This is a genomic window from Paenibacillus sp. J31R30, from assembly GCF_059692115.1.
Window position 1 is genome coordinate 230,686 of sequence record NZ_JCAUAV010000004.1, and the last position, 57,671, is coordinate 288,356.

Below are 57,671 nucleotides of genomic sequence, written 5' to 3' on the forward strand. Positions count from 1 at the left end.
CCCGATTGAAGAGCTACTAACAATTTATTGTGATTATCATCATAAGGGAATGTTGTTGCTTCAATTTGAACTTGCTGTTCAGGATGGGCTTTGTTCCAAGAAGTTGCCATGCTTTCGAAGAATTTCTGATGCAGCTCATTAAACGTCCAAAAGCTTAATTTAACTGGAGTGCCGCTTTTGGATTCGCTATCATTTTTACTAGTCGTACTCGTTGAACAAGCAGTCAGTAATACCATGGATGCTAATATGATGGCCGATGACATTTGAAGTTTCTTCTTCATGTAAGGTATCCCCCTATGGAATATAGTTTTGAAAGCGTTTTAATAATTGAATTATATGACAAGTCGTTTTATATTCATATAATCAATTGGTATTAAAATTATAATTATTATACTTAATACTTGTTTATTTCCTTTCTCACCATCTCATTTTATTTTGGAAGCGCTTCATAACATATATTAGCTCACTTTTCAGTGCATTTATATATTTAATTGGTTATAAATTCCTATAAATTTATAATAATTATATTTTTTATACTCAGCATATTCCCTTTTTCGTCATTTCTCGTTACAATAGAATTAACAAATACATGAATTCAGGTGATGCCAATTGCATAAAATTCCTCTCTATAAGCAAATTTATCAATCAATTAAAGGCAAAATCGAGTCAGGTGAGCTTCGTCCGAAAGATCGCGTGCCTTCAGAACAAGAGTTCATGGATGAATATATGGTTAGTAAAATCACTGTCAAAAATGCTTTAGCTGCGCTTGTCGATGAAGGGCTCGTTAATCGCATTCAAGGGAAGGGGACCTTTGTTGCGTCCATCCCTTCATTAACCGTTCAGAAAACCGTACAGACACCGGCTCCGGCATCCAGTGGCTACATTGGACTTATCATCCCTACGATGAAAACGATGGTGATTCAAAAGCTTGTTGATTATATCGAGTTCTATATCAAGGCCGCAGGGTACCAACTAATTCTTCACATCACACGTGAGTCTTCTCTTGAAGAATCACGCTCCGTACAGGAACTAACGAGTTCCCCTGGGGTGCGCGGGATCATTGTATTCCCAACGGAGGATGAAATTTATAATGAATCCTTGCTGCGTCTATCCTTAGATAAGTTCCCGTTCGTCTTCATCGACCGTTTTTTGCGCAATATTGATACGTATCGCATTATTTCCGATAATTGGGGCGGCGCTTATGAGACCGTGTCGAGACTGTTGCAAGCCGGGCATCAACAAATCGCGCTCATCTCACCAGCTAATACGAATACTACGATTGAGGACCGTACCCATGGCTTCGAAAAGGCATTTATTGACGGCAATATACCCATTGATAAAAACTTGTGGTGTCATGTGCCGATCGACATTCTAAGAACCGGGGATACTTATACTCACCTCGTTCATTTCCTGCATCAGCATCCGCAAATCACAGCCGTCTTTGCTTTAACTGCCGAGATGGCGAGGCTGACCTATCAAGCGCTGCATCAGGAAGAGGGCTTGAACGCGAGTATTCATCTCGTTTCCTTCGATGATCCCGAAATCCCTAATCTTCCGCATGTTTTGCAGGATGAAGAGCGAATGGCGCGATCTGCCGTCGAGTTGCTACTTGAGCAATTTAGCGGAAAGTACACGCCGCAGCGCGTGGAGATTCCTGTGAAATGGATTAACGGGTAGTCGAGCGGGGCTGCAAGGTGAAGCGTAAGCAAATATCGGCATAACAAAGAAGCTAAGAGGCGTGATTGCTCTTAGCTTCTTTGTTGGTCAAAAATGCTAAACTACATTAAACTCCAAATCTGCTTACCAACGAGCAGAACACATACGGTGATAAAAAGCGGTCGCACATACGCCGAACCTTTGCGAATAGCCATGCGCGAACCAAGGAAAGCGCCGCACACCATAGCCAGTCCCATCGGAAGTCCGATCCAATAGTCGATGGAATCCAGTGCCATAAACGTAATTAAACTCGCGATGTTGGAGCCGAAATTGAGTATTTTGGAATTCCCCGCAGCTTTGACGAAATCGAAGCCGACCATAAGGAAAACGAAGATGAGAAAAGAGCCGGTTCCAGGTCCAAAAAACCCATCATAGAAGCCTAATGCGAAAGCCGCGCACCCCATCAAAAACGCCGTTTTTGCGGAGTATTGGCTGAAGGTTGAGATGTCTCCCCAATTTTTGCGGAATATCGTATAGATCGTAATTAATATCAGCATGACCACAACAAGCGGCTTTAAAAAGTCAGAAGGAATTTGCTGCAATACGAACGTCCCGCATACTGCGCCGGACAAAGAAAGCACAAATAATACTCGTACTGCCTTCAAATCGATATTCCCCGATCGCATAAAAGAAATCGTACTTGTCAGCGATGACATCGTACCCGCTAATTTATTCGTACCTAACGCAAGCGCCGGCGGCAGTCCCGTAGCAAGCAGCACAGGCACCGAAATGAGCCCGCCTCCTCCAACAACGGAATCCACGTAGGCCGCTAGAAATCCACCGATGATTACGAAAACCATCATTTCCCAACTCAAGTGTAACATGGTTTAAATTGACCCCTTTTTATGTACATAATTAATGTAAATGACTGCTGATTTATCCAACATCTATTCTCGCACGATGTAACTATTCTAGCAAGAATTTACCTTTGGAAAATAAAGTGAAGATACAGCAAAAAGGACAGCCGAGTTTCCTCGAACTGCCCTCTCTATTACTTCCTCTACTGGACACTCACCCTAAGTCTGGCGTATCCGTCAATTCCACAACTAGTTTCTCCGCATGATGCAGCTCCAGAATAATAAGCTCGTTGCGCCCTTTCTTGAGCAACGGAGCTGGCACATACAGCGTGCCCTGCGGTCCTTTTTCCCAGTAACGGCCTAGGTTGAAGCCATTGATCCAAACAACACCCTTCGACCAGCCCGCTAGCTTAACGAACGTGTCCCCGGTTTCCTCAACTGTAAATTCCCCGCGATAAAAAGTTGGGCGATCCTCCCGCACTTCGTTCTCCGACGTTTCACGTGTGAATGGAATTGCTGCTAGATTGTCTAATGGGAGTGGATAGATCGTCCAATCGAATTGGAACTGATTGTTCATCCGCACACCCTCGGTGATGCCCTTACAGTCTCTTAATTTGGGACCATAGTTGACGCGCCCCATATTCTCAACCAGGATCTCCAGCTTCGCTCCCCCAGCAGGAATGTCCATCTGGAGTGGACGAGCATCCCATCGCTCCACCGTGCCTTGATACACGCTATCTAGGAACACCTGCGCGCGATCATGAACTTCTTGCAGGTGAAGGCTTTCACCTGTACGCGGTCCTGATACATGTGTCGTGTACACGATGAATCCGTAATCTTGCCCGAGCTGCTCCATTGGCACAGGGGAAATGCGAGTTACAGGCTCGGTTAGCTCAGACAGATGACTGAGCAAATCTGCCTGCTCCGTCATTGTAATTTTCCCGTAGCTTTTCTTCGCTATGGGCTCAGGCAGTGCAGGAAGCTCCGCTTCCGTTTTGCCCAAGTAATTAGCTATCACTTTGCGAACGGCACGATATTTCTCTGTAACATCCCCGCACTCTGATAACGGTGAATCGTAGTCATAGCTGGTGATCGTCGCTTCATATTTCTCTTGATAGTTGGCGCCGTTATAGAAGCCGAAGTTCGTCCCGCCGTGGAACATATAGAAGTTCACCGAGGCACCGAGTCGCAGCATGCGATCGAAAACATCCGCTACATCCCCACCATCTCGCGTGTGGTGCGGCTTCAACCAGTGATCAAACCAACCATTCCAGTACTCCATGCAAAAGAGGGGCTCATCCGCGCGATATTGACGGAATTTCTCGAAAGCCTCTTCTGGCTGTGAGCCGAAATTGACGGTGGCCAGCGTCCCTGGAACGGTCCCGCCTTGCAGCATGCCATCCTCAGGTCCATCTGAGGTAAACAGCAGAACATCAACACCGCGACGGATCAAGCCGTCCCGTAAATAGGTCAAATATGCCGTATCATTTCCGTAACTGCCATATTCATTCTCAATTTGCATTGCCAGGATAGGACCGCCATTGGTGCTCAGAAGCGGCGTCAACCGAGGAATCAGCTCATCATAATAGTTATCTACTTTTTGTAAGTATGTCTCGTCCATGCAGCGCAGCTTCATATCCGGATATTGGAGCAACCAGGCTGGTAATCCGCCAAATTCCCACTCCGCACATATATAGGGGCTGGGCCGTACGATCACATGCAGACCCAAGCTGCCTGCAAGTTGGATGAATTTCTCCACGTCTGCAAGACCGCTGAAGTTGAATTCATTCTCCTTCGGCTCATGCAAATTCCAAGGCAAATATGTCTCCACGGTATTAAATCCACAGGCTTTCAGTTTCAATAGCCGATCTTCCCAATACTCCGGTACCACACGGAAATAGTGAATTGCGCCAGACAAAAGTTGAATAGGCTGACCGTCCAATAGAAATTGCTTATTTCCAGCTGCCAAAATCGCCATAAATGACCCCTCCGAATTATACGATTACGTCGTGATTTACTCCTCTCATCATCGCTGATTCGGCCTTATCTTCTCAATCTCCAAATGGAGCATGTTCTATACCAAATGTGCCAATGACGTGATATGATGAAGCCAACCTTCAACACGAAAGAGAACGTGAATGCGACGATGGTAGATGTATATCGGTTCCCTAACCTAGTAAATACCCTGCAAGTAGTGGGCTGCCATTTCGGCTTGCAACTCCCAGGCTGGCACTTCCCTCGACATCATCACCATTTATTTGAGCTGCTGTATTGCTCGGAGGGTGAAGTTGTTCAAGAAATGAATCGCGATGTGATTACGATGCAGGCAGGTGACTGGCTGCTGATCAAATCTGGCATCAGACATCGATCATCCAATTCGGGCTTGATTCCGTATGGGTATTTCAATGTGCATTTTGACCTTGACGATACCGAAATTCGTAGTCTGCTCGCCGCCGCTGCTTATCGGCATATTCCACGTAAGCAAGCCGAACAGAGCAAGCTTATGTTCTACGTCAGTGAGCTTGAGGCTGTCATGCATCGCAATCGCTCGGTGGAGACACTTGAGCTGCACGATCAAGTGCGTCAGCTTCCGCTCCGCTTCGAAGATAAGCTGCTGCTGCAATCGTATACCCTGCTCATCGTGCATGATGTGCTGCATTTGCTGCGTCAACAAGAGCAGGCTGCGTCTGCCCCCAGCAGGGACGCCTCCTTGTTCACTACAGATATCGCCCACGCCATCGAAGAAAAGCTTTCGCTTGGCCTCGGCGAAGAAGCCTCTATCGCAGGCATTGCGAAAGAGCTGAGTCTCAGCCGCAGCCAGTGCACGAAGCTATTCTCCCAGGTGTATGGGCTGTCACCGCGTCAATATGTCAGCCAGATGAAGCTGAAGCTGGCCAAGGAGCTGCTTGTCACGACGCATTTGTCGATGACGGACATTGCGGACAAGCTTGGCTTCCAGTCCGCCAGCCACTTCTCGCGGCAATTTCGGCGCTGGACGGGTCAATCGCCGAGCGAGTTCAGGCCGAAGCATCATGCTGATCAATAAGCGGCATGTATACAACAAAAAAAGAAGCTGGATCATGGATCACAGCTTCTTCATTCATGCGTCTTATCTGAAAGCAGAAATTAAACATATTGCAGGCAATACTTCATTCAATTTTCGATTCCATCATGGATATATTTTATTACGAACATTATCCGGTAAACAGGTTTACTTCTGGTTTCATTTTAACGCAATACACAATAGTATTGCCCGAGTTAAAACATTTTATACATCCAACAGTCGTCATTTCAATTAATAATCCCATGCGAAACAATTTCCACCTTCATGGAAACGTTGAAATTCGCCTTTGGATAGGCATTCTCCCAGTCCATCTTCTTCCACTCGTCTGGATAGAAAGCCATGACGTCCCGCGCGATGCCCAATGCATCGGAATGTGCACGCTGAAGCAGCTTACAAATATCGTTCGCTTCATCCGTCAGTATCTCGGAGAATCGCTTATTCAATTGTTCGATCTTCTGCTTGTCTGCAAGGCCATCCTTGGCATATTCAATGACTGTCCCCTTCATTCTCACATCAAGCTGTATCTGCACTTGCCCTTCCGTATCAACCCAGACCTTTTTATTTCTCTTTAGATTCGAGATCTTAAGGCCTAAATAATCGGCAGGTTCATCTTTGGAGGAACTCTCCTCGATATTCCTCGTAATCACGCAAATATCGCCTTTCTCCCCATTCATTAATAGATATAACGTTGATTGCTCCGGTGTTAAAAAAAAGCCTGTATATGCTTGTTCATTCATGAGTGCCAAGCCGTCAACCACCGCTTTATTTGCCTCTTTCTTCAAAATCGGGATTGCTGGATCACGACCTGGGTCATGGAGCATAGGGTAGAGGGAATGCAGCGTTATCGAAGGAATCACCGTTTCATAGCCTGCGCTTTTAAGAATTTTCCGCAGATATTCACCAACCGTTGCAGACCCGATACGATCAAGACGAATCAAATCGCCAGCTTTCCCACGAACAATAGCCACTTTAGCTAGCATAGGAACGTTGGAACTCCGAAAGGCAGCGTCTAAGACTTGCGACAAATCTTGTTTTGCCAGCTTTTCGCCAATTAGCATGACTTGATTTTTGGAAGTACCAATCGGGCCAGCTATTTGCAGCCCGATTTTCTTAAACAACGCATCTTGCAGCGTAGGTCCTGATGCGGATATCACCTCATGGACCGGTGCTGTTCGTTCCTTCCCCCCAGGAGATTGAATGGTAACGGTCGTGACGATGTCATTTTTATCATCAATGTCAATCGAGGCAGCATAAATAAGCTGCAGGTTTTTGAGTTCATTTCGATAGTTACATCCCGTAAGTAAGAGAAGGATAAAACATCCGATAACAAGTTTTCTCATACCGGCAGTTGTCCTCTTTTCCCTCTGACCCAGGCTAACACTAAGAGCACAACCGGAATCCCGAGAATAATAAAACTGTCAACTTTGGTGATTTGCTCTAAGTACTGAACACGATTCTCCGATCGCCAAAAGATTCCTGTTATACAGACAAAGGGGACGAGATAGTAGATGGCTTTTTTGTGCTCGTTGCTATGAAATAATAACCCTATTCCTTTACCCGCGCTATAGAGGTAACTAATCTGTGTTGCGGTCACTTTAACCAGCCAGATGGAGAGAAAGAGCAGGTCCAATCGTTCTAGAAACGGCAGGGAAATCCCATTGAGATAGTACGGTACTGGCTGCGGAATGAAGCTTAAGGAATCGGGGCTGAAATTTAGAAAACAGACAAGAACGATAATCATAAAAAAGGCGGTTGCCAATCCATTCGCCCATAAAATAGGAGTAATCAAGCTCTTTCCTTTTGCTCGGATATCGGAATTCAGCACCAACAGCACTTCAAAACCTAAAAAGGAAAGCACAGAGCTCTTGACCCCCAATAAAATCGCGTGGAATCCTTCTTGCCCAACAGGCAGCAGATAACGATAATCCATCGTCTTAAAGCTAGTCATCATAATGGCAAGCATGACAATAATTAATAGGGTGATTATGGCATGGTAACGAGCAATAATCCGTATATTCTCTTTGGCCATGTAAAGGCAAACCACACAATTCGCTAAGATGATGAGGCTTGGGTTGGTAGAAGGTAATATCCATAGTTCCACGAACATCATTTCCAATAATAAAATCAGACAGCTCGTAAACGTAAAATGTAAAATGTACACCGCGGAGAGCGCTTTCCCGAGCCATTTGCCCACAATTAGAGGAGCAAATTGATATATATTTTGCTGCGGAAATCTTCGGCATAACATAGCGAAAGCTACCAGGATGAGTTGGACACAACCGCCAGCCAATAGAACAGAAATCCAGCCATCTGCACCCGCAGCTTTATGCAAATCATAAGGGAAGGAGAGGACGGCAATACCGATCTGCGTTTGCAAAATGAAGGCAAATACTTGAACTCGAGTCATGACGGCCTCCTATTGGACGCTTTCCTGCCTAAGAATCGTCTTGGCAGCTGAACAAGCGCAGTCAGAATGCGGCTTGGCTTAAAGGGTGTAAACGGATAAAAATAAGGTACGCCAAACGTTTCGAGTTTACTTAAATGCATGAATAAGAGGCTGAAACTAAAGGCGATGCCGGCAAAACCGAGCAACGAGGACGCAATCATGATTGGGAAAGAGATGAGCCGCAGGGCAAGTCGCATTTCATGTGAAGGTACGCTGAACGAAGCCACTGCTGTTAATGAAATGACGACAATCATCGTCGTGGAAACTAAATTGGCATTGACAACTTCACTTCCGATTACGAGACCTCCGACGATAGACAGTGTAGATGCGATCGATTTCGGCAATCGGATCGCGGCTTCCCTGAGAAGCTCCAACACGGTAATCATGAATAAGGCCTCCATGAGCGGATTGAATGGGATATTTTCCAACGATGCTTTCAAGGAAAAAACCAAATCAATCGGCAATATATCAAAGTGATTCGAAACAATGGAGATGTAAACCGATGGTAGGGCAATACCGATCATGACGCTGATAAACCGGAGAAACCGGAAAAAGGTCCCGTTCCACCACCTGACATTGAAATCATCTGCCGCTTGAAAAAACATAAAAAACGTCACAGGTAGAATCGTTGCAAAAGAGCTGCCATCCACCAATAGCGCTACTCGACCTTCCATTAAGTGCGACACCGTGGTATCGGGTCTTTCCGTAAACAGCATTTGCGGAAATGGCGATAAATGACTGCTTTCCAAACGATCTGTGATTTGACCTGGGGATTTAATAAAGGTGGCCTGATTCGTAAGCAGATTGGCAATAATCTCGTCAACAACGTTCATATCCGCAATATCACACATGTATAGCAGCTTTACATTCGTCGGGCTTTCAGCGCCAAGTGTGAAGTGCCGCTCAACCAAATTTGCATTCTTCAACCGTTGATGGATTAATTGCGCGTTGACGGAAACGTCATCCACAAATCCTACATGGGATCCGCGAATCGTTTGTTCATTTTGCGGTTCTCCCATGCTGTGAGCAACTCTTGCAGTTGCATCTACCATGACAATATCCATTCTTTGCTCCAGCAGAATGGCGCATTTCCCCTGAAGCATCCCGTCAGCCGCTGATTTCAGATCGGTGACAAACTCGATTTCCATTACGGGAAGAATATCTTCAAGACGGCCTTCCCCAGCTTGGAGCAAAGGTTTTAAGATATCGGATTGCAGCTTATCTTTATCTGTTACTGTAGTCAGATAGAGGAGGCTTCCCTGTAAGCCGTGCAAGTTGAATGCTCTAGATCGCACATCATCGGAAGAATGGAAGCATTGGAAAAGGTTGCGAATATTCGTCTCCATCTCAACTGAGATTTGAAATGAATCCTGTTCGATTTCCATACTTTCCCCTCCCGTCTTATCACATTTGGTTTAGTATTTACTAGTTAGCGCAGATTATCCAAATACATCCAAAACGGAAATGAAAAAACGCCTCCTCATCGCTAAGGAAGCGTAACGTTGCTATTGGATTACTTTCACTCGCTAATGCGCACCTCGATGCTTAACGCCTCAAATGTATCTACCCATTCCTTCGGGCAGCCCGGATCTGTAATCAGCATGGAAATTTCCTCGAGCTTGGCTACTCTGGCAAACGTAGATAGACCAAATTTGCTGTGGTCTGCAATTAGGATCGTTTCCTCGGCCCGCTGCATCATTTTCCGCGATATGACGGCTTCAGCCAAATGAAAGTCTGTTAAACCATCATGTAAGGAGATACCGCCTGCGGAAATGAACGCTTTGTTCACTTTAAATTGATCGAGCAGCTGATCAGCCAGGGAGCCTATCACCGCTCGACACTCCTGGCTCACTTCCCCACCTGCGAAAATAATTCTTCCCTGGAACGTTTCCATTGCCAAATTTAGAATTGGGATCGAGTTGGTAATGAGCGTAACATTCGACTTATCTTTCAAAAAGGGGACGATTTCGATCGTCGTTGTGCTGTTATCCAACATGATCGTTTCACCATCTTGAATGAGTGAGGCGGCTAGCTTACCAATAGCCGCTTTCTCTGGCTTCATCATTTGGACCCGATTCAGAAAGGGAGGCTCCACTAGCTCCATCCGCATTTTGACCGCGCCGCCATACACTTTCCGCAGCTTGCCTTCCTTTTCCAAACGATCCAAATCCCGACGCACAGTTTCCGTTGAAACCGTAAGCATTTCAGACAGATGATGAACCTGTACTTTCCCTTCTAGCTCCAACTGATTCAGGATCGTCGTCCTGCGATCTTCGTATGTTAATGACATAATGGCCTCCTAGACGTTATCCCAGAACATAGCTTACCTTGTAAGCATCCGTTTCAATGACCGATTTCAATGAAATGCTGTTGTTTTATGTTGTTTTTATCATTGTATTTCGAGGGAACGGAACTGTCAACTAACTGGCATTGTGTGCTTAGGCGAAAATACTCATTGACAGCTTACTTAACCAAGGACTACAATTGTCAACAAACAACAAGAATTTGTTATGAAACCACACAAATACAATGTTTAAGCAAACGAATTAACGGGAGGATTTACGTATGCAGCACTCACTTGTTTTTCGAGAAGACCGTACGTTTACAATTGCACAGTTCACTGATTTACATTGTAAAGATGGCGGTGCACTAGATCAGCAGACGCAACAACTCATGGCAGATATCCTCGATGCCGAATGCCCTGATCTCGTGGTTTTTACAGGAGACGTCATCTATACAGGGTATATAACGCCTGGAGAGCCTGAATGTGAGGATCCTTTGCAAGCCTTTCAATATGCCATTACAGCGACCGAAGCTCGTGGAATTCCGTGGGCCGTCGTATTCGGGAATCATGATACAGAGACGATGATTACGCGTGATGACCTTATGAATGCCGTCCTCACGTATCCCCATACGGTAGCTCAGCGTGGTCCCGAGGGAGTTAACGGCGTAGGTAACTACCGGCTTTCTATTAAAGACACGAACGGGGTAGAGAAAGCCAATTTATACTTCTTTGATTCCGGCGCTTATTCACCAATTCCGCATATCCAAGGCTATGATTGGATTCGCAATGATCAAATCGACTGGTACAGGAAAGAGTCCGCTCAGCTTCGAGAGGAAGCCGACGGTCACATATTGCCCGCACTAGCCTTCTTCCATATCCCGCTTCCTGAATATAAGCAGGTTTGGGACACGAAAACCTGCTACGGGCATTTTTATGAAGACACGGTCTGTAGTGCTTCCGTTAACTCAGGCTTGTTCGCATCTATGCTTGAGATGGGCGATGTCATCGGCACTTTCGTCGGGCACGATCACATCAACGATTATTGGGGCGAGCTCCATGGGATTCGCCTCTGTTATGGAAGAGCAACAGGCTATAACACCTATGGCAAAGAAGGCTTCCCCCGTGGTGCGCGGATGATCCGACTCCGCCAGGATGAGCGGAGCTTCGAGACTTGGCTGCGACTTGCAGACGGAACGGTCGTAAGCGAGCAACCCGAGCACCGGCCTGGAGAATGATCGGAGGCATCGGAGGCAAACAACCTAAGTATCCGTCCTGAGACTTCCTTAGCCGCAACGAATGAGTTGGAGATGATGATTTGTTAGTCACAGCAACCTTACTAGTCTTAGCTTCTGGCCTAGCTCATGCCATCTGGAGCTTGTTCACCAAAAGCAGCCATAACAAAAGCGTCTTCCTATGGTCCATCATTATGGTAACCACCGTCATCCTGCTTCCTACCTTAATCCGTGAATTATGGCTTAATCCCTTATCCTTATCTGCTTACGGTTTGCTCCTGTTATCCGCTTGTTTGCAGGCCGGATACGCCCTCTTGCTCTCACGCACCTATACGATGGGAGATTTATCGCAAATTTATCCAATTATGCGGGGCACCAGCACCCTATTCATTCCAGTTGTCGGTGTCATGTTTCTGAGCGAATCCCTATCCATCTATGGATGGATAGGTCTGCTCTGTATGGTCTTTGGCTTTATTTCGCTCAGCGGCATTTGCGCCAGCTTCCGCTCTGGCGCTTCATCTATGGGATCTATTAAGCCATTTCTTATGGCGCTTTGTGTGGGAATTTGTACGACTTGCTACGTACTCGTCGATAAACTGAATCTCGCACACATTTCAGCGATCTCCTTATTAGAAGTAACCAATATCGGATTTGTCGCGGGACTTACGCCAATTGTTATCGCTTCCAAACAACTGCGCATAGAGTGGAAGTTGAATTTCAAAACGATTTTACTTGGCGCGATTCTCAATCCTGCTTCCTACTTGCTGTTCCTCTTCGCCATGAAATACGCCCCCGTCGCACATATCTCCCCGTTGCGTGAAATCGGGACTGTTTTTGCAACCATTCTGGGGATCGTTGTCCTCAAGGAGAAACAAGGTACTTTACGCATTCTTTGCTCTATTCTCATCTTAATAGGCATTCTCATGATCAGCTTTTGGGGCTAAAAAGGAGAGGACACACAATGAAGACTTGTCATCGTGTCATTATTATCGGGTGGGATGGCGCCGGCAACTTTGTCCAAGATGCTCATACACCGAATTTGAACCGTTTGTTTGCAGCGGGTGCCTGCACCCTTGAAGCGCAAACCGCTTCGCCTACCATCAGCGCGCAGTGTTGGGGCACACTGTTGCATGGGGTTGATCCTGCGAAGCATGGTCTTACCAATACCAAAGCTGAGAAGGAAGAATTCCCTGTTGATTCACCCTATCCATCGATTTTCCGCGTGGTGCGGGAAGCTTTCCCGGATGCCAAGCTAGCAGCTTATAGTGCTTGGAAGCCGATTAACGATGGGATTATTGAGCCCTCAATCGGTGTTCATAAAGTTTCCATGCCCGATGGTGAGCTAGTCCAAGCCATAGCGGCATACATACGTGAAAACACTGATTTCAAATTGCTTTATGTGCAATTGGATCTACCAGATGCTGCAGGTCATCAACATGGATATAACACACCTGGTCAGATTCATGTCATTGAAGAGTCGGACCGTCACACGGGTATCATCTTGGATGCGCTAGAGACGGCTGGACTCATGGACGACAGCCTCATTATCGCTGTCACGGATCACGGTGGCGGCGGTGAGCATGCTTTCGATCACGGCAGTGATCATCCGCTAGATAAAACGATCTTCTGGAGCTGCGCAGGCCCAGGTATCGAGCCAGGGAGCAAGCTCGTTAACGTCGACATTGCCGATACAGCCGCCGTTGTCGTACATGCCCTTGGACTGGAGGCTCCTGCTTCTTGGGAGGGGAAATTGCCCAAGGGATTGTTTCGCCATCATTAATCATAAAAAGGAGTTAAGCAGCTATATGCGGCTTAACTCCTTTTTTATGGAGCATCACGCTCCCGTAAAGTACACACCAAAGCTGCTTAGCGTCGGATTCACACGAGATTCTGAGATGCTAAGACGAATATACCTCGCTTTCGTCTCCGGTAATCGGCATATTTTCTTATATCCGACTACTGTGCCCTGGTACAATGCCACCCACTCTTCTCCTTGTTTGCAGGCTAATTGGAAGCGTTCGATTCGTTGTCCGGATTGAATATACTCCTTCAGCACGATACGATCAAATGTCATTTCCTTGCCAAGATCGATCTCCAGCACCGCTTGCTCGATCCCTTCGGGAGGGCACCAATACGTATCGGATCGACCGTCCGTGATATGATGGGCATCCATGCCACGATCCCTAGTGTGAGAAACTCTCACGTTCGCCCCTTGAGCTAGATCCACCCCATAGGTGCGACGAAGCCATTGCCCCAATTCACGCAGATGCTGGGCATCTGTCTCGTGAATAAGCCCACGTTGGTCAGGTGGAATATTGAGCAGAAGCGCACTGTTGCCGCCTACAGTACTCTCGTATAGATGAATCAATTCATCGACGGTTTTGACATTGTCATCCTCTGCGGGATCATAGAACCACTGGGGCCTGATCGATACATCGACTTCTGACGGATACCAAATGACATTGTCCACTTGAGCCAAAATAGATCGACTGCCCAAATCTTCACCTTCTGTGTTGATCCGTTGTGAGAATGAGGTATCATCCACCTTTTGCGACTCAGCGTGGGTTTTCTCTGTATCCTTCATATACGCAGGGACAACGCTCCATTCCGATTCACGTGTATGTCCGGCCTCATTGCCGCACCAACGAACATCAGGGCCACAGATGTTGATGACAGCGTTCGGCTGCAGCTCACGAATGATTTGATACGTTGCCTCCCAATCATAGACCTGCACTTTCCCGTTGCTGCCCTCGCCGCAAGCACCATCAAACCAAACGCAAAAAATCTCACCATAGCTTGTAAGCATCTCTCGCAATTGATTTTGAAAATAGATATTGTACGAGGGAGAATCCCCATAACTAGGCTCATGACGATCCCATGGAGAAACATACACACCAAATTTCAATCCCTGAGCACGGCATGCCTCGGCCAGATCACGAACAACATCGCCCTGTCCGTCCAACCATGAGCTGGATTTCACCGAGTGATCTGTATAGGCGCTTGGCCAGAGGCAAAATCCATCATGATGCTTACAAGTGAGGATAATCCCCGTCATGCCAGCAGACCGGCAAACCTCGACCCACTGCGCAGCATCGAATTCCGTAGGATGAAACAGCTGAGGGTTCTCGTCACCTAATCCCCACTGTCTCCCCGTAAATGTGTTCATACCGAAATGTATAAATGCATAAAACTCCATTTGCTGCCACGCCAACTGGCGTGGAGAAGGAACAATCTTCACAGCTTCTTCTATGGAAACCGCCATTTAACTAACACTCCTCTCCGCTAGAGCAACTCTATACCGTTTACCCGACTCTGCTATAAAAGAATAAACTGTTCTGTCACACGCCTGTACCGCTACAGGATCTCCATCATCCTTAGCTACCGCAAGAGCTAATTCACTGCGGATCGTACACATGCCATCCTGTGTGGCAACCAGCGCCGCTTCTGTAAGCTGTCCATTACGCCAGACGATCTCAACCTCAAAGCCGCCCCGGGCACGCAAGCCGCTTACTCTGCCATTATTCCATGCTTTTGGCAATGCGGGAAGTAACAGAATTTCATCTCTGTGGGATTGCAACAGCATTTCTGCAATAGCCGCAGTTCCGCCAAAGTTACCATCTATTTGAAAGGGTGGGTGGTCACCTAGAAGACTCGCATGCACAGAATGACCTAGCAGCTCCATCAAATTGGTATAAGCTTCCTCACCGTCATGCAATCTCGCCCAGAAGTTGATGATCCAAGCTCGGCTCCATCCCGTATGACCGCCTCCATGCGCAAGCCGTCTGACTAGGGTACGACGTGCAGCCTCAGCCAATGCTGGCGTATGATGTACGGTAATTTGCTCACCTGGGTGAAGTGCAAACAAATGCGAAATATGGCGGTGGCCAGGTTCTACTTCCTCATAATCAACGGCCCACTCCATCAGTTGGCCATGCTTGCCGATCGCTGGTTCTGGCAATCGCTTCCTTACCTGATCTAGCTTTTCAAGGAAAAGCTCATCTACGCCGAGCACCTTTCCCGCTTCGATACAAGCACCAAAAAGGCTATGTATAATTTGCGAGTCCATCGACGGTCCAATGCTCAGTCGGCCCGTGTTGCCGTTCGGCAATCGATATGTATTCTCCGGTGAAAGAGATGGGACCGTAACTAGATGACCTTGCTCATCTTCCACGAGAAAATCAAGAAAAAACGTCGCAGCCTCCTTCATGATCGGGTACGCTCTGTTTTGTAAGAAATCCCTATCCCCCTTGAAACGATAGTGTTCCCACAAATGCAAGGACATCCAAGCCCCACCCATCGGCCAAAAAATAGCCGGTACATAGATACCGCAAATATCCGTCTCCGCCCACAAATTCGTAGCGTGATGAGCCACAAAACCCCTGGCACGGTAAATCTCCTGAGCTGTTTGACGCCCATTCTCAAGCAGCCGGTCCATCAGATCAAATACCGGCTCATGACATTCCGCTAGATTGCACACTTCAGCTGGCCAGTAGTTCATTTGTAAGTTAATGTTCAAATGAAAATCACTTTCCCATGGCGGCGTATGACTCTCATTCCAAATGCCTTGCAGATTAGCTGGCAGTGAGCCTGGTCGTGAACTACCCATAAGCAAGTAGCGGCCATATTGAAAAAATAAGGATATCAGTCCGTGATCTGCTTTGCCTTCCTGAATGCGAAGTAGCCGCTCATCCGTCGGCAACGCTGCCAATTCAGCATCATTGGGATCCTCCAGCTCAAGTTGAACACGTTCAAACAAGGAACGATGATCCTTAACATGATCCTCGCATACGGACTCATAGCCCTTGGCCCTACTCGCTTCGATACGAGATTGGCATACAGTAAGCAGCTCCTGATGTCTAAATGTAGTTGCAGCTGCCACGTACAACGTAACATGATCCGCCTCTTCCACAGAGACGAAATCACCGATAACCTGCACGTGCCCACCTTCGGCTACGGCTTTCAAAACCGCCTCATAATGGACCCCATCGGGCCCACATTGCCCACGCATCACAATGCTGTCCGCGCCTAGTTTACCTGTTGTGCCTTCGAATGGGCGTCGGCTCAAATTCGTAGAGAAGCTGATCCCGCCAGGTCGATCCGAAGTCAGACGAATTACAAGCACCTGATCGACCGTACTCGCAAAGACCTCTCGTTGGCATCTCACGCCATCCATAACAAAGGACGTTGTAGCAATCCCTGTAGTCAGATCCAACTCACGAATATAATCACTTGTCTCTCCATTCATTCCTCGAAAATACAAGCTAATATCCCCAAGCGTTTGATAAGGCGCAAAGTACTTGGGCGCTGGCGTTAACGCCATTCGTGCCAAATGCTCGGCATCTTGCGGCCGTCCTTCAAACATCAGCCTGCGAATTTCCTCCAGATGCTTATGCGCATCCGCTTGCTCCCGTTTCTTCGGTCCCCCGTACCACACGGAATCTTCATTGATTTGAATCCGTTCTTCAGCTACTCTGCCGAATACCATCGCTCCAAGCTTCCCATTACCGACTGGAAGCGCATTCACCCATTTCTCAGCGGGACTTCGATACCATAATTTCAAATCCTGCGCACACACAAGGATCACCACCTATCTTATTTAAAAGAAAACCCGATAAGGCCAGCAATCGGCATCATCGGGCTCACTCCTTTTTTATTTCGATTTCTCTTTGAAGAAATCATTCGTCTCTTTAATATGCTGCTGGAAGCTTGCATCGTCTTTAAACTGTTTCACGAGCTTATCCCAATCCTCAATTGTATTCTTACCGATAATGACGTTGACGATCATATCGTTCAACTTCTTATCCCAATCTGCGCCTTTTTCTTTAAATGGCGTCGACTTCATCAAGCCATACGTTGGATCAGGGATGGAACTGATCCCATCAACCACTTTTTTATTCGCCTCATACACGTCAGTCGGGATACCAGATACTTTCGCCCGTGTATATTTATCGAAATAGCCCGTTACCCATTGGCCAGTCGTATCCGCTGAATATCCTTTTTTCTTGCCTTCTTCGGTTTGCTCAACACTGCCGTCTGGCTTCACTTTGTAGTCGACATCTTGAATGCCGTAAACCGCTAAATTATAGCCTTCAACTGAAGCTGTATAGTCGTAGACTTCGAGAATTTTCTTCAGCTTCGCCTCGTCTACTGATTTTTTGTTGATTAAGAATTGACCATAGTAGCCGCTCGCTTGCTCGTAATATGCTTTGCCATCTGAAGCCTTCGGCAGTTCGACAGCGATAAGATTGGCTTGTGGATTTACTTTTTGTAATTCAACATTGTATTTATAGGCATCAATGACGTTCGCAATGGCTGAACCTGCTTTTCCTTGAACAAGCATATCCTTGATTTGCGCTGTCTTCAGTACGGGCATATCTGGAAGAATGCCGCCTGCTTTGTACGTTTTATTCCAGAAGGATAGGGCATCTTTCGCTTGTGGTGTCCACCAATACGGAATCAAGCTGCCGTTCTGATCTTTCCACTTCGTACCAGCACCAAACATCGAGAGCAAATAGCTTGCTGGTCCAGGTGATCCTGGCATAACAGCGCCATAGGTATCCGCTTTGCCATTTCCATCTGGATCTTTCTTCGCAAAAGCATCCAGAACCGTGTAGAGTTCATCCATCGTTTTCGGTTGCTGCAAGCCCAGTTTATCAAGCCAATCTTTGCGGATCAAAAGCGCCTCATGACCGTCCAGTGGTCTTACACGTGGGAGTGCGTAGAGTTTGCCTTTCATTGAGGCATTTTTATATACGTTATCTGGATATTTGGCTAGATTCGGATAGTTTTTGATATACGGACTAAGATCCCAGAAAGCACCTTGATCAATAGCATTCAGGAAAGCTGGGGTTGCGTTGAAATCTTCTACGAAAAGTACATCTGGCAGATCACGGGATGCCAATAACGCATTCAATTTTTCCGAAATCTGAGCAGATGGAATCCAACTTAGGTTTAGATTGACGTTTAGCTTTTCATTCAGCTTTTTGACGGCTTCTAACTCACCTGTCGGTGCTGCAGCAAAGGCAAGGGTCGTAATGGAAATATCCGTTGGCTTCGCAGGTTTGGCTGCTGCTGTAGTTGCTGCTGTACTCGCTGGCTTTTGCCCTTCATCTGATGCTTTACCGCAAGCCGCCAAGGAAGCGACAAGTCCAGTCGCTGTTAGGATAACGGCCAATTTTTTTACCATTGGTTTCATGTAAAGACCTCCCGTTTATATGATTATTATACTATCAAATTCCTCGTCCTGCCTTACCACGGTCTCCTAGCCCAAATCACCCCTTTCAGTGCCGCTGACTTAACCTTTCACAGAGCCAACCATCATGCCTTTGACAAAATATTTCTGTAAAAATGGATACACCATAACAATCGGCAAAGAAGAAAGGACAACTGCAGCCATTTTGATAACCTGTGGAGGTACGGTTCTCTCACTTTCCAGCATGGCAGCCATCGAAGGATCAGCCATTTGCGAAGCGGAAATGAGCAGCATTTGCAACAACACCTGCAGCGGTCGCAGCGAATCTTGGTTGATATAAAGAACACCGCTAAAGTACGTGTTCCAGTAAGCTACTGCGTAAAATAATCCAAAAGCTGCAAGCGCCGAGACGGAAATTGGCAGCATAATACGGATGAATACACCGATATCCGAGCAGCCATCCATTTTGGCCGCTTCCTCAAGCTCATCCGGAATCTCCTGATAAAAGTTTTTCATCAAGAACACATACCACGCACTCGTCAGCGCCGGTAAAATAAGCGCCCAGATCGTATCCATCAAACCAAGACTATCAACGAGCAGATAGTTCGGAATCATACCCGGGTTGAACAACATCGTCATAAGGATGGCAACCAAAAAGAACTTCTTCCCTTTCAATCGTTTACGAGAAAGCACATAGGCTAGCGCACTCGTTACAATTAAGCTAAGAATAGTACCGAATACAGCTAGTATTCCGCTAACACCCATCGCATGCACGAAGGCGTTCGTTGAGAAGATGTATTCGTAAGCAGCCAAGCTCCAATTCTCAGGGATCAGGACTAACGACTTGGTCAAATACTCGGTTGGATCGGTAAATGAAATGATAACGACGTAAATGAACGGCAGCAACGTAATCAATCCGAATATCGTTAGTACCGTATAATTAAGGGCATTAAATACCCGCGATCCTATACTTTTATCCATCTTAGTAAAGTCCCTCCTCTCCGAATTTCTTGGCTAATCGGTTCGCCGAGACGACTAGAATAAGTCCTACTACGGATTTGAAAAGCCCTGCCACCGTCGCATAACTGAATCGTCCTTGTTGAATACCCACGCGGTACACATACGTATCAAATACATCTGCTACTTGTGCTACCGGGCCGCTGGCCATCAAATAAATTTGTTCAAAGCCCACATCCATAACTTGGCCTAGACGCAAGATTAACAGAACGATGATTGTGCTTTTGATCCCAGGAATCGTGACATTTCTCATCTGCTGCCATCTGGTTGCCCCATCAATTTGCGCCGCTTCATACAGCTCCGAGTTAATACCTGCAAGTGCCGCAAGAAAAATAATCGTGCCCCATCCCGCTTCCTTCCAGATACTCTGCGCCGTTAGCATCGCCCAGAATAAATTCGGCTCCGTCAGAAATTCAATCTTTTGCCCGCCGAACTCGACGATCAATTGATTGATAACCCCGCTGCCCTGACCCAGGATGAGGAAACAAATCCCAACGATAATGACCCATGATAGAAAGTGAGGTAAATAAATAACCGTTTGCACGAATTTCTTGAATGCTAATTTCTTTACCTCATTCAGCAGCAGCGCCACCACTATCGGAATGGGGAAGAAAAACACAATGTTTAGTAGGGAAATCGCCATCGTATTTCGAAACAGCAGCATGAAATCAGGATTCGCGAAAAACTCATGAAAGTATTTCAAACCAACCCATTCGCTGTCCCAGAACCCTAAATAAGGGGAGTAATTTTGGAAGGCCAGCAATAATCCCCATAGCGGCACATATTTGAACACGAGGAAAAACAGCAACCCCGGCGCAGCCATCAGATATAAATATTTGTCACGCTTCAGCGCGACCTGCCACTCTTGTACCCATGATTTCTTGGAAGCAGCTTCTTCTTCCAGTCCACTCGGTAACGCTTTGTGAAGCTGTTCCAATCCACTATGCGACAATGTCATCACCTCTCGTTATCACGTTTGCCTCTCGCTGTCTTGCATGAAACGATCGTACATGACCTTAAGCACTAGGGACAATGACCAATTCTTAACCGCATTATTCCTCAGGACAAAAAAAGAGAAACCCCGTAACTACGGGGTTTCTCTGCTCATTATTCACTTTTTTTGCCTAAGCTGAACGGCATGAACTATAATTGCGCATCGGGATTTTCATCATCTGTGCCGCGGTATTGCCCAGGGGTCACGCCCATATGCTTCTTAAACACACGAATAAAGTTTTTGGTCTGATATCCGACTCGCTCCGCAATATCCGAAACCGATAACTCGGTGGTACGAAGCAGCTCAATAGACTTATCAAGTCTTATTTTCGTCAAATACTCAATGAAGGAGAGATCCATTTTCTTTTTGAACAGTTTACTCAAATAATGAGGGCTTAATCCGCAAATTTGTGCACATTGGTCTAGCGACAAGTCAAAATGGTAGTTCTCCTCCATATACCGGACAACTTTCTCTATTAACTGTTCATGCTCTTGATGCTGTTTGCCATGCACATAACTAACAATTGGCTCAACCAAGTTCTCTTTGAACCAGACATTCAATTCAAGTGTTGTACTCATATTGCGAATATGGAGATAGGGATCCGAACTCGTCTCTCCAAAAAGATGTGCGGTATCTAATCCCAGTACGTAAGCTGTACGAATTGCTGCTGTAAGCAGTCGATAATAGGACATACGAATCAGCTCAGGCTTCTGAATGGCAACCCCCATAGCTTTCGCGAACTCATCCATCATCCGCACCGCTTCATCCCTGTCTCCAAGCTGCAACGAATTCTCGAAATGTGCTTCGATTTCAAGCGGATACCGATAATGCATGTCCGAATGGCTTTTACCACCCGTATGGGCAATCACTTGATTCCCGCCAACAATCATCCTAGAGCGGACTGCAAGCAGCGCTTCCTCATACAGTTCAGGCAGTTCACTCATATGCTCGCTCTCTCCACTCAGTCCAAGCGTAACTTGTAGACGTAAGTAGTCAGAGACAAGCAGCCTCAGCCTTTCAGCAAATAGTTTGATGTCGGACCCTTCCTCATCGACCTTCAAAGGATCACGATACAGCCAAACAGCGACCTGATCATTAAGCAGATTAATAACAATACCTTCCATTTCATGGGCTTGCATAAGTTCACTGGCTATATTTTTTACGGCAAAAACAATTAAATCACGGTCATTTTCCTGAAAACGCAACGTGCCGTCCGATGGTAGATCGAAGGCGACCACGATGACAATGCTTTCCTTTTCCGCCGGTACGTTGTACCTGCGCAGCATTTCAGCAAGCTGATCCGTAGAATAGTGAAGAAAATGTCCTTGTAGAAGCTGCAAGGCAAAAATTTCACGTATCAGCGGCAATTGGTCGCTGAGCTGCTGCTGCATGTCGCTAGCCGTATTGCTTAACTCTGCCCACCGCTTGTGCATAAAGCCCACTTCATCGGTTTCCGTATCATCGACTTGCCCCCCTCTGACAAGAGCAACCAGATTCTGAATCGGTCGATACACGCGCCGTGTCCCCCACAACGTGACTAGTGCTCCGAACACTAAACAAACGACAACGATAGCCAGCGTGATCAGCTTAATCCCGTTCGATTTGGCATTCAATTGCTGGATAGGTACCATGTTGATATACTGCCACTTGTTATACGAAGAGATAATTGGCGTCACCATATAATCGGTTCCCTGAAAAGTGAATTGGAACCGCTGTTCCGTGCGCTTTTGTTCGACCAAATCTAACAAGCCCTGAGGCACTGCATCGCTCCCCACTGATGTAACCAGCGTACCCTTCGCATCCAGAATAAACATTTGTTCTCCTTCGTAAGAGATAAACCGTTTCATAATGTTCTGGAACAGTGCTTCATCAATACGGATAAAAAGAAGTCCCATCGGCTGTTTGGCTAGCAGCGGTGCCTTGGCAATTAAAGTAACGCCTTTGACGTTATAACCTGGCAAATTCGAGTAAGGTCCGATCACCCATTTGAGCTGGTCTTCGGTCTTAAGCTCCGTGAGCAGCGCCTCGCGTTCCGCTATGCCTTCAATTCTTCTCCCACCGTATATCGGCGAAGTCAAATAACCTTCATCCGGCACATACATCGCCACGTCGCCAACCTCTTTGTTCCCATTCATCAGCGCAGATAATTCGCTAGAAATACCAGAGTAAAAGCCTGTGTAATTAGTGTTCTTCAATTCTGTCAGGTTCGAGCTAAAAAAGTAGCCCAACAGCATTTGAATCGCATTGTTTTGAATCCGATCCAACGTCGAGTCGATGGTCGAAGAAACGTTGTTCAAGATCCGTACATTCGATTGATTCACTTCACTTTGAACGGCAGATGCTGAATATAAGTAACTCCCTACCCCAACGAGCAGGACGGGAATAATCGCAGCGAATAATGACAGGGTCACCATATTGCGAAAAATCGTTTTGCGCTGAAAAAAACGCTTCCAAGAGTTCATAAGTACTTTCCGCACGGTAATCACCTCGACAACAGATTAATGAGCATTTTAATCGGTTATTAAGATAAAATCAATCATTTTGAACAAAAAGACTAATCTGAATGGAGCATTGACTTTATCGTCTAGTCAGCTTAAACTAAATGTCAGTGAGTACTGACATTGTTGTGAGAGAGGGATACTATGGACGGCAGCAGTATCAGCAAGATGGGAAGCAGCGATAAACTGCTATTAGCAGCACTCCATTTAATCGCGGAAAAAGGCTACAACGGAGTAACGACGCTGGAAATCGCTACTGCGGCAGGCCTCAGCGAGAAGACGCTATTCCGTCATTTCGGCACCAAACAGAAGCTTCTTGAAGCTGCCTTCGACCGCTATCATTACGCGGAAGAGATGAAGAAGCTGTTTGCCGAGAAGCTCGTCTGGGATTTGGAGACAGATCTCCTCCTAGTTACCATGACATATCACGAGATCATGAATCGGAATCGGAAAATGATTCAAATCTCCCTCAAAGAAGATGAAGGCCAATTGCCCGGCTTTCGCGCTCGTACCCAGAAGCATCCTCAACAGCTGTTGGAGATACTTACGAATTATTTCATCGACATGTCTGCGAAGAGGAAAATCGTTACAACGAACCCCGAGCTTCATGCCTTTTCATTCATTATGATGCATTTCGGGGCGTTCATGAACGAACTCGATCTTAATAGAAGCTATCCAGGTATCACCTTAGCTCCATTCGTGCAAGAGAGCGTGAAATTATTTGCTAGGGCTTTACGGCCCTAGTTTTTTTCTCACCCGTATGTCAGTAAGTACTGACAGTCATTTCAAATAAGGATGTGGAACTCCATGACAACGAAAGCATCGCCTCAAGTTGGTGACAAATTGATGCGTATCCTCATGTTCACCCTGAGCCTCTCGATGATGAGCGGCATCATGTTTAACATCGTTCTTCCCAAAATCAGCGAAGAATTCTCCCTAACAATCGCCCAAGTAAGTTGGCTCTCTTCGGCTTATATCCTGATCTACGCGATTGGCGCAGTCACATACGGGAAGCTGGCTGACCGCTATACGCTCAAAAGTCTAATTACCTTCGGACTCCTCTTATTCGCAGCAGGCTCCTTGCTCGGACTCACTTCTCACACCTTCGGCATGGCACTCATTGGCCGATGCTTGCAAGCCGCTGGCGCTGCGGTCATTCCAGCAACCGCGATGATTATTCCTCTGCGCTACTTTGCGCCGGAGCGAAGAGGCGTTGCCCTCGGCATGACCGCTGTCGGGCTCGCGTTCGGGAACGCGCTCGGCCCCGTTATCGCGGCCTTGATCGTAAGCACGCTGCATTGGCGTTGGCTATTCGCTGTGCCTCTGCTTATTCTGGTTGCGCTCCCTTTTTACCGCACCTACTTAGGGACCGAGCCCGCTGGTAAAGCAGGCAAATTCGATTGGCTTGGCGGCGTGCTGCTTGCCATCACCATCGCTTTGCTTCTGCTCAGCGTGACGACTAACATCTGGCTTGTGCTTGGCGCACTGCCTGCTCTAGGCTTATTCATCGCGCGTATTTGCACCGCTACGGAGCCTTTCATCGCGCCAGCGCTGTTCCACAATCGAAAATACACACTCGGACTCACGATCTCGTTCCTCGTTAGTGGAACCTGCTGCTCACTCTATGTGGTCAGCCCGCTTCTGCTCGCCGATGTTCAGCAGCTGCCATCCGTTTGGATTGGCTTCGCCATGGTGCCTGGCGCTGTTGCTTCTGCCCTATTTGGCCGTCGTGGCGGCAAGCTCGCTGACGCCAAGGGCAATTCGTACGTCGTGTACATCGCATCCGGCCTGTTGCTGGCCAGTTTTATCCTGCTTTCGACGTTTACTGGCAGCTCGCCGCTGTTCATTGCAGCCTTTCTCCTTCTCGGAAACGTCGGTCAGTCGTTCATCACGATTGCCGTTTCCAATTCGGTTTCCAGGACGCTGCCAGCGGATCAAGTTGGCGTTGGGATGGGCATGCTGGCCATGGCCAACTTCATTGGGCAAGGCATCGCCATCTCCCTCTATGGGAAAGCCGTCGATCTGGGATCGACAACGATTCCTAGCTGGAACCCTTTGTTCAGCAGCGTGACTGGCTTTATTTTTAGCAATATGTACTTCGTGTTGGCGGGTTCGCAGCTTGTTATTCTGGGTTTGTATTATGTCAGTTTTGGGAGGCAGAAGCGTCAGCGGAATGGCGTGGTGAAAGCAGCAACAACCGCTGCCTAGTATAACTAGTAGGTAATTGTCATCTACAGTGGACTTATCCATTGGAATGAGCATAAACTTGCCACATTAAGGGTATTTGATTGGATATATCCACTGGAATCCCTCAAGCCGGCCTAACTTACCCTTTGAGTGGATTTATCCAATGGAGCTGATAGTTACTTACTCCTTCACTACAAATAAGACCGTCCCGAACAATTCAACTTGTTCAGAACGGTCCTATCTACTTACTCCGCGTCACTACCCGCCGAAGCCGCTTCCCGCAATGCGGACAACGCTTCGTCCAAGGAGTCGCCGTTTCCACTGCTACTTTGCACCGCACTCGCCATCTCAGCACTATACGCCCACCAACGCACGCGCACATTGCCTTGCTCGCCTGATTGCTGCACTTTCACGCCGATACGGAATGTACCCTTCTGCGGGTAGGCAATTGTACCGATCTTCACCTCAGGTGCATCCGGCTCAAATTCACTACCTTTGAATACTTCCGAAGAACCGCCATATACACGTTCTCCGCTAGATAGTATATCCGAGAAGGCATCGCCGCTTCGCTCTTCCAAGCTCGTGATAATCAACACATTTCCCTCACCGAGGCCGTGTACAATTTCACCCGAGTAGAAGCTCTTCATCGCTCGCCCAAAAGGAGACACAGCAATCTTCGTGAAAGGATCGATTGGAATATCGACATAGCCGCTCACGATACCGGCAATCCCACTGCCACCGCCAGCTGGAATGCCCAAATCGAAAGACAGCTCGCTGATCAGGGGATTGTAATTCACGTTCAGCTCTGGCTTTTGCCCTGGTGCCAAGGTTTTCACCTTGGACTTTGTTACGAATTGCCCGGCAGTTTCTTCCTGATATTGACTAGCTTGACCGAGTCGGTACATCACAGATGTATTGTAGACGTATTCGCCGAACGGCACTTGCTCCACACTTTCAATGACATAAGTCGGTCCCACTTGGATCAAACATATTTTGGCCAAATAGATGCAAGGCTCCGATGGAGCTTCTAAGGATGCTTCCAAGGATTGCTTTACGAAATCAGACATCAAACGCTCTTTGATCGTTTCAGCCACAATGCTAATCTCGCCAACGGATTGTGCTTGCAGCTCCAGCTGCCGATCATCCAGCATCAAAGCCGCTGTGCCTGCTTGCACCCCAACTGTCGCTTTCACAGAAGCTGTACTATCTGCGCGAAGCAGCACCTTCATTTCATATTCGCTCTCTTGCGCATCTTGCGGCTCTTGGAACACGATCTTCGTTCCGTTGATCGCCTCAACGCGATGAGCATCCAGCTCATACTGAAAGGACAATCGTCCTGCTTTCAACGTTTTCTCAAAACGCAGCGTCATCTCAAACAACTGTCCAGGATTCACATAGCGTGGTGTCGTTTGAAGGACACGCACTTGCTTATTCTGATACAACACGATCGTCTGATCTGACAATGTAGCCAGCGGCAGCGAAGCCGGGTCTGGCGCATCCTCACGGATAAACAGACGATAGCTTTCCAGCACACGATTATAATCATTAATTTCGTCCGAACGGACGGAAGAGTTCGCTACGGCGTGAACCGGTTCTTTTTCCTTTTCATCATAGGCGATGCACAGGTATACATTTTTGGCATACTGATTGTTCGAAAAACCATCCATCATCGACAGCTTCATTGTCATCGGAGATGGTACGACAATTTCTCGTCCTAAGGCATCGATCGCAGCTCCCATTTCAACCGAAACCGACTTCTCATCAACAGCTACAACCTGCAAACCAGTGAGAACACCAGAGCCATGCAGCAACCGATTCATCATTCTGCGTTTGTCATTGAAATACTTTTGCTCGGACTCGAAATCTCTGACCGTCAGCAGCTTCCCATAGAAATACCGATTGCGTTCAAACGGGTAATAACGTGATTTTTTCATAACGATCCCCTCACCTTCTCTGGCTCAATTCATTCATTCGATTTCGGAATCTAGTCCCAAGCGCGTATGTATATCCATCCGTTTATCACGATCCACATCAATCAGCACCGTATTGTAAGGCATCGAAGACCGCTGATCGAGGGTTAATAAAGTAGGCTCAGATAAGTACGTATTAATACCTAGGTAGGTATGCATATCCGCATACATCCAAGGCTGCAGCACGATCAATTTCCCTTCGGTATAAGCGGGCTTCTGATCTTCAATGATGTGCTCAATAACTAAGCGCTGTTCATCCGTTCGCACACTTTCTGGCCTCAATAGCACGCAGAACGTATACGGATTATCGCCATATAACTGGGTGAAAAGCTGCCGCAGCTCCGACGTCTCTTGCATTTGCTTAAACTGGAAATATTCGAGTATAAATGGCTCAGCACCCGTGTAAATCTGGAGCATATTCATCAAGCCCTCGCGTGTGCCCCGCAGCTTGTAAAGCTCAGGTGCCCGCTTAATCAGCTCTCTAAGCTTCTTTTCGCCCCAAGCCTCATGCTCAGTAATGGCCAGCCAACCGCCTAACCAATCCAAATACGGCCCCGACACAGCATCCGGATCAAAATGTCCCGAAATCCGATCAATCGTATCCTCCATATCGTCAAAAAACGTACCAAACATCGCTAGAAACCGCTCCAAGAAAGGGCTATGCTCCTCATCCTGCTGATACATCGACGGCAAATATGCAATCAACGAGGTTCGCGGGTAATACACTCTCAGCTTGCGAATAAACGGTGACTTCTGCTCGCTGCCGACTAGCTCAATCTTGAACCACAGATAACGACCCTTCGCATTCATTAGGAGCGCATCCTTCGGATTCAGAATCGGCTCCGACCATAGGTCGCGCGTAGCTCTCAGCTTTTCTTTTACCGAGACATCGGGATCTGTGAAATAGCTCGTGAGATTTACGTAATCCCCATCAACCATACCTTCACTTTCATCCGAGGCAAAATAGGAAAACCGAATCTGCGTCTCTTCCGGGATGTCCGCTTCGAGTCGTATTTTGTGCCACGTCGTTTCCGTCTCCGTCGTATCGAGATCAGCCGAAAAATACACTGCCTCCGGCAATTGGGTATCCTCCAGCATCATCGTTCGGGCTCGAAGATCTAGCAAGCTGATCTGACCGCTTATACGATCAAACACATACAACCGATTGCGCCCATCCTGCACTAATTTATCCGTTCGTCCCCGGAAGCCCGTTACCTTATCCAAGGGGTCGCCATTGCCGCGATATTTTAAAATAAACCGCTCGGTCACACCCTCTTGCTGCGCATAACCGCTATCCCCAATATAGAGATTATGATTCGTATCAATGGAAATTCCGGCAAAACGCCCCTCCTGCTCCAACTGGAAATGCAACGGCTCTCGCCCATCCTCATGGAACACCGTCACCGTCCGCAGCTGGTTATCCAGCAGGGCTACGGTGCCGTCTGTCGCCGCAGTAAAATAACGCTCCTGCAGCTTCGAGATCGGAATCGCCTCCGTCATACGGTGTGCGTCATGCTCATACACACGCATAACCTCGCCGGCCGTGTTCCACTGTAAAATGCCAATCCTACCGTCCTTCGGGACTTCGGGACTTCCATTCATACCAACCGCAATGTCCAAAGGAACCGCTATGAACAGCGTATTCGCGGTTTGCAGCTTTGTATTCAAAGAGAGGGGATACAGACTCAGGCCTTCCCAAGCTTGGACTGCCCACATGGTCTGACCATTGGATATGGAGTAGACAGCTAATCTTCTCTCCATTCCCTCACTTGCGTCTGCAATGACAAGATAATCCGCCATCGATGCCAACTTCGCTTGTGGGCTGAATAACTCGTGACCTTGGCGAAACAACAACTCTCTGTGACGGCTTTCGTCATCATAAATCCACACATTCGCTGACTCATCGAGCAATATCAGCTTCCTTCCAGGTCCTACCGTCATCTCGCGAATCGGCGGAATCCCTTCCAGCTCATCTGTGCGAACGATGCGATGAATGCTGTACTTCTCCGACTGCTGAATCGAAAACCCTTGCTCCAGCATGTGAATATTAGCCTCAAAGCCCTCTTCCCAGTCCATTTTCTTGTTTAGCGAAAAAAACGTTTGTCCATCCTGCATCGTTCGTCACCTCTTTTCTAGTAGCTTGCTTCTACTACTAATTCTTCTGCTAGTTCTACTCGCGGTCCCCCTCTCTCGCCGAGATAAGGAACGTCAGTACGCTATTCACTACAAAAACCGCCTTAACGGGGCAGATGCGGAACGTAGGTACGCTATTTGCACTGAAATGCGCATTTTGGCGCCCATTAAAAGGAGATAGGGTACTGTCGTTCCCCAACTCCGCAAAATCAGGCGAAAACAACGAATTAGCGGCTCTACGTTCCCTTTCAAGGGGACCACCATTTCCACGCCTCGTCTACAAATCCGTCTGACTAATCGTCTCGATCTCATGATTGCCAGAGTAGACCAACGCATACGGCGGGATATGAATATCCCCAGCGCCATCCTTGTGAAACCCCGTACCCTCGGCATCCAGCCAAATGTCCTGCACATACACAACACCTTTGATGCGGGAAATCACACCGTAGATGTCACCCTTATACACCGTCCGCCCAAAACGCCAGCCCTCCGCTCCCTGCCCATAATCCATGGGTTGAAGCAGGTTTTTGAGTTCGATCGCGATGCGCCGCTGCTCATTCTTATACTTCGGCTCCATCACCACGACGGCGTGCACGGTGACTTTGATATACTCCGCCGGAATGACATGCAACTCCGTCGTCAATAGACGATGACGATCCAGATGCTGCCGGATCGTCTGCAAGAAGCCCTTGCCAGCTTTCGGCTTGTCGCTCTCGCTGTAAGGCACAACCACCACGGTCATCTGCGCCGGCGCCGATACCCGCGGGAAATCCCGCATCCCCGGCTTATACAGCGGGATCGCCTTCACCCGCGCGACGCGGAGCCCCGGCGCCGCCTTCGCGATCGCCTCGTAGTCCTCAGCGGTCACCGCGCGCGTCGGCGCAGCCAACTCCCGCTGCACGCGCAGCTTCGCTTGCGCGAGCGTTTCCGCCTCCAGGCCGCCCCGCGCCGGGAACGGATTCGTCACGCTCACGCCAGGCTCAGCCGTGTTGCCCAAGCCCGTCACGAGGCCGTCCTTCACGTTGCCTCGCACACCGCCGCCCGCTTGCAGCGACAGGAACCGAATATTCGGTTCCCCCGACTTGCGCGGGACTAACCCCGCTTCGTTATTCCCGAAGCGAATCGTGCCTGCAGCAGCGTCGTAGACGTAGTGCCGGTCCGCCCCCTTCGAGTTATCGAAGTCATCCACGGCCGTCCAGTCGTCCCAGACGACGCTGTCTTCTCCTCGCGGACGATAGCCAACCTGCAGCAGCATGCTGCTAGGCTTAAACACGCGTCCGCGACTGATCTCAAAGGTTTGCCCAGGCAGACCTTTGCTGCCTCCCACATACCGGCTGTAGTCGAACTCAGCCGTGTAAGCAATAAGCCTCACCCGCTTCGCGCCCTGCGGCGGGATACTGCCATGCTCCCCGTCGCCGAAGCGTAGACGGGTGGTACGGCGGGCCGAATCCTGCTGCAGCTCGCAGCAGAGATCGTTAGGCCCGCAAGCACTTAAATCAGCGACAGTGTGCCAGTCGCGCCAACGTCCTTGCTCGTCCAGCACCTGAACGGTGTGCAGGCCGTTGTAAGCGAGATACGAGCTTACCTCGAAGCTCTGACCTGGCTCTCCCGAAGAACTAAAAGCCGTCACCTCGCTGAAGGTTTCCTGTTCCACAGCTCGAACTGCATTGAGCGTGATCTTTTCAATTTTGGGAGCCAGCTCGTAGCCGTCCTCCTCCAGTGTACAGCAGATCCAATAGCGCCCACGGTCATCTGCCGGATACAAAGACAATGGCTTCATTTCGGAAGCAATGGTAAATTTTAACTCACCGCTTTGCGATAAATGAACGGTGGTATCACGCTGTAGCTCAATCGGCAGCCAACTTTCGGACTGTCCATCTACGCCAGCACCAGCGAATGACCATACCAATTTGGCTGATGAAATCATTGGCGCCGTTTTCTCTGCATGATGACTTACGGTTACAGGGTAACGGTCAAACAGATTAAAATAGATCGAAATTTCCGTGTCCAGTGGCAGTGCCTGGTCAAAACCGAGATACAGATGCGCACCCTTGCGCGCCGCAGAGCCAAACGCGTAGTACGCAATTTTCGCATGATTGTTCGAGGTATAGTCGGCGGCAGCCGTTTCTGTACGTACGAGTACTTTTTCCAAAGCAGCAGGAACTACCTGCACCGTTCCCTGCGTCTCAAAACGCAGATCCACCGCGGACAGCGGCGTCCCCTTCGGGAGCACAAGTTGCTGCGCAGCGCCCATAAACGTCACGTCACAAACCGCTGACACCGCATCGCGTGGACGGATTCCCAATAGCTTCAAAAACTTGCGTTCACTGCGCTCCGTCACCCGATTCAAATAATACTGTTGCATCTCTGTCATCCATGACATCAGCTCTAGCAACGTAATTCCTGGATCATGCTCATTCTCATCGGTCCATTCTGGAAATAGCTTCGGAATCGACTTCCGCGCCTCCATCACCATTTGTTCGAACATACGGTCATCTAAATTGGGAATTGGCAGCACTTGTGCTCACCTCCTTAAAAGTTTTCGTAAAATAACTTACCTCGTCAGCAACAGCTTCTTATTTAAAGTACGTTCACAACCACCTTGTGCTTACCGCTCACAATGATGCTATGCGGCAGCGAAGGCAGACGATTGACATCCAGCTCCACGCGTTCACCGTCTTCGATTTTGTAGACGGTCATGTAAAGCTTTTCGACATGGCTGATTGCTCGAATTGATTTTAACAACGCGTAAAAAACCGAAGGATGGATTTGCCCACCAATCGCCCAGCCTTTATTATCAAAATTGCCCGTTAACGGGTCTAGGAATCGATTTAACTTCTCTAACGCCTGAATTTCGGTAAGCACTACGGCGTCCATCCCTTCCACAGCAACAACCGCTGAGACTGAGATTTCCATATACACCGGTTCAATGACCTGCAAGCGTTCAGGGAAAGCAACCAAGCTGGAAGCGCGTCCCAGAATAAATCGCTCGACTTGTTTTTTCAGCTCTGGAAACGTTGAACTGCCCTTTTGACCTTCTTTTGGCAAAATAACAAGCGTCATCGCTCCGATTTCTTTCTGCATATACGCATTCCGATTCGGAATACACGTCACCTTCGCGATGTTCGGATACGCTTCTCTAGCCAGCCACTCGTAGTCTTTGGAAGAAACAGCACGATTACGATGCTTTAACAGCTCTGGCCCCCGCGCCAGCGCAGACTCCAGCTTCTCCGCCTGACAGCCACCCGATGCCGGCTCAGGGTTATACACCTCACCAACAAAAGCAATCGAATCCTGCATTTGGTTAATCTGACGAGCCGCTACATTACCAACTTGTCCCATTGTAACCTGATAGGTAACCTTCAATTGCTCAAGTCCACCCTTCGGCGGGTGCATCCCATGAACACCATCCCCTACGCGAATGCGTCCGAAGGTATGGTCAATCAGGTAATGCCGATCTCGGTTACCCGATAGGGCCAAGTCACGAACAGCCGTCCAACGAACCCACACCTGCAAAATGTTGCCTTCTGAATCGCGTCGAATATCCATGAGCGGTGTACCGCTTAGCTCCGACTCCGAGATCTCCTCTTCTGTCACGAATTCCGTCTCATCCACCCATACTTCCTCAGATACGATTCCTTGTCTGCTGAGCTGGTATTCCGTCTCTTCCAGTCCTTTGACATCGGGAACTTCGCCAATGATTGTCTCCTGCTGGAGGACATGAACCGTATTCATATAGATACCCTGAATGGTCGGAACCTGTACACGCTCAGTCACATCATCATAGATATCATCTCGATTGATAGCCCGAATCCAGTAGCCTTCCTGCCCGAATAAGGACACCGCTGCAAAATCAGCTGGACCCACGAACTGCACCGTTCCGCTTTGCGTTAAGCCGTTCGTTTCGTCGATGACCTTCAGTGCTACCCATTCCGAAGGGGCGCCAGGGATCAAGCCCGCTCGCAAATACTCCCACTCTAGCATTGGAACGTCATGTTCCGAGAATCGCTGCTGTTTAATGGAGACGAATATCGAGATAGGCCCTCTCACAGGCGGCGTATCAAATGAGAAACATAACGCGGGATGGTTGCCCTCCAAAGGTTGGAAGGGCTCAAATCCGCCCGCCAATTGACGGCTATGCTTGGTCCGTTCTTCATAGACGGTGTTATTAAAAGCTATGCTGCGTTCCGCTTGGTATAGGCGATCCTCATACCGATACGTTAAGGCTACTTCGTCAATCCAAGGTGATAGATACAAAGCCTGAGCGATATAGGCATTTTCGATATGTAAGATTCGTGCCCTGATCCAGCGATTCTCATTCCCGTTCACGTACGTAGCCTGCAGATCAGGCGGGCAGCGGAACTGGACCTCCTTGCGAACCTTTTGTTCCAAGGGGTAGTAAAAAAGCTTTTCGGCATCCTTGCCTACATCGAGCCTTACCCACGTGGTGCCATTCCAATATTCCCAAGCCACTTGAAGAACCGTGACATGCACAACAGGTGCTTTATCGAACTTGTTCTTCTTCATGACCATTTTCCAATCGACCTGATCCGACTGTTCCGCCCCAAAACGGTTCTCAATCGCTTGCAGCCCGAAGCTCAGCTTAATATCCCCATCGGTTTTCGTAAACACTTCCTGACTTCCAATATAAAAGGAGCCATACAGCGCGAACTGATCACCAAATGGATAAAACCCGGATGGATCGGCATCAATATCATTGTAAAACATTTGATCAGGCTGGATGCCGCCGGTTTCGAGTGTGTCCACATAGTCTGTTTTGAATGAAATATGATCCATAGACAGCCTGCTGTCAGCGAGCGTTTTGCGACCTGATACGTGCGGCTTTAATCGACATTGAATCCAGCGACCATTAATGCCATTAACTTCTTTAAGTGTTAGTTCTTCCCGGATATTTTTGAGCAAAATAACCCGATTGCCCTTCGCCTCCACAGCGTCAAAGGTCTTCCAACCCTCTGCTGTCGCGTACAGCCATTCGGTAAGCTCAGGATCTGCAAGTTGACTGGACATTGCAAACTCTTCAAAGCGTCTCGTCGAGTTACGAAATTCGATCTCAATCTGTGCGGGATGGGTCACGGTGAAAAGTGAGCTGTGCTCCAAATACAGGGCATGCTCCTGTAAATTGTCACCATCCTGCAGACGGAACAACTTCGTAGGCAGCGCATAGCCTTGACGGCTTGCAGCTAAGAACTCATCCGCGATCCGAACAATGATATCCTGTTTACGACTCGTCACATAGATGCTCGTGAGTATAGCTGGGGTTAATAGCGCACTGCGTGCCGTTTCATACAGAATTGTATCAGCTTCAGCTTCAGCAGCAATTTGCGTGCCTGCCGAAATAAACACGGATTCTTTCGTTCCTTCATTCAGCGCGAAAGTCAGATAACTGCTAGCTGGTCTAGCTGGAAGCAATGTGACATCGAACATATTCAGAAACGAGATCAGATTCTTGGTAGGTACACGATTCAATCGCTTAATATTATCGTGAAACATATCCGCAAACATCAAAAATAACGCAGAACCCGGATCGGGGTTCTCAGGCGTAAATCGCCACTCTGGCGTATAATACGGCGCCATTTCCTTCATTTGCGAGATCAGATCGGGTATGTCTCTAGGATCAATTTTGGGAGGTTGCACAGCTCCACCTCCTCTCTGCACGTATCATCATCGCTTCCGCAGCCTCTTTCTATTTCGAGCCTTCAAATAAATAAAACGGATAGACTTGGTTAAACAAGTTGTTCGTCGTTCTCACCTGATAGGCAATGTGAATCATGACTTTGGCAGGGTCATCCGCTTCTGGAATAGCCTTCACTTCAACCTCATGAACCCGTGGTTCCCAGTTGCGAATGGCTTCTTCAATATTACTTTGCAGCAAATGAAGCGTTGTATCGTCGGTTAATCCGAAAATAAACTCCTGCACGCCGCATCCGAAAGAAGGACGCATGACGCGCTCCCCTTGGGTCGTTCCCAAAATAACGCGAATCGCTTCAGCGATGTCTTCCTCATACTCGGACATCCGAATTCTTCCTGTTGCAGGATCAACCTGAATCGGGAATTTCCAGCCTCGTCCCAAAAATGCTTCCGACATCTCGCCACGCCCTCTCGCTAACTGATTTTGACGCTAGTTAATTTTCACCATACTACCTTTGATGTTAATGATCCCATCGGACTTCAGATCTAAGGTCGCCCCTGCCTTCAGGGCCATCGTAGCAGATGCTTCTATGTTAATTTGTGTGGATTTGATTTTGATTTCCTTCGTACTTTCAATACCGACCTCGCCTTTGGCGTTCAAGGTGATCTTCGAAGTTTGGCTGACAACTGAAATTTCATTGGCTGAGCCGCCCTTAATCAAGATCTTATTGTTCCCGCTGGAATCTGCGATGGAAATACTATCGTCTTTGTCCTTGAGTTCAATAATTTGGCCTTTTTTGGTCTTCAGCGTAATGCTCTCGTCTCCGCTTTTATCATTGAAGGAAAGCTCGTGTCCGGATCTTGTCTTGATCATGCGCAGATCATTTTTATCTGCTGGCGGAGGCGGCATATTTTTTGGATTCCATAGCATTCCGATGACGAAAGGCATCCTTAGTTCTCCCATATGAAAGGCTACCAACACCTCGTCTCCCACCTCTGGGATAAAAAGACTGCCCATATTCTTACCGCCCATTAACGTTGCGATGCGGACCCAATCCGTCTCCGTTTCGGTTTCTTGCATCGGCAGCTTGAGCTTCACACGCCCCATTTTATCGGGATCTGTGTTATTGGTTACAACCGCAACCATAACGCCGCCAATCTTCTGACTGGCAAAATCGGACATACCGCCAATTGTAATATCGGGAGTTTTGAACATTAGACTGCATTCCCTCCCAGTTGAAACCGCGTTGTATAACCTTCATCATCAAAAATGTGGGTTGCTCCCGTAATATAATACGGTTGGTCGAACGTTTTTCCAACGCCACTGAGCTTAATATAGCGCCCGGCGCGAATCTCTGGAATCCCAATGCATTCCCCACTGCCGCTAACCAACTTCATGGCTCGGCGATTTAATATCGCATCAGCGTAGCTTTTCGCTTCCTCCACAGAAGTTACATTCGTATACATATGCTCGATGAAATCACCTTTTGAGGCCAATATATCCTTGCCCGTCTTGCTGTTCGAACCGAGCTTCGTGACACTGGCAGACTTGCCTTCGATGACTTTTAGCTCTTTATTATCCCAAGCTCGAACAGTTACGCCCGTAATTTGCTCGGCTAAATTGTGATCTATCATTAAACTGCGGAGCGTCTTGCCCATTTCCAGCGTCATCACGGCTGTCATCGCCGTCAATGGCTTACGAAAATATAAATTCTTCCCCACAACGAAAAAATCATAGTTAACTAAATTCGCTAAATTCTGAATGAAGTGATAATCATTAATTTGACTCTGTGATAGTACTGGAAATACCGTTGTCGTGGCATCAACATTTGTTTTGAAGCCATACGTTTTGGCAATTTCTTCAACGACCTCACTGTATTTCTTCTTATTCCAAGAGCGAGACTTCGTCCCTTTCATCATGAGATAAGAAATATCCATCCCACGCACAACGAGACCAGGGGCACCGTCTTCTGGGAAATCTACAACAACGGAAGTAATTTGTCCCGTAAAAACAGCGGTAAATTTGTCTACATAACCTAAACCAATATCAATGGCTTTACCTAAGGCGAAGGTGGATAGCCATTGGAATTCATTTTTCGTAATATCGTACGCATTCGCTACTCGAAAAGAAAAAGAGTCTGCCGTGCCATCGATTGTTGTCTCCACGCGTAGATTATCCAGTGCGATATCGTCCGACAGTTTCGTGCCATCGACTTTAATATCGTAGTAAGGGGCATAAAAATCACTATATTTTTTGGCCAGGTCGTCAAAGGTAAATGAGCTCGTATCCAGATCTAAGGCCATCGGCTTAATCCAACCTCGGAACTGAAATGCGGCGTCCCGTGGTCACTTTCATTGGATTATCGATCCCATTCGCCTTAGCGATTTCCCGCCACAGCGTTGGATCTTCGTACTCATTGGCAGCAATCGTCCACAGCTGATCCCCTTGATTCAACATCTTTAATTTCGTTCTATCCGCCGAATGTCGTGGAATTTGTTTCAACTGATCTTTCTTGCTTAGCGTGGATTTAAATGTCACTTTCAGCTTAGCTCTCACCGGAACTCCAGTATCAAGGAACATCGTGAAATGTTGATTCACATTTACGACGACGCCCTTGAAATCCAAGGAACCCCAGACAAATCGGCAAAGCGGCGGTGCATGGATCTCCTTTTCAACATCAAGGAGACCTGAAATCTTCGTCGTAAGCTGACGAACGTCCGTCCCTTTTTCGTAGGTGTCAAAATAAAAATCCATCGTGAGTGACGACGTCCCCCCGCTCACAAACTGAGCGATTGGCATGGACAGACCCGGCACTGTTTTCCAAGAATAGCTATTGCCGGTATCGATCGTATACTCACCCGGGTTGAACATGACTTGCACATTTTCTGTTTTGCTGCCTTTGTGAACGATAATCATTGCTTTCTTGAGTGCCATAGGAATCCGTCCTTTCTGCCATATTCGTGTGAATAATTAATGTGATTAATGACTAATAACAAAAATAATTATATACCTCGGCGTTGCCGTTCGAATTTCATTTTTTTCTCGATTTCGCGATATACTTTATCCGCGATTTTGGCGATATCCAGCTGTGGCAGCTGCTTAATCAGCTCTTGCAGCTGCTCTTCGCTTAGCTCTGGCGGCGTCTGATCGACTGGCGCAGTTGGTAGTGGTTCTTGATCTGCGCTCGCTTTGGTGCGCAGCCAATCCATCTCCAACGGCGCATTCGCGAGCTGGCTCGTTGCTGCTTGTTTATGCTCCAACATGCTGACCGGTGGGGCAAGATGCTCTTGCCTTGCGGGTTGCACCGGCATACCGATCGGTGAAGTGCCTTGGTGTGACGCGCCGATTGGCGCGTGGGATTGCATGGGCACGCTTATTGCTGGCGTGCCTTGTTGATTGTCGGCGCTGCCTTGTGGGCCGCCGACGGGTTTGGTAAGCCTCTGCACCTGCGTAGGCAGCGGCTTGGTTAATGTAGCAGCCCAGCCTTGGCTGCTGCTGTTCGTAATGCTGGCGCTGCGCTGCACGCCAGCTGTTGGTGCTGCGGCAGGCGAAGCCGCAGCCATTCCCGCAGGAGCAGCGCGAAGCGCTCCTGTGCTGCTCGCCAGCAGCGGCATGACACGCGGTGTCATGCTCGCGCTCTGGCGAGCCCTTGGTGCGCGTGCGGAGCGCGCGCCTGGCACTACTTCTGCGGCCCGCGAAGCGGCCGCAGGCTCTAGGGCTTGTGCGCGCTCTTCTACCTGCGCGCTCACCATAGCCCTAATGGTTTGCTCCACCGAATCCACTTGGGAGCGTTCCGCTCCCGAGCGGTTCTCCGAACCACGTGCTTCTCGAGTGTGCTCGCGCTCACTGCCTTCGACGATAGCTCGTCTCTGGAGGTGTTCGGCTTGCGCCCCAGTCCAAGTCACTGCTCCACGCATTGGTGATGCTTGACCATCGACAAGTTGCGATTGTACTTGCCTGATATCCTGAGCAGAAGCTTTATTGATCAATTGTCTGATTCTCGTCTCACTAGCTCGCTGAATCAGGTTTCCGTTCACTGCATTCCTTGTACTTTGTACGCGATGTGTACTTTCTGTCGTATGTCGTCCAAGAATCTGACGGTTATTTGTTTCAAAATCTCGTCTTACTGGAGCAGTACGCCCATCGCTTACATCACGTTGCACGATACCTCTAAGTTCTGACTCATTTGCCCTTCCAAACTGCCCCGAAGCCTCATTACTAAGTGGTGTAGTAATCCTGTCTTTCTCGTTGCCAGAGGAACGTTGAACGAGATGACCACGTACAAATCCCCCCGTTGTTCTTAGCTGTTGAGTGGTATCTGCTTGAGGGGCCCGTCTTACCTGTATCCCACTCCCTATGCCAAAAGACCGCTGAACAAGTTGTACTCGCCCTGCATTCCTTACACTTCTGAGCTGCTGAGCATCTTCCACGCTATTTCCCCGTTTAGATGACCTACTATTTTCTAATTCAGATAATCGTTGTACAAGTTCCCCACGCACAACTTCTCTTACTGGCTGTCTAAGCTGCGTGTTAATATCTTCATCGATTCTGCTCGTCTGTATCTGATTCGCACGAGGTGGAGTCTGTTGTTCAACGTCTCCATTAACCACGGTAGGCCGCACCAGATTCGCTCTTTCAGCCGTCCGTTGATCTACCTCAATGGACAATGACTCCATTGCCCGTCCAACGCTAGATAATGAGCTACTGCCATGAGTGTCGCTCTCTCTGTCAACTGACCGCTGAACCTGGCTTCCTTGGTCCGCTACGCTAATTTCAGTTGGTTGAACTTCATCAGTGCCGCTTGCTCGTCTTGTTCGTGTGCCATTCTCGACTTGCCCTGCTCGGAGTATAAGCTGATCTCTCTTCCATGCACTAGATGGACTCGTCGACGAGCTAGTTTCTTCTCTCATAGATGCTGATGATTGAGATTGGGGGCTAAGAATTGGTCGTTGGGATATTAACTGCCCCAAATCAATCTTCCGCTGGATACTAGCTTGTTGCTCTCTCACACGACTAACACGTGATGGACTTCCTGTTCTTCTAACCATATCGAGAGGGGAACGACTTTCCGTATTACCCCTACTACCGATTGTTGTCGAATCGGTTCTTCTGTTACTTGCTGACATATCCGAATGCGTTCTTACTTCGCTTGAACCCACTTGGCTATTCGTCGGATTATCTTTCCGTTGATCTGCCCATACAGACCAGAGCCTATCTTGAACCGAATTAGTCGGTCTTACTTCTCTGGATTGAAGAACCCGTGGACGATCTGTAGCAACTTTACTTGAGCTCATGGATCTTATGCTGCTTTGCGCCACCTTAGCAGCGATCTCAGCAGCTAAGGTCTGTTTGACTGTCATTCCTTGCGTGCTGGAACTCATTTGGTTATCTGTTACTTCAGTAGCAAGTTGCCCAACAGTCTCATGAGTATTTACTCCGTTGGGACGTAAAGCTGTTCGCAACAAACGTACAACTTCTTGTCTTTCTGTCCCTGTCTGTTTGGCTGAGCTTGAAAGCAAGGTTGTTCTCATCGAACGCATACTTGCGTCTGCAATTTTAGCTGCAATCTCCAAAGCTAACGCCCCAGTGGACTTCTTAGGCTTCACTTCTGGGATTATGCTCTGGAATTGGTCAGCTTGCATGATCCCTTGCTGCTCGTTGTTATCTGTCCGTCTATCATGAATAGCTGAGGAACGATGAATCTCATCATTCTTCACCTTAGCCCCCAACTGGCTTGTTGCTGTAGGCATTATTCTTTCGGATGACCTTATCTCCTGTTGCGCAAGAAAGCTCGAGCTATCTACACCTTGCATCCCTTGCTGACGGTGCAACTGAACACCACGTTGCTCGAACCCTTTTGAAGATTTACTTGAGCTAGTTGCAGCACTTACCGTTCTTCTTATGCCTTTATCGAGCAGCTTACTTTTGGCTCTTTCTAACACAGATGTGCCTATGTCAGGCTTTACTAAAGGATTAGTTAGATTTGCTGTTGATTGATGATTATTAAACTGCACGCCATCTTTGTTAACAGTATTTGTACTCCTAACGAAAAAATCATTAGAAGAGGGTTGTCTTTGTACGGTAACGAGCTGCTGGAGCCAGCTCTCGTTGCTTTGAATTTTTTCAACGGTTGAACGACCATTTTCCATTGCAGCAGGCTTTCGATAGACCCTGCCTGGATATGACATCGTAGTCGCAACACGTTTCGAAGCTACAGCTTCCTGCTCTGATAATTGAACTGCCTCAGGCTCGGATTCCAGCTTCTCTGATAATTTTGTATCAGGTTGACTTGCTAAACCCACTGCAGATCCTGCAATGGATTCAATCGCTGTCTCTTTGCTCTCCTGAATGACCCCACTATTCTTCCGAGGTCGTCCTCTTTTGCGTTTAACTGGCTGTTCGATTGCTGGCACAGTCACGGTCTCTGACAACCCAACATCCTGCACTTGTGGATCATTTTGTACTTGTTGCAATTGATCTTGCTGCATTTGCTTCAAGCGTTGCTCTTGCTGATCAAGCTTCACATGTTGTTCAAGTACTCCCAATGCATTACCATTTTGCTTTTCTTGCTGTTGTTTTTTTTGTTTCTCTTGTTTTAGCAGTTCTTGCTGTTGCAGTTCTTGCTGTTCATAGTTTTTTTGCTCATTACGGTTATCTTGTCTCTGTTGTAGAACTCGTTGTACTTGGTCTTGTGACTGCTTACTAACGAGTTGTTCCTGCTCTTGCGACTGCTGTCTATCGAATTGTTCGATCTGCTCGTCCACCAGCGAAATGTTAACTGATCCTTGCACTTGCTGATGCGGTTGCTGTTGCGACTGCTGTCCCTCATGCCGCTCTTCCTGATCATGCTGTACCCGCTGCTTATCCATCACCTGTGACTGACTTAACTCTGAAGCCTGCAGCATTAATTCATCACGTTCTTGTTGCAGTCTTTGGACGACTTCCGTCACTTCTGCGCTTCGGTCCTGCAATCCGCGTGGGAGTTGCTGCGTCCCAGCAGTCTCATCTGATGCGCTCGTCTTACGCCACACTGGAGTTAATAGCAAATTGAATTCCCAAAACCCATTGCGACTAGAACCTTTTGATCCCGCCGTAGCATGCATCGACCTAGGCAATCGCGACGTTAAGCTTGCAGCATTAATCGCCATTGGCTGCCCACTTGATGTGAGAAAACCCTTTGCAACCGAAGCTCTGCTTCTGCTTGCGGGTGTTGTCTCTTCCAACTGAGCTTTATCAACAGATAATGGCTTACTCGCCGGGGCGTCCTGCACCTCAGCATGTTTACGTAATAAGCTTCGAATAAACCGCACTGTCTGCGAAGTCGCTTCTTCTGAAAAAGGACCCTCACCCAGTTTCAAAGACTTTCCAAACTGGACCGCCTGAGAACCTGCAAAGGGTGGTCTTCGTGTGGTCTCATCCAAATTCTTGTTGTGTGGTCTTGTCTGAGACGCCCCTGTGTGACTCATTTGCGTTTGTGTTACCTCTTGCAAGATAAGCTGAGCCACATTGAGAAAAGAAGGATTCCTTTGTTGCATGGTTTGCTCAGATAAACGGGTACCAACAGGTGAATTCTCATTCCGCTCCAAGCTCAACTTCCCAGCTTGGAACTGCTCCAGCCAAATGGAAGCGCTGCGAATGGCATCAACATGCTGAGCAACGTTAGTATGATTGCCTTTAACTACCGCATTGCCATCAACGTCATTCGCACGTGATGAACCTATTTTATTCCCGTCACGCAAAGCTTGTTTATATAATAAATGTAATGTTTTCTGCTGAATATTCGTTGTAGGTCCTGTATGTTGAACTCCATTCACCATTAGCTTTGGTTGATTCATCTTGCTGCTTGTCGCATGAGCTAACATACCAATCGAAGCAACAAGCTGCTTCATCGAACGCCTCATAATCGGTGAGTTTCTTTTATTAACGACGTTAATTCCTGCTTGGATAGACTTCACATCAGTATCTTTAACGACATGAACATTCTCTTGTGTAGGCAGGGTTTGACTTGCTAGTTCCTTGTCTTTCTTACTCTTACGTCCTCTTTTTTTCTTGACTGGCGTTTCAGCAGCTACTGGCGCCAATTCGGAGGGCAAATGTTTGACTTCTTGTTGTTTCTCTTCTATAAGAACTTGCTTCGGCAGACGATATCCGCTTTGTGTCACTAACTTCTGAATGTGCTCAATCGTTTGCTGCTTAGTAATCAAAGGAGCTGATTCTGGGTGTTTCAAGCTTTGCAGCTGTAACTGCAATTGTAGGACCCATGCCCTGTCACTTGGGTTCTTCATGGATGCTAATTCTTTATCCGTTAGTAATCCCTTGCCCTTAAAAATAAGAGCAAACATCCCTAAATAGTTAGTCCGATCGAATCCATACTTCTCCATAATGCCAGAAGCAAATAGCTTCGATTGACGAGAAGTCTGACCGACAGCGCTACTACCCTTACCTTCAGCATAGCGTAACGAACCCTTTTTCTTCTTTCCACGGGGTTTATGCGATTGTCGAGATTTCATGAACAATCCCCCTAAAAGTTTTGCGTAGCAAAACTAGCATCGTAAGCATAGTCTTTGAGTTTTCGTCAGAAAACTGACTTCGTAAGCATATTAGATAACGTTATGCCATCATCTTATTTCGCGGAATAATACGGAATCTAACCAAATAACGCTATGGCAAGGTGCTATTGCTCCTCTACAGGCTCATTTTCAACTTAAAAGTTGAAATAGCGTTATACCATCATTCTATTTTACTTAAAAATGTGCTCGTGACCCGAATAACGTTATGGCATAACGATATTCACGTGCTTAAGTCCTGCTTATTTCTTAAAAATCGTCTTCAACCCCGCATGCACCAGTTCAATCGACTCGATCGCGACATTCGCACTGCTCGCATTGAGATCCGGTCCGTTCCATTTCACGGGAAATGCACTCGTAAATTCCCAACGACACATCTCTTTACCCTCAACATTGTACAAAAGAATGGAGCCATTCTTACGACTAATTTTGCCTTGTGCAGCATTATTGTACCAATCCCATAACTCGCTGGAGTTGCTTATACCCCTCTTGAGCACGATGTTCGGGTACTTCGTATGTTGAACCATGTAGTGTGGATGGGTGTTCAAGCCACCTTCCCAATACGGCTTTACTTCGATCTCGGACTTCATGCCCGTCACCTCAGAGAAACCTCCGACGATCAGTCCATCAAGCTCAACGAGAAAACGAAAATTGCCGCCTACATTATGCAATTTGGATGGTTTAGCCATTGTTTATTACTCACCTCTTACCGAAACACATCAAACGGATTGTCTGGCTGTTTTTTACCTTCTTCGTTCAAATTACGGTTGATGCGGGAAATTTCCTCGCACCACGTACGGCGTTCACGGTGTTCCATGGACATAATTTCATCATGTGACCAATGAAAATAGTAAGCAATGAAGCCCACTTCCTCATATATTTTGTCAATGGGATAGCCCGTTACGCCATCTCGTCCAAAAAAGACACATCCACATCAAACTCGTGCTCACATTTTGGGCAGCTTGTATGAACTGTAGGCACGTCCATTTCATTAATTTGACGATAGAAATTTTGCAAGAAAGCAAGATCCGCTGTGAAGAACTTCTCAACTACGCGCGTATCAATCGCACGCAAATCACCTAAATTTGTAATGACACGTGTTAGTAAGATAATCGTTAAATAGCCTGGGTTTTGCTGAACGCGTTGGTCACGCATCGGTAAAATTTCATCCGCAGCTGTCGCTAGACGCATGACACCTCTCTTGTGTAGCGTACCATTGTCATCCACATACCCTCTAGGAAGTTCAAATTCATATTCTGTTTTGAAAGCCATGTTGTCGTTACCCCCTTAAAGTTTTCGCCAGAAAACTGGCATCGTAAGCATAATCTTATGGTGATGAGACTTAGCCTCTTAACAAAAAGAAGAGTTAGGAACCGGAGGCATACGCTCCGGCACCTACTCTAAACTTATTACTTCGTACGTGTCATACCTTCATGAGCAAGCTCTAAGCTCTCGATGGCAACTTCGTTCCCAGTCCCTTTGAAGCTTGGTGCTGAGTATTTGGATGGCCATGCTTCGATAACCTGCCAAGTAGCAACATCTCCGCCCTCTTCGTTGATCGCGATGATCGTAACCGTTTTGCGGGAGATTTTACCTTGAATGGACTCTGACATCCAGTTGTACATATCCATGGAGTCTGTAACTCCCCATTTCAATGAGATGTTACCGTATTTCGCAAGTCCCGGAAGCTTCCGAGGCGTGATCGTTTCGTTTCCTTCGCGGTATTCAATTACCGAAAGGGAAGCATCAAATCCAGAAATTTCGCTGAATCCAGCTTGTTGAATACCTTCAACTTCGATTCTAAATCTAAAATTGCGGTATGGATCCCTACGTTCGCCAGCCATAGTATACCCCTTTCCTAATATGCGTAATATCTAACGTTAGACTATTCTTCTCTTGTTTTCTGAGTAATACGGAAGATGACGAACTCGGCAGGTTTCACCGGAGCAACCCCGATTACGCAGATGAGTCGACCATTATCGATGTCATCCTGTGTCATTGTGCTGCGGCCAATATTAATGTAGAACGCTTCGGAAGGACTTCCGCCCATCAAAGCACCATCTCTCCACACCCGCGTTAAGAACGCATCAATCGTCCGCTGTACACGTGCCCAAAGCTGTTCGTCATTCGGTTCGAAGACAACCCAGTTCGTGCCGTTCTTGATGGACTCTTCGATAAAGATGAACAACCGTCTAACGTTCACATATTTCCATAAACCGTTGGACGATGTTGTACGAGCACCCCATACACGGATACCTTGTCCAGCAAAATGACGGATCAAGTTAACGCCTTGCGGGTTCAAAATATCTTGCTCGCCTTTGTTATATTGGCAATCTAGGCCAACTGCACCGCGAACGACTTCATTCGCAGGTGCTTTTTGCACGCCACGGGATTGGTCAGAACGGGAGTAAATACCAATAACAGAGCCAGATGGCGGTATGTAAATGTTACGTTTGTCTAATGGATCAAAAACTTGCAACCATGGGTTGTACATTGCAGCATAGGAGCTATCAAAGATGTTGCGGTGTGTCATGACATCCGCTACCTTGGTTTTCTCGCGTGGAATATCGAGAACCGCAAAGCGGCTGCCCAAGTTTTCACAGTGCGCTACAAGGGATAATTGAACCGTAGGCTCAGTTACACCTGGAATTGCAATGATGGACACAACATCGTTATCGATGAAGGACTGGATTCCTGTACGTTTACCAGGACCACGGTCAACACCCATATAGATATCAGGTGTTACATTCGCAATGGAACCGTTGCTGCCGCCGGACAAAGCGATTTGGAATTTGCCAGCTGTTTCGTTCTCACCGGAAAGCACCTCGAAAGGAGCGATTGCGCCAAGATCTTGACCTTCTGTCAAATCCTTCACCGTAATAATATTCGAGCGGGAAACGATTTTCTCAATGTGATTCGCTGCCGTAATGTTTAGGGATACCCGCTCATACGTCTCAGCTTCGTCACCATAGAATACGTGAAGTGTGAATTCACTTGTCGTCAATACTTTGGCTGGTAGTAATCCGCTATCAACAACATCACCATCAAGTGCTACAGACAACTGGATAATGTTATCTTGGGAAGCGACTACTTTGCTGTATTGCTTCACGCCTGCTGCTTCGAAAGCAACTACGTCGCCTACGTTAAAGCCAGCGTTGTTTTTCACGCGATATTGTGATTCACTAAGCACTTCATAGATTTGCGTCTTTGCTTTGCTAGCTGGCACTACAACGATACGGACTTGGTTCCCCCATGTTCCAGGGTTCTTAGAAGCAATCTCAAGAATTGCTGATTCTTTATTCGAAGCCGCTTTGTTCGTGGCTACTTTCGCGTCAGTTGGCGCTACACGCATAACGAAACAGCGATTACCTCCGTTTAAGTAGAAATGCTCTACCGCATAGGAAAGGAAACGATATTCACCGAATTCATTCTCGGACAAGTAGCTACCGAATAAACGGTGGAAATCAGCTACGCTCGTAACCAGTTGAGGGACACCTTCAATTTCCCCTCTTTGCGCAAGCCCTATAAACCCGGCCGTACTTGTGCTTGCACCTTCAAGCGGTTGTGCTCCGCTGTCAAACTCTTCCACATAGACTCCAGGTGATAAATAGTCAGCCATTGTTCCCCAGTTCTGTCAGATGGCACATCTTACATAAAAAATAAAGCCACAGACATGAAACCAGTTCTCTCCTTTCTGCTTGTCATTTTTGTATAGAAGATGGACGTGTCCATTCTACTAATTAGGGTCATGCAAGACGTATCGTACCGAGATTGGTGGTTGTTCCTTCTGCTACCGTAATGTCCTTGATCACATGCTTAACTTCCGCCCCGTACCTAATGACCAATTCGGTCTGAAAGCTTGGAATCCGAGTGCCCCTAAAAGCAATTGCGACCTCTCCTCGTTCCGTACTGCGGGTTTCTTGTACAGGTAGCAGCATAGCACCTCGCGTAAACGATTGGGAGAGTGGATTCGCTAGTCCAAATCGCTTCTGATGCTCCAGCACTTCAGAAATTCGGATAATCTCTTCCGCTGCTTTTGCGCCTCTTCCGCGAAGTAAATAAGCATCTCCAGCTACAACGCCTCCTGTGAATGAACCTAATGTCATCTCAAGATGACCCTTGTCGGCTTGATCAACCATTAATCGCGCGCGCGCGCAGTCCTCCGTAAGTACAGTTGACTGTAGGTGAGCATCACGAATCGGAGAGCCAGATGCATGCTGAAGCATGACGCGAATCAGTCCTGCTCCTTGGGAAAAAGGGTAAGAAGGTAACGGTTTCATTTGTACAACTTCAATAAAATTGTGCGTTCCAACGGTGATGTTCGTTTGTTCTTGAAAATAATACTCGCTTTGGACCGATAACCGGTAGTCGCCGGGAGGTAAATCGTTGAATATATAGGAACCATTCGATTTGCGAACTGCTTTCGAACGGGTACCTTCTAGGTGAACAGTGGTCGTGTTGCCGAGAGGAGCTTGTGAGGTGAGTGCGTCAATCACGCACACTACCAGGGAAACGCGGGATCTCAATTGTGATATGCGAATTTGATCCACAATGGAACCCTCCTAACCCTGAATACTAAAATCGGTTTCTGCAACCCTTTTAGTTTTCTTGATGCGTGTCGAATCGATATGTACAGGTCCCACTGTATAAGCAACTGAGAGTCTGTAAGGGGTGTCTGAGAAATTCCACATATTCATGAGGCTTTCTCCCTTAAAAGGGTCCATGACGATGCGAACTTCTTCATCTTGCTCAGCTAATGTGCCTACGGTCATCGAACCACGAAGAACAGAATGATCGTAGAGTACTTGCATGGCTCTGCCTAGAATCCGATGTTCATCTAAGGCTCGGGATGAAAGCTCAGCTGGCGATTGCACGGTGAGTATGTAACTAAGATCAACAACCATAGGAGGAAACTGAATTTCATTCGTCCCTCTAGCAATCATATGGGTTTGACGATTATTGCCGCTCTCGCGAACGTTGTATAGATAGAGAGATAAGTAGAAATCTCCTTTATCGACAGGTGATGCGAGTCCTATCATTTCTGGTTGTGGAATAGGGTCTGGAGTCATGTTTTCTCTCAGAAGCTTGATTAAAGATGCGCTTACATCAGCAATGACAGAATAATTACCTATGGGTGTCACTTCCTGCCTCAAATTACCTATAAATCATGTAAAAAAGGTGCTTAATATGTCACATTGTGTATCTTTTTCTATTATAAATGTAAACCGACAGGTTGACTATAGGGATAATATTTTTTATTTATGCGATTATCCCGAAATTTGGCGATATTTGGCTGAAAAGTGGTGAATACAGCCGACAAAAAAGGCAAGCTCACACTTGGTGTGAGCCTGCCTTTTGCCTACTTAATTCTAGCTATTCTAGTAATCTTCCCACTCTTGCCGTGCGAGGATTTTGCCTGATTTCTGCAGCTCATGTCGAATAGATTTGATAATGTGCTGCATCCGAATAGGTTCACCTGATTCAGCCGCTAAGAAAGCGGAAGAAAGGACGACATTCTTGATGTTCCCCCCAGCAATTTCGTAGCGCTGAGCGAGGTATTTGAAATCGACATCATCGCTGAGCGGCGCTGCTGATGGAAACATGGATTGCCAAATTTTCTCGCGATACTCACTGTCCGGGAATGGAAATTTAATCACATAATTGATCCGCCTTAGAAAGGCCTCATCAATGTTATTTAGTAGATTGGTAGCGAGCACGGTGATGCCTTGATACTCTTCCATTTTTTGAAGAAGATAGGCCGTCTCAATGTTCGCGTATTTATCGTGCGAGTCCTTCACTTCGGAACGCTTGCCGAACAACGCATCCGTTTCATCGAAGAACAGCACCGCGTTGCTCAGCTGCGCCTCCTCGAAGATTTCGTGCAGGTTCTTCTCGGTTTCACCGATGTATTTGCTGATCACCTGCGAAAGATCAACCTTATACAGCTCTAGCTGCAAATCGCCGGCCACGACCTGCGCAGACATCGTCTTCCCCGTGCCCGGCGGGCCCGCGAAGAGCATGCTGAGCCCCTTGCCGTAGGCCAGCTTCTTCTCGAAGCCCCATTCGCTGTAGACAACACCGCGATACTTCACTTGATTGCACGCATTGCGGAGCTGATCCTTCTGCTCGGGCGGAAGGATCACATCGCCCCAGCCGTAGCGAGGCTCAATGCGTGTCGCTTTGCGCTCCAGCTTGTGCTGCACCTGCTGGTAGCACGCCTTATACAGCGCGTCGCTGCGCAGCAACGCGCCTGAACCGCCATCCCCGGCAGAAGCCGTCTGCCAGGAGGAGTATCCGCGCGCGAGCGTGAGCGCGCGTCGTATTTGTCCCGGGGTGAAGCGGAATTTGCCGCTCATCACCCGATAGTCCACATCGCCAGAGACGCCTAGCTCCTGTGCGAATGCCTGCCAAAGGCGCTCGCGCCCGCCTTCGTCTGGCACGGCCAATTCATGCTCAAGGAGCAGCCGCTCCTTGGGCTTCCAGCTTAGCCGGTTAAACCGCCCGGCTAATAGAAACACCATGCCGCCGTAGCCGTCGAGCAGCTCATGAAACCGTCCGAGCCGCTGCTGCGCAGCCAGATCCGGCTCTGCGGGGTAGAGCACCTCCAGCCGTGTAAAGCACAGCACGGCTTGATGAAGTATCGCTTCGCGTATAATAGCGCTCAGCTGATCTTCAAAGCTTGCCGCATGCAGCTGCACATCAGCGAGATTGACCAGCAGCAGCGGCTTATTAAAGGAGCGGCTGAGATGCTTCACCTGCAGCTTCTTCCCAGCGCCTGCATTCCCCCATAAATGGAAGGCTAGCCGTTTGCGCTCCGCTGCAGACGCTTCATATACGTCTGCAATGAAGCCTCTCAGCCGTTGTTGGAAGTCTTCCTGGACAAGCAGAGGCGATAGCTCGTCATCTGGGTAGAAGATTTCTACGGCTGGCTTTAGATTTGGATCTAGCTCGCCCGAATCCAGTAGGAAGGTCACCATCCGTTTGTCCAACTGCAAGGGTCTGCTCAAAAGTGTCTGACCATGAACCTGCCCAATGTCCGAATTTAGCACATACCGGGCCAATTTGCCATCTGGTGCCATGAAGGTCGTTCGCGCAGCCCGCATCTCTTCCGGACTTTGACAGGCGATTTGCAGCGCTAAGCTAATATTAGGTGTTTTACTAGTTAGATCGTCTAATAAGAAACCGAAAATCCGTTCATATTTCCGATCCAACTCCACAGCTAGACCTAGCATGACGAAGCGCTCTTCTATAGAAGATAATCCAAATACAGCAGATATATAAATTAAAGGCAGGAATATGCCCGACTTGCGGCTTTCTTCCCGTCGAATGGCGATAGCGCTGTCTAGCATCTCTATCATTGCCAATGTCTCTTGCTCGTCCTCATCGATCTCTTCATCATGACCGAACCCGCCAATAAGACGAATAAACTCGTCCTCAGATACAAACATACCGCGGAAAGAATCCGTTTGCGGATCAGGCGTAAGCTTTTGACGGCGCTTATAGAGTAGTTCCAATTTTTTATCTAGTAATTGAAGCTCGTCCTTATAATGTTCCCATGCATGCACATACCCTTGAGCTGTCATAGGCCTCCCCAATGACTCTATATATTTTTTCAAAACGAATCGATAACTACATTAATAGCTTGCCTAAACAGGGGGTTATTCTTTACAATATCAGGATAAGGCACAAATCGTTTCGACACCTACTGCCCTGAAAGGAAAGTGGCCACCTTCTGATGGAACAATTTCCAGCACATGATCCAACTTGGAATCGAAAACTCATTCTAATGTTATGGTGGATCCTCATCATTTATGAAGTAGCGGCTACGATTGCTCTAGGCTTTGAAATCAACGAGCAACCGACGAATTGGTTTAATAGCTTTTTGCGTTTTCAACTTGTTCCCACGATATTGCAGCTTCTTCTTATGGGCGTTGGCTATTTGGCTATGCGCTATTTGAAGTTCTATAGTGAGTTTATCATGATCATATGGACCATGACCATGGTCAGTATATTCATCCTGTGCATTCCTGAAATGACACGCAGTTATGAATTACTCAGTATGCCGATTTTGTTGGCCTCGATCTATTTTAAGAAAAGATATCTTATTTTCGCTTACAGTTTAGGCGTCACTATATTACTCATCCTGCTGCTCTCTCAAATGGCCAGAGGACAATCAACGAACCCCTATGAAATTATTGCTTCTCTTACGATTTTAACCGCCACTTCCATGCTTTGCTTTGCCATTATGGGTCGAGGACTCGACCTGCTTGCCCGGCTCAAGAATTCAGTCGTACGCGAGCAAGATCTGCTGATTCGCAATGTCATGATTGACCGGCTTTCGAAAGTCGATGCGCTTACTGAGCTGTTTAATCATCGTTCCTTTCAAGAGCATACGGACCATCTTATTTCACATATGCCCCATGATACTCCTCTGGAGCTTGCGCTGATGGACATCGATAATTTCAAACTCATTAATGATAATTATGGTCATTGGGTCGGAGATGTTGTTCTCAAAACCATCGGCACTCTTCTCAAAGAGGTGCTTGGCCCGGATGATATGTCCTTTCGCTATGGCGGCGAGGAATTTGCCGTGTTGTTCGTAGGGAAATCACATCAAGAAGTACTGGCCATTTGCGAGAAGATTATGGAAACGATACGCGATACCATCATTCCTGAAATGCCGGACCAGAAGCTGACGATGAGTATTGGGCTTGCGACCTATAATCGGAGTACGATGAAAAAGGCATGGTTTCAGCTTGTGGACGAATGCCTATACACCGCCAAACGCAATGGCAAGAACCGCATACACGTGCATGCCGCAGACATTCAAGTGCCTGTAGTTGATTGAGCATACAGAACCAGGAGCCAAGTGCTCCTGTTTTTTTTGATTTTGCAAGCTACCGTGGAAAAAAGTGTTAAGCCTCATACATGAATTGGTTGCATTAGGAAAATAATGAGAAGAACCAAAATCAAATGAGGTGATAATGATGTGTCATTCCATAGCCATTCTGGCTGATGTTCAAGAAGTCATGAAGCAATTCCGCGTCGATCGGCTATTATCCTATAGTTCCAATCGTTATGAGGTGCGCCCTACTGAATCTGTGTCTGCTGTGATGATCAATCGCAAGGGTGAGCGCCTATTGGATGAGTTCCGCTGGGGACTGATGCCCTTCTGGGCGAAGGATGCGGTATGCGGCGAGCGCAACTCCATCTTCTCCAACATTGTGTTCGAGCGTATTGTCAAAAAGCAACGCTGTGTCATCCCCTGCAGCAGCTTCTATGTTGGGGTAACGGAGGGCAAGGAGACGGAGTGGATTCGATTCAAAATGCGGAGCGGTACGTTCGGCATAGCTGGTCTGTACGACATTTGGCAGGCGCCATCTGGCGAAGAGGAGCTGCGTACGTGCATGATGCTCATGACGGAATCGAATTCCGTCGTCTCTCCGTACCAAGCCAGTATGCCCGCCATTCTTGACGAGGAACAAATGGAGAAGTGGCTGCAGCCTGATCAGAAGGATAGTCGTCAGTTGAGATCCTATCTGCAACCTATCGACGAAATGCGGATGGTCGCTAATATTCTTACGTCCCCGGCTGAGAAGCTGGAGATGGGCGCTGATGTGCGTATTTTTGTATAAGTGGGCAAAAAAGAGGACTTGCGCCTAGGCGCAGGTCCTCTTACTTTTTGGGAACAGGCGGCAGGACGCCGCCTTCTCCGATGATTCGTACACCATCCGCGCATACGCCATATGGCTCCCAACGGCAGGTCGCACACAGGTGGCTGATGTCTACTGGCTTCACTTCAAGGGCAACTTGCCCGCAAATGGTTGCCCAGGTCCGCTCCATACCTACCTCCAAGCCAAGCTTGGCAACAATCTCCGCATCACGCTGATACACCGTCCGGTTCTCGCAATGTGCAACTTGATCTTGCGGAAACGCAGCGCACAAATCATCAGGTCCGAGAACGACGCGGATCATGGTCTCAGGCTCTGTTCGCAGCTGCTCATAGACTATCGTCATATTCTCACAAAACGCTGGGGAATAGCCCATTCCTCGGTAGCCTAACAAACAGAGCAGATGATGCCCGCGAAGTTGGATCATAGGTTGTTTACCTTAGGCACACGGTACAGTCCGTATCCAGCCATCGAAATGACGGGTTCTTTGTCCTCGACGAGGCCGTCCCCTTTGGAATGCAAGGCAACATCAATGAGCCATTTGGTGAAATCGGCCACTGGCATGTCAGCCATTTCTTCTAAGCTGTAGAAACCTGCCGCATCTACCTCTACGCCATCAGGCTGAGGAGTTCCGCCGATGTATGACATTTCGAAAGCAATGTATACATTATGTATGCTTCTCGGCTGATCACGTACCGCTACCAAACGCGAGACGGACGCTTCGACTCCGCATTCCTCCAACACTTCACGCACGATCGTATCTTGAATCAGCTCGTGCTGCTCAATATATCCACCCGGGTTCGTCCAGCGTCCCTTCCCAGGCTCTTGCGCTCTGCGCACAAGTAAAATCTTCTCATCCTTCATCACCAGTGCACCGACACCGATACTGTAGTTCCCCCAATGAACAAAGCTGCACGATGTACAGGCTCTTCTCTCCGTTCCATCCACATCACGCGTCTCCATGGCAGCTCCGCAGCTCATGCAAAATTTGGCTTCCATCTGTCCCAGCTCCCTTTGGTCATCCATCGTCTAAATCATCTATATGCAAGCTTACTGCGAAAGATGGACAATAGGCAACTCCATATAGATGCGCTGAATGGTCGTTTGGCGTGGATATGGCGTAGGATGCGTCTGATGTGTGGGGATATCGCTGAATTTCACCTAAAACCACGCATGCACCCCATGGGAGCCAAAAATGCAAAAAGGCATCAATTTTCCGCGAAAACAGCTAAAACTAGCCGAATTAGTGCGAAAAGGCATCAATTTGGAGCGAAAAGGGTACCAAATGGCTGAGTGCCGGCAGAAATTGATGCTCTTTCGCATTTATTTCAGACGGAGAGGTCCAGCCGAGATAAATAGATGCTCTTTTGCACTTTTCATCTACAAAGTAGAAAAAAGAGGGCCCTGCCACACCCATGGCGTGCTGGCCCCCTCTCCAAACCTACACCAAAAACATCGCCACAATCGTTGTCACAGCTAAGCCGATGAGCACGGGCTTCAGATTCCGTCGCGCGAGCTCGAACGGACTCACACCGCAGATGGCCGCAGCTGGAATGAGCGCCCACGGAATCAAGGTTCCGCCGCCGACCCAGATGGCGGCAACTTGCCCGAGCGCAGTCAGCACCGCTGCGCCAGAGCCAATGGCGGTCGCGAACAGCTGCGCGATGGAGCCCGCCAGGGAAATGCCCGAGAAGCCGGAGCCGTCGAGGCCGGTAATGGCGCCGACGACGGTTAACGTCACGGCACCGATAGCACCGTTCAGCGGCACGACACCTGCAAGGGCCACACCCAAATCGTTCACGAGGCCGTGGGAACCTTCTGGTAATATTTTACCAAATAGCTCCGTAATGGCAGAGTCACCTAAATAGAAGAACGCAGCGATCGGGATGACGGGTCCGAAGACTTTGAAGCCAAACACGAATCCCTCGATTAAATAGGAGGTGATTTTCTCAACGCCAGCGTTTCGATGAGCGATCAATGTGACCGCGATTAAAATAAACACCGCTGTACCGCCGACGAGAGCGGTTGCATCGCCACCTTGCAAATTCAAGACAAACATAGCAATGACGTCCAAAGCAAACAATACTGGAATTGCAATGGCTAAACTTCTCTTCAATCGCTCGCCAATCAGCACTTTGCCCTCTTCCTCCACGGGAACAAGACCGCCGCTTTCCTCTAAACGGCTATCGATGAGTCCGCTGCGCCATTTGCCGTTTTTCATATCGCGCTTCATCAACCAGAACGCTGTTACCGTCGTAACAAGCCCCATTACAATAACGAGCGGAATGCTCGCTTCCATTACAGAGGACACCGGTATTCCCGCTGCATCCGCTGTCAATTTGGGTGCCCCTTGAATAATGTAGTCCCCGGATAGTGCAATTCCGTGACCGAAGAGGTTCATCGCCATAGCGGCACCGAGTGCCGGCAAGCCAACGCGAACAGCCACTGGCAGTAGCACAGCGCCAATCAACGCAACCGCAGGTGAAGGCCAAAAAAACCAGGACGTCACCATCATAATGATGCCGATACCCCAGAAGGCTAACGCTGGCGTTCTCAGAAATTTGGTCAGCGGCGCCACCATCGTTTCATTGATCCCCGTGCGAATTAAAACGCGACTCATGGCAACGATAATCGAGATGATCATAATCGTACCCATCAGCTCTTTAGTCGCATAAATAAAGCTGTTAAACACACCCGATACAGAGCCGCTCAACGTTTCCGTCGCTAACAACCCTAAAGTAAAAATACCCACCACACAAATCATCGTCGTATCTCTGCGTTTAACAAGAAGCGTAAGAATGAAACCAATGAACACTAAATAGACCCAATGAATCGGTAAAAGTTGAATATCCATCCTGCACCACACACCCTCTCAGCCCAAGCAGCAATTGGTGCTACATTCTATGCTCGGCAGGCTATAGGCGTTCGTCTAAATTCGGGCATTTCGCCACCTTGTGGTACAATATGAAAAGCGATTTTAACGAAGTAAGGGGAGAATCTACATGGCAAGGAATCAACGGTTACATTCAGATTCAGATTTTCAGGAGGTCATCGATCGACAGGGTGTTGTTCGTATTTTTAAAGATGACCATATTGTCGATTCCAATGCGGTAGTACTGCGCTTCAGTGATACGACAGTCGTCGTGCAAACACGTGTCAGCGATTTGACCTATTACGACCGGGCAGCTTGTGAGTTTTTTGAGATGAAAAAAAGATAGGCTCTGTTTGTGAACAAAAAAGAAGCCGCTTCAATGCGGCTCCTCACTATCGTTTCACTTTACTTTTTATGAAATTGCTTCATTTTCCACATCAAATCATCTTCTGATACATAGGACGCGCCTGCATGGATTCTAAAAATCTCATTACTTCCCTTATGATTGATCCCCTCTTTGGTCGTAAAGAAAAGTTCGATCCCCAATTCCTTTCCGACTTCAATCACGGTGTCATTATAAGCACCAAAAGGAAACGCGAGTAGACGATACTGAGGTCCTAACTCTTCCTCAATACGGTTGTCAGCCGTTAACAGATCTTGTTTAATTCTTTTGCGATACTCCGTATCGGTTTCTAATCTCTTTTCAGCTTCTAAATAAATGGGATTTGTCAGCATTGGCATTAGAGTATTGCCTGGACCCGCCTTGACTTTGTCATGATGATCATACGTATGAGAGTAGAAACTCATCCCGTTCTGTTTCATTTCTCTCATCTGATCCCATTTTAGACGCGGTGCCTTTGGATGATCTATGGAATCAACAACGATAAATTTGGTAGCATGAAAACCTAAGCTAAGTAATTCAGGATACGCTTGGGTATAGAAGGATTCATATCCATCATCAAACGTGATTAAAACCGCATTTTGAGGAACCTGAGCCTCATTCTTCATAAAATGAAGAAAATGTTCCATGCTGATTACATTGTAATCTTCTTTCTTTAGTCTCTGCATGTGGCTTTTAAATCTTTTTGGGGAAATTGTAATGCCATTTTCCTTCTCATCAATGTGATGATAGGTCAGTACAATGACTTTGTTGGTATAATGGACCTTTTGTTTGCTATAATCTGTTTGCATAAAAGATAGCGCATTTACTTGACGCTGTTGGGGTTGTAGCGTTTCTAGTTCTAATTGTTGTGCCACTTGTTTTACTTCTTGTTTCACTTCTTGTTTTACTACATCTTGTTCTACTAACTGCTCATAAGAAGGCACAAGTTGTTCTTCACTTATTACTTGTTCTGGGCTTATTGTCTGCTCAAAAGACTTC

Annotated in this window: 45 protein-coding genes (2 of these 45 only partly in view); 10 read left to right on the forward strand and 35 right to left on the reverse strand. The window is 47.7% G+C overall.

Annotation, left to right across the window (positions count from 1 at the left end; translation table 11 throughout):
* Positions 1–281, reverse strand: partial view of an ABC transporter substrate-binding protein gene (locus tag AC58QO_RS17970; RefSeq protein ID WP_497267880.1) — the 5' end (the start) only. The gene continues 1,021 nt to the left of window position 1, outside the view; the window shows 281 of its 1,302 coding nt (coding positions 1–281); it begins with the start codon at positions 279–281; its stop codon lies off the left edge, out of view.
* A gap of 328 nt (positions 282–609) precedes the next feature.
* Here AC58QO_RS17970 and AC58QO_RS17975 point away from each other — a divergent pair, with 328 nt between their 5' ends.
* On the forward strand, positions 610–1,677 hold the full coding sequence (locus AC58QO_RS17975) for a GntR family transcriptional regulator (RefSeq protein ID WP_497267882.1): 1,068 nt from the start codon (positions 610–612) through the stop codon (positions 1,675–1,677).
* A 101-nt stretch (positions 1,678–1,778) separates the two neighbouring features.
* On the opposite strand, the gene AC58QO_RS17980 is transcribed toward AC58QO_RS17975, so the two are convergent.
* Both AC58QO_RS17980 and AC58QO_RS17985 read right to left on the reverse strand, forming a co-directional pair.
* Complete coding sequence (locus tag AC58QO_RS17980; protein ID WP_497267883.1) at positions 1,779–2,540, reverse strand: sulfite exporter TauE/SafE family protein; 762 nt, start codon at positions 2,538–2,540, stop codon at positions 1,779–1,781.
* A 187-nt stretch (positions 2,541–2,727) separates the two neighbouring features.
* Positions 2,728–4,491, reverse strand: coding sequence for a glycoside hydrolase family 35 protein (locus tag AC58QO_RS17985; RefSeq protein WP_497267885.1), 1,764 nt, complete (start codon positions 4,489–4,491; stop codon positions 2,728–2,730).
* Between the two features lie 123 nt (positions 4,492–4,614).
* Here AC58QO_RS17985 and AC58QO_RS17990 point away from each other — a divergent pair, with 123 nt between their 5' ends.
* Entirely contained in the window at positions 4,615–5,559 is a 945-nt protein-coding gene (locus AC58QO_RS17990) for an AraC family transcriptional regulator (protein WP_497267887.1), read from the forward strand.
* A gap of 245 nt (positions 5,560–5,804) precedes the next feature.
* On the opposite strand, the gene AC58QO_RS17995 is transcribed toward AC58QO_RS17990, so the two are convergent.
* The 4 genes from AC58QO_RS17995 to AC58QO_RS18010 form a co-directional block, all read right to left on the reverse strand.
* Positions 5,805–6,917 carry a Ger(x)C family spore germination protein gene (locus AC58QO_RS17995; RefSeq protein WP_497267889.1) on the reverse strand — a complete coding sequence of 371 codons (1,113 nt, stop codon included), beginning with the start codon at positions 6,915–6,917 and terminating at the stop codon, positions 5,805–5,807.
* Positions 6,914–7,984 carry a GerAB/ArcD/ProY family transporter gene (locus AC58QO_RS18000; protein WP_497267891.1) on the reverse strand — a complete coding sequence of 357 codons (1,071 nt, stop codon included), beginning with the start codon at positions 7,982–7,984 and terminating at the stop codon, positions 6,914–6,916. The genes AC58QO_RS17995 and AC58QO_RS18000 overlap by 4 nt, the downstream gene beginning before the upstream one ends.
* Positions 7,981–9,408 carry a spore germination protein gene (locus AC58QO_RS18005; protein ID WP_497267893.1) on the reverse strand — a complete coding sequence of 476 codons (1,428 nt, stop codon included), beginning with the start codon at positions 9,406–9,408 and terminating at the stop codon, positions 7,981–7,983. Before AC58QO_RS18005 ends, AC58QO_RS18000 begins: the two co-directional genes overlap by 4 nt.
* Before the next feature lie 134 nt (positions 9,409–9,542).
* The gene (locus AC58QO_RS18010; RefSeq protein WP_497267895.1) at positions 9,543–10,313 is read right to left on the reverse strand and encodes a DeoR/GlpR family DNA-binding transcription regulator; all 771 of its coding nucleotides are present in this window, start codon (positions 10,311–10,313) and stop codon (positions 9,543–9,545) included.
* Between the two features lie 275 nt (positions 10,314–10,588).
* Here AC58QO_RS18010 and AC58QO_RS18015 point away from each other — a divergent pair, with 275 nt between their 5' ends.
* The 3 genes from AC58QO_RS18015 (at position 10,589) to AC58QO_RS18025 (ending at position 13,319) form a co-directional block, all read left to right on the forward strand.
* Positions 10,589–11,542, forward strand: coding sequence for a metallophosphoesterase family protein (locus AC58QO_RS18015; RefSeq protein WP_497267897.1), 954 nt, complete (start codon positions 10,589–10,591; stop codon positions 11,540–11,542).
* 80 nt (positions 11,543–11,622) lie between these two features.
* On the forward strand, positions 11,623–12,483 hold the full coding sequence (locus tag AC58QO_RS18020; RefSeq protein ID WP_497267899.1) for an EamA family transporter: 861 nt from the start codon (positions 11,623–11,625) through the stop codon (positions 12,481–12,483).
* Between the two features lie 17 nt (positions 12,484–12,500).
* Positions 12,501–13,319 (forward strand): alkaline phosphatase family protein, encoded by an 819-nt coding sequence (locus tag AC58QO_RS18025; RefSeq protein WP_497267901.1) that lies wholly within the window; start codon positions 12,501–12,503, stop codon positions 13,317–13,319.
* A gap of 54 nt (positions 13,320–13,373) precedes the next feature.
* Here the strand turns inward: AC58QO_RS18025 and AC58QO_RS18030 are convergent, their stop codons facing one another.
* The 6 genes from AC58QO_RS18030 to AC58QO_RS18055 form a co-directional block, all read right to left on the reverse strand.
* Positions 13,374–14,801 (reverse strand): alpha-L-fucosidase, encoded by a 1,428-nt coding sequence (locus AC58QO_RS18030; RefSeq protein WP_497267903.1) that lies wholly within the window; start codon positions 14,799–14,801, stop codon positions 13,374–13,376.
* Positions 14,802–17,114 (reverse strand): glycoside hydrolase family 95 protein, encoded by a 2,313-nt coding sequence (locus AC58QO_RS18035; RefSeq protein ID WP_497267905.1) that lies wholly within the window; start codon positions 17,112–17,114, stop codon positions 14,802–14,804.
* Positions 17,115–17,189: 75 nt separating this feature from the next.
* A complete protein-coding gene (locus AC58QO_RS18040) occupies positions 17,190–18,734 on the reverse strand; it encodes a type 2 periplasmic-binding domain-containing protein (protein ID WP_497267907.1) in 1,545 nt (514 codons plus the stop codon).
* A 99-nt stretch (positions 18,735–18,833) separates the two neighbouring features.
* Entirely contained in the window at positions 18,834–19,712 is an 879-nt protein-coding gene (locus AC58QO_RS18045; protein WP_497267909.1) for a carbohydrate ABC transporter permease, read from the reverse strand.
* A gap of 1 nt (position 19,713) precedes the next feature.
* The gene (locus AC58QO_RS18050; protein WP_497267910.1) at positions 19,714–20,706 is read right to left on the reverse strand and encodes an ABC transporter permease; all 993 of its coding nucleotides are present in this window, start codon (positions 20,704–20,706) and stop codon (positions 19,714–19,716) included.
* 185 nt (positions 20,707–20,891) lie between these two features.
* Entirely contained in the window at positions 20,892–23,219 is a 2,328-nt protein-coding gene (locus AC58QO_RS18055; RefSeq protein WP_497267912.1) for an AraC family transcriptional regulator, read from the reverse strand.
* A 165-nt stretch (positions 23,220–23,384) separates the two neighbouring features.
* On the opposite strand from AC58QO_RS18055, the gene AC58QO_RS18060 reads away from it, so the two are divergent.
* Both AC58QO_RS18060 and AC58QO_RS18065 read left to right on the forward strand, forming a co-directional pair.
* Complete coding sequence (locus tag AC58QO_RS18060) at positions 23,385–23,984, forward strand: TetR/AcrR family transcriptional regulator (protein WP_497267914.1); 600 nt, start codon at positions 23,385–23,387, stop codon at positions 23,982–23,984.
* Between the two features lie 63 nt (positions 23,985–24,047).
* Positions 24,048–25,448, forward strand: a complete 1,401-nt coding sequence (locus AC58QO_RS18065) for an MFS transporter (RefSeq protein WP_497267916.1) — start codon at positions 24,048–24,050, stop codon at positions 25,446–25,448.
* Between the two features lie 224 nt (positions 25,449–25,672).
* On the opposite strand, the gene AC58QO_RS18070 is transcribed toward AC58QO_RS18065, so the two are convergent.
* The 17 genes from AC58QO_RS18070 to AC58QO_RS18150 all read right to left on the reverse strand — a co-directional run bounded on the left by AC58QO_RS18070 (position 25,673) and on the right by AC58QO_RS18150 (position 51,330).
* Entirely contained in the window at positions 25,673–27,361 is a 1,689-nt protein-coding gene (locus tag AC58QO_RS18070) for a hypothetical protein (protein ID WP_497267917.1), read from the reverse strand.
* Between the two features lie 33 nt (positions 27,362–27,394).
* A complete protein-coding gene (locus tag AC58QO_RS18075; protein ID WP_497267919.1) occupies positions 27,395–29,512 on the reverse strand; it encodes a phage tail protein in 2,118 nt (705 codons plus the stop codon).
* A gap of 295 nt (positions 29,513–29,807) precedes the next feature.
* Positions 29,808–32,048, reverse strand: a complete 2,241-nt coding sequence (locus tag AC58QO_RS18080; RefSeq protein WP_497267921.1) for a putative baseplate assembly protein — start codon at positions 32,046–32,048, stop codon at positions 29,808–29,810.
* Positions 32,049–32,110: 62 nt separating this feature from the next.
* On the reverse strand, positions 32,111–35,185 hold the full coding sequence (locus AC58QO_RS18085) for a baseplate J/gp47 family protein (protein ID WP_497267923.1): 3,075 nt from the start codon (positions 35,183–35,185) through the stop codon (positions 32,111–32,113).
* Between the two features lie 49 nt (positions 35,186–35,234).
* Positions 35,235–35,636, reverse strand: a complete 402-nt coding sequence (locus AC58QO_RS18090; RefSeq protein ID WP_068664321.1) for a GPW/gp25 family protein — start codon at positions 35,634–35,636, stop codon at positions 35,235–35,237.
* Positions 35,637–35,669: 33 nt separating this feature from the next.
* Positions 35,670–36,395 carry a phage baseplate assembly protein V gene (locus AC58QO_RS18095; protein WP_497267925.1) on the reverse strand — a complete coding sequence of 242 codons (726 nt, stop codon included), beginning with the start codon at positions 36,393–36,395 and terminating at the stop codon, positions 35,670–35,672.
* The gene (locus tag AC58QO_RS18100) at positions 36,395–37,483 is read right to left on the reverse strand and encodes a phage late control D family protein (RefSeq protein WP_497267927.1); all 1,089 of its coding nucleotides are present in this window, start codon (positions 37,481–37,483) and stop codon (positions 36,395–36,397) included. Before AC58QO_RS18100 ends, AC58QO_RS18095 begins: the two co-directional genes overlap by 1 nt.
* A 4-nt stretch (positions 37,484–37,487) precedes the next feature.
* A complete protein-coding gene (locus AC58QO_RS18105; protein ID WP_497267929.1) occupies positions 37,488–38,114 on the reverse strand; it encodes a CIS tube protein in 627 nt (208 codons plus the stop codon).
* Positions 38,115–38,182: 68 nt separating this feature from the next.
* The gene (locus AC58QO_RS18110) at positions 38,183–43,690 is read right to left on the reverse strand and encodes a hypothetical protein (protein ID WP_497267931.1); all 5,508 of its coding nucleotides are present in this window, start codon (positions 43,688–43,690) and stop codon (positions 38,183–38,185) included.
* A gap of 299 nt (positions 43,691–43,989) precedes the next feature.
* The gene (locus AC58QO_RS18115) at positions 43,990–44,436 is read right to left on the reverse strand and encodes a phage tail protein (protein ID WP_497267933.1); all 447 of its coding nucleotides are present in this window, start codon (positions 44,434–44,436) and stop codon (positions 43,990–43,992) included.
* Positions 44,437–44,453: 17 nt separating this feature from the next.
* A complete protein-coding gene (locus AC58QO_RS18120; protein ID WP_081787256.1) occupies positions 44,454–44,636 on the reverse strand; it encodes a DUF6760 family protein in 183 nt (60 codons plus the stop codon).
* A gap of 11 nt (positions 44,637–44,647) precedes the next feature.
* Positions 44,648–45,019, reverse strand: a complete 372-nt coding sequence (locus AC58QO_RS18125) for a hypothetical protein (protein WP_065858362.1) — start codon at positions 45,017–45,019, stop codon at positions 44,648–44,650.
* Positions 45,020–45,156: 137 nt separating this feature from the next.
* A complete protein-coding gene (locus tag AC58QO_RS18130; RefSeq protein ID WP_056612231.1) occupies positions 45,157–45,591 on the reverse strand; it encodes a phage tail protein in 435 nt (144 codons plus the stop codon).
* A 41-nt stretch (positions 45,592–45,632) separates the two neighbouring features.
* Entirely contained in the window at positions 45,633–47,366 is a 1,734-nt protein-coding gene (locus AC58QO_RS18135) for a phage tail sheath family protein (protein ID WP_497267935.1), read from the reverse strand.
* Between the two features lie 127 nt (positions 47,367–47,493).
* Positions 47,494–48,297: a beta-sandwich domain-containing protein gene (locus AC58QO_RS18140; protein WP_497267937.1), complete on the reverse strand. Its 804-nt coding sequence runs from the start codon at positions 48,295–48,297 to the stop codon at positions 47,494–47,496.
* Between the two features lie 12 nt (positions 48,298–48,309).
* Positions 48,310–48,888: a Pvc16 family protein gene (locus tag AC58QO_RS18145; protein WP_497267939.1), complete on the reverse strand. Its 579-nt coding sequence runs from the start codon at positions 48,886–48,888 to the stop codon at positions 48,310–48,312.
* A gap of 237 nt (positions 48,889–49,125) precedes the next feature.
* Positions 49,126–51,330: an ATP-binding protein gene (locus AC58QO_RS18150; protein ID WP_497267940.1), complete on the reverse strand. Its 2,205-nt coding sequence runs from the start codon at positions 51,328–51,330 to the stop codon at positions 49,126–49,128.
* A gap of 152 nt (positions 51,331–51,482) precedes the next feature.
* On the opposite strand from AC58QO_RS18150, the gene AC58QO_RS18155 reads away from it, so the two are divergent.
* A complete protein-coding gene (locus AC58QO_RS18155) occupies positions 51,483–52,595 on the forward strand; it encodes a GGDEF domain-containing protein (protein WP_497267942.1) in 1,113 nt (370 codons plus the stop codon).
* Between the two features lie 139 nt (positions 52,596–52,734).
* Positions 52,735–53,382, forward strand: a complete 648-nt coding sequence (locus AC58QO_RS18160) for an SOS response-associated peptidase (protein ID WP_497267944.1) — start codon at positions 52,735–52,737, stop codon at positions 53,380–53,382.
* A 40-nt stretch (positions 53,383–53,422) separates the two neighbouring features.
* Here the strand turns inward: AC58QO_RS18160 and AC58QO_RS18165 are convergent, their stop codons facing one another.
* The 4 genes from AC58QO_RS18165 to AC58QO_RS18180 form a co-directional block, all read right to left on the reverse strand.
* A complete protein-coding gene (locus AC58QO_RS18165; RefSeq protein WP_497267945.1) occupies positions 53,423–53,845 on the reverse strand; it encodes a DUF1284 domain-containing protein in 423 nt (140 codons plus the stop codon).
* Entirely contained in the window at positions 53,842–54,417 is a 576-nt protein-coding gene (locus AC58QO_RS18170; protein ID WP_497267947.1) for an NUDIX domain-containing protein, read from the reverse strand. Before AC58QO_RS18170 ends, AC58QO_RS18165 begins: the two co-directional genes overlap by 4 nt.
* A gap of 244 nt (positions 54,418–54,661) precedes the next feature.
* Positions 54,662–54,835: a hypothetical protein gene (locus AC58QO_RS18175; protein WP_497267949.1), complete on the reverse strand. Its 174-nt coding sequence runs from the start codon at positions 54,833–54,835 to the stop codon at positions 54,662–54,664.
* A 24-nt stretch (positions 54,836–54,859) separates the two neighbouring features.
* Positions 54,860–56,272 carry a hypothetical protein gene (locus AC58QO_RS18180; protein WP_497267950.1) on the reverse strand — a complete coding sequence of 471 codons (1,413 nt, stop codon included), beginning with the start codon at positions 56,270–56,272 and terminating at the stop codon, positions 54,860–54,862.
* A gap of 148 nt (positions 56,273–56,420) precedes the next feature.
* Between AC58QO_RS18180 and AC58QO_RS18185 the strand changes: the two genes are divergently transcribed.
* Positions 56,421–56,636 carry a hypothetical protein gene (locus tag AC58QO_RS18185; protein WP_497267952.1) on the forward strand — a complete coding sequence of 72 codons (216 nt, stop codon included), beginning with the start codon at positions 56,421–56,423 and terminating at the stop codon, positions 56,634–56,636.
* Positions 56,637–56,695: 59 nt separating this feature from the next.
* On the opposite strand, the gene AC58QO_RS18190 is transcribed toward AC58QO_RS18185, so the two are convergent.
* A protein-coding gene (locus AC58QO_RS18190; RefSeq protein ID WP_497267953.1) for a polysaccharide deacetylase family protein crosses the window boundary here: on the reverse strand, positions 56,696–57,671 show its 3' portion. 104 nt of this gene lie beyond the right edge of the window; only the last 976 of its 1,080 coding nucleotides appear in the window; its start codon lies beyond the right edge, outside the window — the gene reads right to left on this strand; its stop codon occupies positions 56,696–56,698.

Coding starts and splice junctions, on each gene's coding strand:
- AC58QO_RS18115 (WP_497267933.1), bottom strand. CDS start 44,436: ATGGCTAAACCATCCAAATTGCATAATGTAGGCGGCAATTTTCGTTTT.
- AC58QO_RS18110 (WP_497267931.1), bottom strand. CDS start 43,690: ATGAAATCTCGACAATCGCATAAACCCCGTGGAAAGAAGAAAAAGGGT.
- AC58QO_RS18135 (WP_497267935.1), bottom strand. CDS start 47,366: ATGGCTGACTATTTATCACCTGGAGTCTATGTGGAAGAGTTTGACAGC.
- AC58QO_RS18030 (WP_497267903.1), bottom strand. CDS start 14,801: ATGGCGGTTTCCATAGAAGAAGCTGTGAAGATTGTTCCTTCTCCACGC.
- AC58QO_RS18100 (WP_497267927.1), bottom strand. CDS start 37,483: ATGGCCTTAGATCTGGATACGAGCTCATTTACCTTTGACGACCTGGCC.
- AC58QO_RS18165 (WP_497267945.1), bottom strand. CDS start 53,845: ATGATCCAACTTCGCGGGCATCATCTGCTCTGTTTGTTAGGCTACCGA.
- AC58QO_RS18170 (WP_497267947.1), bottom strand. CDS start 54,417: ATGGAAGCCAAATTTTGCATGAGCTGCGGAGCTGCCATGGAGACGCGT.
- AC58QO_RS17995 (WP_497267889.1), bottom strand. CDS start 6,917: ATGAGAAAACTTGTTATCGGATGTTTTATCCTTCTCTTACTTACGGGA.
- AC58QO_RS18060 (WP_497267914.1), top strand. CDS start 23,385: ATGGACGGCAGCAGTATCAGCAAGATGGGAAGCAGCGATAAACTGCTA.
- AC58QO_RS18025 (WP_497267901.1), top strand. CDS start 12,501: ATGAAGACTTGTCATCGTGTCATTATTATCGGGTGGGATGGCGCCGGC.
- AC58QO_RS18160 (WP_497267944.1), top strand. CDS start 52,735: ATGTGTCATTCCATAGCCATTCTGGCTGATGTTCAAGAAGTCATGAAG.
- AC58QO_RS18045 (WP_497267909.1), bottom strand. CDS start 19,712: ATGGATAAAAGTATAGGATCGCGGGTATTTAATGCCCTTAATTATACG.
- AC58QO_RS17990 (WP_497267887.1), top strand. CDS start 4,615: ATGATGAAGCCAACCTTCAACACGAAAGAGAACGTGAATGCGACGATG.
- AC58QO_RS18180 (WP_497267950.1), bottom strand. CDS start 56,272: ATGGATATTCAACTTTTACCGATTCATTGGGTCTATTTAGTGTTCATT.
- AC58QO_RS18175 (WP_497267949.1), bottom strand. CDS start 54,835: ATGGGTGTGGCAGGGCCCTCTTTTTTCTACTTTGTAGATGAAAAGTGC.
- AC58QO_RS18070 (WP_497267917.1), bottom strand. CDS start 27,361: ATGAAAAAATCACGTTATTACCCGTTTGAACGCAATCGGTATTTCTAT.
- AC58QO_RS18065 (WP_497267916.1), top strand. CDS start 24,048: ATGACAACGAAAGCATCGCCTCAAGTTGGTGACAAATTGATGCGTATC.
- AC58QO_RS18155 (WP_497267942.1), top strand. CDS start 51,483: ATGGAACAATTTCCAGCACATGATCCAACTTGGAATCGAAAACTCATT.
- AC58QO_RS18015 (WP_497267897.1), top strand. CDS start 10,589: ATGCAGCACTCACTTGTTTTTCGAGAAGACCGTACGTTTACAATTGCA.
- AC58QO_RS18075 (WP_497267919.1), bottom strand. CDS start 29,512: ATGCAGGATGGACAAACGTTTTTTTCGCTAAACAAGAAAATGGACTGG.
- AC58QO_RS18090 (WP_068664321.1), bottom strand. CDS start 35,636: ATGTCGGAAGCATTTTTGGGACGAGGCTGGAAATTCCCGATTCAGGTT.
- AC58QO_RS18125 (WP_065858362.1), bottom strand. CDS start 45,019: ATGGCTTTCAAAACAGAATATGAATTTGAACTTCCTAGAGGGTATGTG.
- AC58QO_RS18185 (WP_497267952.1), top strand. CDS start 56,421: ATGGCAAGGAATCAACGGTTACATTCAGATTCAGATTTTCAGGAGGTC.
- AC58QO_RS17980 (WP_497267883.1), bottom strand. CDS start 2,540: ATGTTACACTTGAGTTGGGAAATGATGGTTTTCGTAATCATCGGTGGA.
- AC58QO_RS18005 (WP_497267893.1), bottom strand. CDS start 9,408: ATGGAAATCGAACAGGATTCATTTCAAATCTCAGTTGAGATGGAGACG.
- AC58QO_RS17985 (WP_497267885.1), bottom strand. CDS start 4,491: ATGGCGATTTTGGCAGCTGGAAATAAGCAATTTCTATTGGACGGTCAG.
- AC58QO_RS18050 (WP_497267910.1), bottom strand. CDS start 20,706: ATGACATTGTCGCATAGTGGATTGGAACAGCTTCACAAAGCGTTACCG.
- AC58QO_RS18040 (WP_497267907.1), bottom strand. CDS start 18,734: ATGAAACCAATGGTAAAAAAATTGGCCGTTATCCTAACAGCGACTGGA.
- AC58QO_RS18010 (WP_497267895.1), bottom strand. CDS start 10,313: ATGTCATTAACATACGAAGATCGCAGGACGACGATCCTGAATCAGTTG.
- AC58QO_RS18095 (WP_497267925.1), bottom strand. CDS start 36,395: ATGTTCAAAACTCCCGATATTACAATTGGCGGTATGTCCGATTTTGCC.
- AC58QO_RS18150 (WP_497267940.1), bottom strand. CDS start 51,330: ATGACAGCTCAAGGGTATGTGCATGCATGGGAACATTATAAGGACGAG.
- AC58QO_RS18105 (WP_497267929.1), bottom strand. CDS start 38,114: ATGGCACTCAAGAAAGCAATGATTATCGTTCACAAAGGCAGCAAAACA.
- AC58QO_RS18130 (WP_056612231.1), bottom strand. CDS start 45,591: ATGGCTGGCGAACGTAGGGATCCATACCGCAATTTTAGATTTAGAATC.
- AC58QO_RS18000 (WP_497267891.1), bottom strand. CDS start 7,984: ATGACTCGAGTTCAAGTATTTGCCTTCATTTTGCAAACGCAGATCGGT.